This is a genomic window from Embleya sp. NPDC005971, from assembly GCF_040629175.1.
Classification (GTDB): Bacteria; Actinomycetota; Actinomycetes; order Streptomycetales; family Streptomycetaceae; genus Embleya.
Window position 1 is genome coordinate 1 of the sequence record NZ_JBEXUX010000037.1, and the last position, 57,671, is coordinate 57,671.

Annotated in this window: 49 protein-coding genes, 1 pseudogene and 1 riboswitch (1 of these 51 running past the window's edge); of the genes and pseudogenes, 35 read left to right on the forward strand and 15 right to left on the reverse strand. The window is 71.5% G+C overall.

The features are described from left to right. Nucleotides 1-125: 125 nt before the first annotated feature. Entirely contained in the window at nucleotides 126-908 is a 783-nt protein-coding gene (locus ABZ374_RS28610; protein WP_360316077.1) for a hypothetical protein, read from the forward strand. Nucleotides 909-1,016: 108 nt separating this feature from the next. Here the strand turns inward: ABZ374_RS28610 and ABZ374_RS28615 are convergent, their stop codons facing one another. Continuing rightward, entirely contained in the window at nucleotides 1,017-2,423 is a 1,407-nt protein-coding gene (locus tag ABZ374_RS28615) for a right-handed parallel beta-helix repeat-containing protein (RefSeq protein WP_360316080.1), read from the reverse strand. On the opposite strand from ABZ374_RS28615, the gene ABZ374_RS28620 reads away from it, so the two are divergent. After that, entirely contained in the window at nucleotides 2,422-3,627 is a 1,206-nt protein-coding gene (locus ABZ374_RS28620; RefSeq protein ID WP_360316083.1) for a Dyp-type peroxidase, read from the forward strand. The genes ABZ374_RS28615 and ABZ374_RS28620 overlap by 2 nt on opposite strands. Nucleotides 3,628-3,801: 174 nt before the next feature. Then, the gene (locus tag ABZ374_RS28625; RefSeq protein ID WP_360316086.1) at nucleotides 3,802-4,200 is read left to right on the forward strand and encodes a hypothetical protein; all 399 of its coding nucleotides are present in this window, start codon (nucleotides 3,802-3,804) and stop codon (nucleotides 4,198-4,200) included. Between the two features lie 76 nt (nucleotides 4,201-4,276). Here ABZ374_RS28625 and ABZ374_RS28630 read toward each other — a convergent pair whose 3' ends face one another. Beyond that, nucleotides 4,277-5,431, reverse strand: coding sequence for a YncE family protein (locus ABZ374_RS28630; protein ID WP_360316089.1), 1,155 nt, complete (start codon nucleotides 5,429-5,431; stop codon nucleotides 4,277-4,279). After that, nucleotides 5,428-6,075, reverse strand: coding sequence for an ankyrin repeat domain-containing protein (locus tag ABZ374_RS28635; protein WP_360316091.1), 648 nt, complete (start codon nucleotides 6,073-6,075; stop codon nucleotides 5,428-5,430). The genes ABZ374_RS28630 and ABZ374_RS28635 overlap by 4 nt, the downstream gene beginning before the upstream one ends. Nucleotides 6,076-6,427: 352 nt before the next feature. Here ABZ374_RS28635 and ABZ374_RS28640 point away from each other — a divergent pair, with 352 nt between their 5' ends. The 11 genes from ABZ374_RS28640 to ABZ374_RS28690 all read left to right on the forward strand — a co-directional run bounded on the left by ABZ374_RS28640 (nucleotide 6,428) and on the right by ABZ374_RS28690 (nucleotide 15,749). Continuing rightward, nucleotides 6,428-6,601: a hypothetical protein gene (locus ABZ374_RS28640; RefSeq protein ID WP_360316094.1), complete on the forward strand. Its 174-nt coding sequence runs from the start codon at nucleotides 6,428-6,430 to the stop codon at nucleotides 6,599-6,601. Nucleotides 6,602-6,859: 258 nt separating this feature from the next. Continuing rightward, the gene (locus ABZ374_RS28645; protein WP_360316097.1) at nucleotides 6,860-7,312 is read left to right on the forward strand and encodes a hypothetical protein; all 453 of its coding nucleotides are present in this window, start codon (nucleotides 6,860-6,862) and stop codon (nucleotides 7,310-7,312) included. A gap of 226 nt (nucleotides 7,313-7,538) precedes the next feature. After that, entirely contained in the window at nucleotides 7,539-8,570 is a 1,032-nt protein-coding gene (locus ABZ374_RS28650) for an urea transporter (protein ID WP_360316100.1), read from the forward strand. Beyond that, a complete protein-coding gene (locus tag ABZ374_RS28655; protein ID WP_360316102.1) occupies nucleotides 8,567-8,872 on the forward strand; it encodes an urease subunit gamma in 306 nt (101 codons plus the stop codon). The genes ABZ374_RS28650 and ABZ374_RS28655 overlap by 4 nt, the downstream gene beginning before the upstream one ends. Nucleotides 8,873-8,876: 4 nt before the next feature. Next, nucleotides 8,877-9,779 carry a cobalamin biosynthesis protein CbiX gene (locus ABZ374_RS28660; protein ID WP_360316105.1) on the forward strand — a complete coding sequence of 301 codons (903 nt, stop codon included), beginning with the start codon at nucleotides 8,877-8,879 and terminating at the stop codon, nucleotides 9,777-9,779. After that, a complete protein-coding gene (locus ABZ374_RS28665; protein ID WP_360316107.1) occupies nucleotides 9,776-10,285 on the forward strand; it encodes an urease subunit beta in 510 nt (169 codons plus the stop codon). Before ABZ374_RS28660 ends, ABZ374_RS28665 begins: the two co-directional genes overlap by 4 nt. Before the next feature lie 3 nt (nucleotides 10,286-10,288). Continuing rightward, nucleotides 10,289-12,013: an urease subunit alpha gene (ureC, locus tag ABZ374_RS28670; RefSeq protein WP_360316109.1), complete on the forward strand. Its 1,725-nt coding sequence runs from the start codon at nucleotides 10,289-10,291 to the stop codon at nucleotides 12,011-12,013. A 5-nt stretch (nucleotides 12,014-12,018) separates the two neighbouring features. After that, nucleotides 12,019-12,774: an urease accessory UreF family protein gene (locus tag ABZ374_RS28675; RefSeq protein WP_360316111.1), complete on the forward strand. Its 756-nt coding sequence runs from the start codon at nucleotides 12,019-12,021 to the stop codon at nucleotides 12,772-12,774. A 47-nt stretch (nucleotides 12,775-12,821) separates the two neighbouring features. Then, nucleotides 12,822-13,442, forward strand: a complete 621-nt coding sequence (ureG, locus tag ABZ374_RS28680; protein ID WP_360316114.1) for an urease accessory protein UreG — start codon at nucleotides 12,822-12,824, stop codon at nucleotides 13,440-13,442. A gap of 1 nt (nucleotide 13,443) precedes the next feature. Beyond that, on the forward strand, nucleotides 13,444-14,382 hold the full coding sequence (locus ABZ374_RS28685) for an urease accessory protein UreD (RefSeq protein ID WP_360316117.1): 939 nt from the start codon (nucleotides 13,444-13,446) through the stop codon (nucleotides 14,380-14,382). Nucleotides 14,383-14,402: 20 nt separating this feature from the next. Then, the gene (locus tag ABZ374_RS28690) at nucleotides 14,403-15,749 is read left to right on the forward strand and encodes an ammonium transporter (protein ID WP_360316300.1); all 1,347 of its coding nucleotides are present in this window, start codon (nucleotides 14,403-14,405) and stop codon (nucleotides 15,747-15,749) included. 386 nt (nucleotides 15,750-16,135) lie between these two features. On the opposite strand, the gene ABZ374_RS28695 is transcribed toward ABZ374_RS28690, so the two are convergent. From ABZ374_RS28695 to ABZ374_RS28710, 4 genes are all read right to left on the reverse strand, one after another. Beyond that, the gene (locus ABZ374_RS28695) at nucleotides 16,136-17,260 is read right to left on the reverse strand and encodes an agmatine deiminase family protein (RefSeq protein WP_360316120.1); all 1,125 of its coding nucleotides are present in this window, start codon (nucleotides 17,258-17,260) and stop codon (nucleotides 16,136-16,138) included. 100 nt (nucleotides 17,261-17,360) lie between these two features. Beyond that, a complete protein-coding gene (locus ABZ374_RS28700) occupies nucleotides 17,361-17,945 on the reverse strand; it encodes a TetR/AcrR family transcriptional regulator (protein WP_360316122.1) in 585 nt (194 codons plus the stop codon). Between the two features lie 105 nt (nucleotides 17,946-18,050). Next, entirely contained in the window at nucleotides 18,051-18,959 is a 909-nt protein-coding gene (locus tag ABZ374_RS28705) for a DUF4436 family protein (protein WP_360316125.1), read from the reverse strand. Further along, a complete protein-coding gene (locus ABZ374_RS28710; RefSeq protein ID WP_360316128.1) occupies nucleotides 18,956-20,149 on the reverse strand; it encodes an agmatine deiminase family protein in 1,194 nt (397 codons plus the stop codon). Before ABZ374_RS28710 ends, ABZ374_RS28705 begins: the two co-directional genes overlap by 4 nt. A 340-nt stretch (nucleotides 20,150-20,489) precedes the next feature. On the opposite strand from ABZ374_RS28710, the gene ABZ374_RS28715 reads away from it, so the two are divergent. The 14 genes and pseudogenes from ABZ374_RS28715 (at nucleotide 20,490) to ABZ374_RS28780 (ending at nucleotide 41,615) form a co-directional block, all read left to right on the forward strand. After that, nucleotides 20,490-21,074, forward strand: a complete 585-nt coding sequence (locus tag ABZ374_RS28715; protein ID WP_360316131.1) for a TetR/AcrR family transcriptional regulator — start codon at nucleotides 20,490-20,492, stop codon at nucleotides 21,072-21,074. 485 nt (nucleotides 21,075-21,559) lie between these two features. Further along, entirely contained in the window at nucleotides 21,560-22,717 is a 1,158-nt protein-coding gene (locus tag ABZ374_RS28720) for an agmatine deiminase family protein (protein ID WP_360316134.1), read from the forward strand. Nucleotides 22,718-22,791: 74 nt separating this feature from the next. Beyond that, entirely contained in the window at nucleotides 22,792-23,967 is a 1,176-nt protein-coding gene (locus ABZ374_RS28725; protein WP_360316137.1) for an agmatine deiminase family protein, read from the forward strand. 168 nt (nucleotides 23,968-24,135) lie between these two features. After that, on the forward strand, nucleotides 24,136-24,855 hold the full coding sequence (gene ureA, locus ABZ374_RS28730) for an urease subunit gamma (protein ID WP_360316140.1): 720 nt from the start codon (nucleotides 24,136-24,138) through the stop codon (nucleotides 24,853-24,855). After that, nucleotides 24,852-26,564 carry an urease subunit alpha gene (locus ABZ374_RS28735; protein WP_360316143.1) on the forward strand — a complete coding sequence of 571 codons (1,713 nt, stop codon included), beginning with the start codon at nucleotides 24,852-24,854 and terminating at the stop codon, nucleotides 26,562-26,564. The genes ureA and ABZ374_RS28735 overlap by 4 nt, the downstream gene beginning before the upstream one ends. 94 nt (nucleotides 26,565-26,658) lie before the next feature. Next, nucleotides 26,659-27,666 carry an agmatine deiminase family protein gene (locus ABZ374_RS28740; RefSeq protein ID WP_360316146.1) on the forward strand — a complete coding sequence of 336 codons (1,008 nt, stop codon included), beginning with the start codon at nucleotides 26,659-26,661 and terminating at the stop codon, nucleotides 27,664-27,666. Between the two features lie 19 nt (nucleotides 27,667-27,685). Continuing rightward, nucleotides 27,686-29,347, forward strand: coding sequence for an ABC transporter substrate-binding protein (locus ABZ374_RS28745; RefSeq protein ID WP_360316149.1), 1,662 nt, complete (start codon nucleotides 27,686-27,688; stop codon nucleotides 29,345-29,347). Further along, on the forward strand, nucleotides 29,344-30,306 hold the full coding sequence (locus ABZ374_RS28750) for an ABC transporter permease (protein ID WP_360316152.1): 963 nt from the start codon (nucleotides 29,344-29,346) through the stop codon (nucleotides 30,304-30,306). The genes ABZ374_RS28745 and ABZ374_RS28750 overlap by 4 nt, the downstream gene beginning before the upstream one ends. Further along, a complete protein-coding gene (locus tag ABZ374_RS28755) occupies nucleotides 30,303-31,160 on the forward strand; it encodes an ABC transporter permease (protein WP_360316155.1) in 858 nt (285 codons plus the stop codon). The genes ABZ374_RS28750 and ABZ374_RS28755 overlap by 4 nt, the downstream gene beginning before the upstream one ends. A 95-nt stretch (nucleotides 31,161-31,255) precedes the next feature. Beyond that, nucleotides 31,256-32,203: an ABC transporter ATP-binding protein gene (locus ABZ374_RS28760; RefSeq protein ID WP_360316303.1), complete on the forward strand. Its 948-nt coding sequence runs from the start codon at nucleotides 31,256-31,258 to the stop codon at nucleotides 32,201-32,203. After that, on the forward strand, nucleotides 32,196-33,014 hold the full coding sequence (locus ABZ374_RS28765) for an ABC transporter ATP-binding protein (RefSeq protein WP_360316158.1): 819 nt from the start codon (nucleotides 32,196-32,198) through the stop codon (nucleotides 33,012-33,014). Before ABZ374_RS28760 ends, ABZ374_RS28765 begins: the two co-directional genes overlap by 8 nt. A gap of 796 nt (nucleotides 33,015-33,810) precedes the next feature. Next, nucleotides 33,811-35,346: pseudogene (locus ABZ374_RS28770) on the forward strand (M4 family metallopeptidase); the annotation flags it as partial. A gap of 232 nt (nucleotides 35,347-35,578) precedes the next feature. Further along, nucleotides 35,579-40,201 carry a hypothetical protein gene (locus ABZ374_RS28775; protein WP_360316161.1) on the forward strand — a complete coding sequence of 1,541 codons (4,623 nt, stop codon included), beginning with the start codon at nucleotides 35,579-35,581 and terminating at the stop codon, nucleotides 40,199-40,201. A 346-nt stretch (nucleotides 40,202-40,547) separates the two neighbouring features. After that, nucleotides 40,548-41,615, forward strand: a complete 1,068-nt coding sequence (locus ABZ374_RS28780) for an SMP-30/gluconolactonase/LRE family protein (protein WP_360316164.1) — start codon at nucleotides 40,548-40,550, stop codon at nucleotides 41,613-41,615. Nucleotides 41,616-41,704: 89 nt separating this feature from the next. Here ABZ374_RS28780 and ABZ374_RS28785 read toward each other — a convergent pair whose 3' ends face one another. Together ABZ374_RS28785 and ABZ374_RS28790 are read right to left on the reverse strand one after the other, a co-directional pair. Continuing rightward, a complete protein-coding gene (locus ABZ374_RS28785) occupies nucleotides 41,705-42,835 on the reverse strand; it encodes a class I SAM-dependent methyltransferase (protein ID WP_360316167.1) in 1,131 nt (376 codons plus the stop codon). A gap of 269 nt (nucleotides 42,836-43,104) precedes the next feature. Further along, nucleotides 43,105-44,613, reverse strand: coding sequence for a DUF4246 domain-containing protein (locus ABZ374_RS28790; protein WP_360316170.1), 1,509 nt, complete (start codon nucleotides 44,611-44,613; stop codon nucleotides 43,105-43,107). A 600-nt stretch (nucleotides 44,614-45,213) separates the two neighbouring features. Here ABZ374_RS28790 and ABZ374_RS28795 point away from each other — a divergent pair. From ABZ374_RS28795 to ABZ374_RS28810, 4 genes are all read left to right on the forward strand, one after another. Next, the gene (locus ABZ374_RS28795) at nucleotides 45,214-45,756 is read left to right on the forward strand and encodes a hypothetical protein (RefSeq protein WP_360316173.1); all 543 of its coding nucleotides are present in this window, start codon (nucleotides 45,214-45,216) and stop codon (nucleotides 45,754-45,756) included. Nucleotides 45,757-45,893: 137 nt separating this feature from the next. After that, nucleotides 45,894-46,139: a DUF2283 domain-containing protein gene (locus ABZ374_RS28800; protein WP_360316175.1), complete on the forward strand. Its 246-nt coding sequence runs from the start codon at nucleotides 45,894-45,896 to the stop codon at nucleotides 46,137-46,139. 9 nt (nucleotides 46,140-46,148) lie between these two features. After that, entirely contained in the window at nucleotides 46,149-46,634 is a 486-nt protein-coding gene (locus ABZ374_RS28805; RefSeq protein WP_360316178.1) for a hypothetical protein, read from the forward strand. 157 nt (nucleotides 46,635-46,791) lie between these two features. Continuing rightward, nucleotides 46,792-47,355, forward strand: a complete 564-nt coding sequence (locus tag ABZ374_RS28810) for a hypothetical protein (RefSeq protein WP_360316181.1) — start codon at nucleotides 46,792-46,794, stop codon at nucleotides 47,353-47,355. 122 nt (nucleotides 47,356-47,477) lie between these two features. Here ABZ374_RS28810 and metH read toward each other — a convergent pair whose 3' ends face one another. Then, complete coding sequence (gene metH / locus ABZ374_RS28815; protein WP_360316183.1) at nucleotides 47,478-51,083, reverse strand: methionine synthase; 3,606 nt, start codon at nucleotides 51,081-51,083, stop codon at nucleotides 47,478-47,480. Between the two features lie 16 nt (nucleotides 51,084-51,099). Further along, nucleotides 51,100-51,174: riboswitch (S-adenosyl-L-homocysteine riboswitch) on the reverse strand. Nucleotides 51,175-51,445: 271 nt separating this feature from the next. On the opposite strand from metH, the gene ABZ374_RS28820 reads away from it, so the two are divergent. Both ABZ374_RS28820 and ABZ374_RS28825 read left to right on the forward strand, forming a co-directional pair. Next, complete coding sequence (locus ABZ374_RS28820) at nucleotides 51,446-52,198, forward strand: hypothetical protein (protein ID WP_360316186.1); 753 nt, start codon at nucleotides 51,446-51,448, stop codon at nucleotides 52,196-52,198. A 31-nt stretch (nucleotides 52,199-52,229) separates the two neighbouring features. Further along, a complete protein-coding gene (locus ABZ374_RS28825; protein WP_360316188.1) occupies nucleotides 52,230-53,057 on the forward strand; it encodes a YdeI/OmpD-associated family protein in 828 nt (275 codons plus the stop codon). On the opposite strand, the gene ABZ374_RS28830 is transcribed toward ABZ374_RS28825, so the two are convergent. From ABZ374_RS28830 to ABZ374_RS28845, 4 genes are all read right to left on the reverse strand, one after another. Then, nucleotides 52,956-53,330 (reverse strand): protein kinase, encoded by a 375-nt coding sequence (locus ABZ374_RS28830; protein WP_360316190.1) that lies wholly within the window; start codon nucleotides 53,328-53,330, stop codon nucleotides 52,956-52,958. The genes ABZ374_RS28825 and ABZ374_RS28830 overlap by 102 nt on opposite strands. Nucleotides 53,331-53,698: 368 nt before the next feature. Beyond that, nucleotides 53,699-54,040 (reverse strand): SHOCT domain-containing protein, encoded by a 342-nt coding sequence (locus tag ABZ374_RS28835; RefSeq protein ID WP_360316193.1) that lies wholly within the window; start codon nucleotides 54,038-54,040, stop codon nucleotides 53,699-53,701. A gap of 241 nt (nucleotides 54,041-54,281) precedes the next feature. Beyond that, the gene (locus ABZ374_RS28840) at nucleotides 54,282-55,277 is read right to left on the reverse strand and encodes a hypothetical protein (RefSeq protein WP_360316196.1); all 996 of its coding nucleotides are present in this window, start codon (nucleotides 55,275-55,277) and stop codon (nucleotides 54,282-54,284) included. A gap of 937 nt (nucleotides 55,278-56,214) precedes the next feature. Then, nucleotides 56,215-56,928 carry a TetR/AcrR family transcriptional regulator gene (locus ABZ374_RS28845; RefSeq protein WP_360316198.1) on the reverse strand — a complete coding sequence of 238 codons (714 nt, stop codon included), beginning with the start codon at nucleotides 56,926-56,928 and terminating at the stop codon, nucleotides 56,215-56,217. A gap of 145 nt (nucleotides 56,929-57,073) precedes the next feature. On the opposite strand from ABZ374_RS28845, the gene ABZ374_RS28850 reads away from it, so the two are divergent. Continuing rightward, complete coding sequence (locus tag ABZ374_RS28850; protein WP_360316200.1) at nucleotides 57,074-57,487, forward strand: cupin domain-containing protein; 414 nt, start codon at nucleotides 57,074-57,076, stop codon at nucleotides 57,485-57,487. A 133-nt stretch (nucleotides 57,488-57,620) separates the two neighbouring features. Here ABZ374_RS28850 and ABZ374_RS28855 read toward each other — a convergent pair whose 3' ends face one another. Further along, on the reverse strand, nucleotides 57,621-57,671 hold the end of the coding sequence (locus ABZ374_RS28855) for a hypothetical protein (RefSeq protein WP_360316203.1). The gene runs 504 nt beyond the window's last position; only the last 51 of its 555 coding nucleotides appear in the window; its start codon lies beyond the right edge, outside the window — the gene reads right to left on this strand; the stop codon is at nucleotides 57,621-57,623.

Here is a 57,671-nt window from a genome sequence, read left to right on the forward strand (position 1 = left end):
CGGCATCCCGCCGAAACCGGCGAATCCACCGGTGCCCGAGCCGAGGCCGGGCCGGTTCCGGCTCTTCGGACCGATGGTCCGCGAACCCGCCCGAGTTTTTGACCGACGTGAGGGAAGGCATCCGCATGGTCCGGAAGAAGATCGGCGACCGCGTGCCGCGACGCAGGCTCTGGTTCTCGATCCTGGCGGCGGTCGCGTTGTGCGGAGCCGCGGTCGGTGGCCTGGTCGGCTACCGGGCGCTCTCCGACAGCGATGACCCGGACCGGGCGGTGACCGTCGACGAGGCGTCCCGCCTGGCGGCGTCGCGGCTGACGTTGTATCAGGCCAGTCCGGTCGCGGTGGCCCTCACCGCGGCCGAGGGCGGCGGGGTCACGATCCGCGTCGAGGCGGTCGTGGACTACCGCACGCGCCGGGCCGTGGGCGGCTACCAGGTCACCGGAGCCGCCGGCCAACTCGACCGCGGCCTGATCGTCTGGGACGGCGCCGGTCTGGGCCTGGCGCCGGTGCCGGCAGGCGTGGACGGTCCGGCGTGGCAGCAGGCCGAGCACATCCCCCGCCAGGGCTGGTCGTCGCGGGCCTACACCGCCGACCCCCTGGACTCCGGGCTCAGGTTGCTGATCCAACTCGGAGCCGACCGGCCCGACAACCCGCTGCTGCTGGCGCAGTCCGGGGCGCGCTGGCTGGGTCACGATCGTATCCAGGACCGGAAGTACGACAGGTTCTCCGGTCCGCGCGCCCAGGACGCGACCGACGGCAAACTCTCGCCGCTGACGTACTGGGTCGACGGCGACGGCACGCTGCGACGCGCGACGATGCGCATGCCGGGCCTGGGCACCCCGACGACCGTCGAGATCGCCGGGCGCGACGACAAGGCGCGGATGCCCGAGGCGCCGTGGATCGCCGGCTGACGTGCGCCGAGGGCGGGGCGGCTCCCCGACGGCCGATCGGGCTTCGTGACATCCCGACCCGCCTGCCGAGCGGCCCGGTCGACCCGCCCCGGCGCACGCCGGCCGCGCTCAGCGTGGCTGCGGCATCGCGGTGGTGCCGGTCGGCAGGGCGTAGCGGTCGGGGTCGACCGTCCCGGGCAGGTCCGTCGCCGGCCGGCCGGGTGCCATGGGGTCGGGCATCGAGGGTTGGGCGGGCGGGGCGGGCACGGCGTGGAACGCGACGCCGGGCGGCGGCTGGACATGGACGATCCGGCCCGCCGGGACGGCCCGGCGCGGGGTGACGGCGCACCCGGCGAGATCCTCCAGACCGTTCGGGCTCTGTGTCGTGGGCGAGTTGCCGGTGAAGCAGTTGCCGGGGTCGGTCGAGGCCGTCACCAGGTCGACGCCGTTGTCCGTGACGCGGTTGCCTTCGACGCGGTTGCCGACGGCCGGATGCCCGGCCGGGTCGGTGACCACGACCCCGGCCGAGCGATTGCCCCGGACGAGGTTGCGCGCGATGCGATTCTCCTGGCCGCCACCGATGCCGATGCCGATCCCGAAGCCTCCGTCGGCCTGTTCGGGCGAGTCCGAGGCGTTGTTGTCGGCGACCACGTTGCCGGCGATCACCGCGCCGTGTTGCGGCGCGAGCGCCTCCAGGTCGTTGGAGTTCACCGTCACTCCGACGCGGTTGCCGACGACACGATTGCCGAGTACCGACAGGCCCTCCGAGGCATTGGTGATCTCGATGCCCACCGCGTTGCGCTCCACCGTGTTGCCGCGCACCAGCGTGTCGCACGGCTTGCACTGGCCGACGTAGATACCGGAATCGGCCTGTCCGGAAGCGTAGGAGTCCTCGATGATCCCGCCGCGCGCGTCGAACGCGTAGATGCCGTAGAGCCCGTTGTTGTACGCCGTCACCTTGGTGGCCCGAAACCCCTGCACCATCGGGAAGCGGGTGGTGTCCAGCGGATTGTAGGCCGAGCCGCCGGCGCCGCGCTGTTGCAGGCGCTCGTCGGTGACGCCGGTGAACAGCACGCCGTTGGCGAGGTAGCCGCGGACGGTGAGGTTCTCCACCACCGAGCCGGCACCGGTGACGGTGATGCCATTGGCGAGCCGCACACCGCCGTCGAAGACCACCGTGTTGCGGTCGGTGCCGCGCAGCACCACGCGCGGCGTGGCGACCCGCACGCTCTCGCGGTACACGCCGGGGTCGACCAGCACCGTGTCGCCCTCGCGAGCGACGTCCACCGCCTTCTGTACCGTGCGGAAGTCCTGCGGTACCCGAACCACGTTCCCGGCCGGGTGCCGGTCGTCGGACGACGGGGAATCCGTCGACGAGCAACCCGCGAGCGCCACCGCGACACCGACCAGCAGCAGCGACAGGCGTCGCGGCGTTCTCGTCCGGAGGGCGGCGGGCCGAGTCGTCGGACGGGGCAACAGGCGTGGAAGAGACAAGAGTTGCATGACAGGTGTTCTATCGTCTGCAATATCGCGCATGCACACCGAACCGAAGAGCCCGCAGGAGCCGGCGCGACCCGCCACGTCCGGATTGGGACGCAGAGCCCTGTTCGCGACCGGAGCGGCGCTGGCCGCAGCGGTCGGCGCGGCGGCGGAGCCGGTGGCGAACCACGCTCGGCCGCAAGGCCGCGGTACCGGGTCCGGCGCCTCGCCGGCGGCGATCCGCTTTCACGGCCTGCGCCAAGCCGGGGTGACGGAGCCGCAGTTGCCCGCCACGCAGATGTTGTCCTTCGATCTTCCGCCGAGGTCCGTCGCCGCGGACCGCGAGACCCTGCGCAACGTCCTCGCCGCGCTGACCGGCACCCTCTCCGGCGCGGCCGCCGGCACGCTGCCCGATCCGCGTCTGCACACCGGAGAGACGACCCGACTCGCGTGCGTCGTCGGCGTCGGCCCCGCGCTCGCGTCCCGGCTCGCCCTGAACGTGCCCGCCGAACTGGCCGACCTGCCGGCCTTCCCCGACGATCGCCTGGATGCGGCCCGCGGCAACGGCGACCTACTGCTCCAACTGTGCGCCGCCGACCGCTGGACACTGACCGTGGTCGCCGAACTGGCCGCCACCGCCGCGCAGTCCGCCGGCGCCGTCCCGCGCTGGACCCAATCCGGCTTCCTGCCCCACACCGCCCCCGGCGTCACGCCGCGAAACCTCTTCGGCTTCAAGGACGGCACCGCCAACCCCGACGACACGGCCGCAGGGCGCTGGGTCTGGGGCCCACCGGGAGCCCACGAGCACGGAACCATCCTGGTCTACCGCAGAATCCACATGGACGTCGCCGGTTTCGCGGCAATCCCCGAGGACCGGCAGAACAAGATGATCGGCCGCCGCATCGGGGACGGCGTCCCGCTCACCGGCACCGCCGAACACGATGATCCGGACATCTACGCCAAGCACGCGGACGGCGCCTACATCATCCCCGTGACGGCCCACGTCCGGCTCAGCAGCCCCCGGCTCGACGGAGGCGCCCGGATGCTCCGCCGCAGCTACAACTACGACGACGGACCGGACGACCGAGGGCTGCTGTTCTGCGCGTTCATGCGCGACCCCGCCCTGTTCACCCGTGTACAAAACCGCCTGGCCACCCGCGACGCGCTGATCCCCTTCATCGAACACCGGGCCTCGGCGGTGGCCTACGTGCTTCCGGGCATCAACCCGGGCGGAACCCTGGGCGAACAACTCTGGAGGTAACACCGGCTCCCCGTGCGGGCGTTCGGGGGTCGGATCCGGGTGGATCCCGGCGAGTCCCGGTGGACCCCGTCGAGCGAGTCGTCGTGGACAATGCCCTGGCCCCCGAACTCCTGTACCGGAAGGTCTCTTTCGTGCGCCCGAAATAGACCGCTCGGCCGCACGATCCTCGTGCTGGTGGCGGCCAATGGCCTGCTGCTGTGGTCGTTGGCCCACGACGCGGTCGCCGGCAGTGTCGGCATCGGTGAAGTGGTCCTGTTCGCCCAGGCCACGGCGGGTGTGAGCGCGCTGGCTTTCGGCGGTCTGAGCTGGGCGTTGCCGCCGGCCGCGCACTCGGTGGCGGCGGTGCTCGCATTGGAGACGGAGATGGCCGAGGCCGGGCGACTGACCACGGGCGAGCGGAGCGCGGACGCACTGCCGCGCACGGCCCTCCTGGACGGCACCCGGGTGGCCGAGCACGGCACACACGAGGAACTGCTCGCCCGGGGCGGCCCGTACGCCGAGCTGTACGGCATCCAGGAGTCGTCGTACCGCGCGGGATATCGCCTCGGTGGCGATCGGGGGGAGGACGCCTGACGGACCGGCCGAGGCCGCGCGGGTGACCACCACCCCGGCGCCGAACCGGAATCCGACACGCCCGGTTCGCTCGGGTTCACGGCAGGACGGCGACCGTCAGCGGGAGTCGGCCGACGGGCAGGCGGGTGGTGGCCCCGGTGGCGGTGTCGACCAGGGTGAGGCCGTCCCAGCCGCCGTCGCGGGTGAAGCCGCCGGAGACGTACGCGATGCGGCCGTCGCGGGACAGGGTGACGCTCTCGTGCGGGCCGTCGAGCGGGACGACCCGTTCGCTCCCGTCGGGGGCGCGGATGGTGAGCGATGGACCGGCGTCGACGTCGGAGTCGATCGGGCCGGTGGCGACGACGTAGAGGGTGCCGTCCGGGGCGACGGTGACGCCGTGCTGGTGGGCGTTGGCGGTCATCGGCTCGATGGTGACCCGGCCGGTCGCCGGGTCGACGACGGCGAGGCGCTCGCCCTCGAAGGGGAGCAGCAGGGCGCCGTCGACGGGGCGGACGGCGGTGTAGTGGGGCTTGAGCCACGAGCCGAGGCCGCCGCGGGTGCCGTACGGGGCGACCTCGATCCGCCGGGTGGCCCAGTCGGCGGTGGCGACGGTGGTGACGTCGAAGGAGTCGTGGTCGGTGACGTACACGTGGCGGCCGTCGGCGGAGATGTCCACGTCGAAGGGACGGCGGCCGACCGGGACGACCCGGGCGACCTTACGGCCGGCGGTGTCGACGACCTCCAGGAAGCCGTTGCCGCCGGGCACGTTGACGCCGACGTAGACCCGGGTGCCGTCGGGGGACAGGGCGATGCCCATGCCGCCGCCCCGGTACTCGCCGGTGGTGACGCGGCCGGTGCGGGTGGTGTACGGGATGAGCGCGGTGCGGGTACGGGTGCGGGTGTCGACGACGGCGACGCCCTCGGCGGTGGCCACCCACGCGGTGCCGTCGGGGGCGACGGCGAGCCCGTAGGGGGCGGTGCCGACGCGGACCGAGCCGAGGGCGGCGGCGGGGCCGGGGCGGGACGGGTCGACGAAGGTGACGGTGTCGGCGCCGAAGTCGGTGACGAGCAGGGTGGTGGACGGCGAACCCGGCACGGGCGCGACGGCCGGAGCCGAGGCCGCGAAGGGCGCGGCCGGGGCGGGCGACGGCGCCGGAGCGCGTGCGGGCGGGGACCCGGCGCAGCCGGCGAGCAGGACGGCGGCGAGCGCGGCGAGCACACCGGCGCGGCCGGCCGTGGCCCGGGCGTTCACGGTCGGTCCGGGCGGGAGTCGTCGGCCCGCACGGCCTCGGCGGCCCGCAGGGCGGCGGCGATCTCCCGGAAGCCGCGGCGTTCGGCGTGGACACGGGCGGTGACGTCGTCGCCGTCGGGCAGCAGGGGGTCGGCCCCGTGGGCGAGCAGGACGTCCACCACCTCGCGATGGGCGAGCCCGCCGTCGCCGAGGATCACGGCCTCCAGCAGGGCGGTCCAGCCGAGGTCGTTGACGTGGTCGACGTCGATGTCGGTCTCGGCGAGGACGGCGCGGACGTACTCGACGTGGCCGCGCTCGGCGGCCGGGATCACGGACACCCCGCCGAACCGGTTGCGCAGGGCGACGTCCGGCCGGCCGGGCAGCAGGGCACGCATCATCGGCACGCTGCCGGTGACCCCGGTGACCAGCCACGGACTGTCCAGCCGGGCGTCCTGGGCGTTGACGTCGGCCCCGGCCTCCACCAGCAGCGCGGCGACGGCGACCCGGTCGGCGAGGGCGGCGCGCAACAGCGGAGTGCGACCGGCGGCGTCCCGCGCCCCGAGGTCGGCACCGGCGGCCGACGCCGCGCGCACGGCGTCGAGGTCACCGCGGTCGACGGCATCCGACAGGGCCCGGTCGGCCGGGGTCAGGGGGCGGTCGGTCATCACGATCTCCTTCACGAGGCGGGACGGCAACCCCCATCCTGCGCCGCCACCCCCGCCCCGGCGTCGGCGCCCCGACCGGTCCGACGGCGACGAATGGTGGACGGCGAGATCATCCGATCGGCCGATCCCACGCCCACCCGCCACGCCGCCCGCGCCGAACAACCCCGGCCGCCCCGCTCGGCACACCGGCACGCCTCCACCACCCCACGCCCGGCCACCGCACCCCCGCCGAGGAGTTCGCCGCCCTGCTCGACGCGTTCCGCGACCACCCGTGCTGCGTCGCCGACTCCCGCATCGCCGACGGCGTGGACGCGGTCCGCACCGCCGCCCGCGACGAACCGAGCACGCCCGGTTGCTCGACCGGGAGGGCGAGATCGGCACCCTGGCGATCGGCGCCCGCGCCGACCTCGTCGTCCTGGCCGCCGATCCGCTGCAGGATCTCGCCGTACTGGCCGACCCCGCCCGGCAGATGCCCCTGGTCGTCCAGGGGGGAGCCATCGTCCGGGACGGTCACCGCACCGGCTGACCCGGGTCGGCGGGGTCCGCGTTCCCCGGCGAGCCGCCACCCCCGCAGGCGTCGGGCGCGTAGCGCCGGAACCGGCGGACGGCCCGGCCGGTTCGCTCTCCCGCCGCGGCGGCGGAGAGGCAAGGGACGACTGGGAAGCTGTCCGTCATGACGGACGGGGCAAGTGGGGTCGAGGGTAGGCCGGTTCGCCCGGGCAAGTACTCGCGGGTCGAGCGCGAGAGACGGTTCCTGGCGGCCGGCCCCCCGGACCCGTCGGCGGTGACCGCCATTCGTGCCATCACCGACCGGTACGTGCACGGCACTCGGTTGCGGCTGCGGCGAGTGCACTTCGGGGACGGTCGCCGCGAGTTCAAGCTCACCCAGAAGGTCCCCGTCCGTCGGCCCGGCGCCGTCCAGGGCCTGATCACGAACACGTATCTGTCGCCCGCCGAGTACGACGTGCTCGCCGCGCTGCCGGCCGCGGTGTTGTGCAAGACGCGTTTCGCCGTGCCCCCCTTGGGCGTCGATGTCTTCGAGGGCCGGCTTCGGGGCCTGGTGCTCGCGGAAGCCGAGTTCGGCACCGACGAGGAGGCGCGGTCGTTCGCGCCGCCCGGCGAATGCGTGGCGGAGGTCACCCACGACGTGCGTTTCACGGGCGGGCGCCTGGTCCGAGCCTCCCGCGACGAGTTGCTCCGGTGGTTGGCCGAGTACGGGATCCGTCCGGAAGGCTGACGTCGGCTGTGAAGTGGCGCCGTCGACGCCTCGCATGACAGCAGGGCGCGCCGGCGCGATCGGCGCGCGCCACCCGGGTTCGGGGGCACGACACGTGGATGGAGCAACTCGCCGCGTCGATCCGATGAGGGACTCGCGGCATGGTCTATATGTAACAGTATGTGATCATCCGGCCGCATTGGGTGGTTGTGAATCGTCGTCCCATCCGATGCGTGGAGCCGCACACATGCCGTCGACCGCCACGCATCCGAGCCCGCTCACGCCGGTGCGGCCCGCGTCGACGGCTCTCCTCGCGTTCATTCGCGGCTTCGGGCAGGTGGACCTGCAACCCGCCGTCGCCACCGGAGTCCTGTTCCTGGCCGCCCTGTGGGTCGCGGACTGGACGGTAGGGCTGTTCGCGGTCATCGGCACCGCCGTCTCGACCGCGACCGCCGCGGTCCTTGGCGTCGATCGCGGCGCCATCGCCCAGGGCCTGCACGGCTATTCGGGCTGTCTGACCGGCATCGCGCTGGTGACCTACCTGGGCAACCATCCCTCGACCTACCTCCTCGCCGTACTCGGCGCGATCCTCTGCCCGCTGCTCGGGGCGGCCCTGACGACGCTGCTCGGCCCGTACGGACTGACGCCGCTCACCGCGCCCTTTTGTCTCGTGTCCGGCGTGATGGTGCTCGGCGCACCGTCCTTCGATCGCATCTGGCACGGTTCGCCGGCCGCGCTCGCCGACACCACGGCGCGCGTCGACATGCTGACCTGGGGCGACATCCGGCGGGCGTTCTTTTCGAACGTCTCGCAGATCTTCCTGGTCCAGGAGTGGCAGGTCGGCCTGATCATGCTGCTGGGACTGACCTTCGCGGGTCTGCGGGTGGTGGGATTCGCGGCCCTCGGCAGCATGGTCGGCATCCTCACCGCATGGGCGCTGGGAGCGCCGAACACGCTGATCGCCCAGGGCATCTACGGATACAACGCGGTCCTGGTCGCGATCGCGGTGGGTGCGGTCCTGCTGGCCGGGACCGTCCCGAACGGCCTGTACGCGCTCTTCGGCGCCGCCGCGGCCACCGGCCTGACCGCCGCGCTCACCACGCTGTTCAAGACCTTCGGCGGCCACACCTTCACGTGGCCCTTCATCCTCACCACGTGGGTGCTGATGGCGGCCGTGCCCGGGCTTCCCCGGCTTCGGCCCGCGCGTGCGCCCGCGCCTTCGGGCGATCCCGTCGCCGTCCCCGGCCCATCCCCCCTTCCGGAAAGGCACCCGCGATGAATCTGGCCCCTCGCGAGATCGACAAACTGCTCGTCTACGTCGTCGCCGATCTCGCCCGCAAACGACGCGAGCGCGGACTGCGGCTCAATTACGCGGAGTCCGTCGCGCTGATCACCGAGGCGATCCTGGAGGGCGCCCGCGACGGCAAGACCGTGGCCGACTGCATGGAACTGGGTCGGCACATCGTCGGCAAGAACGTCGCGATGCCGGGCGTACGCGAGATGCTCCCACTTCTACAGGTCGAGGCCACGTTCGTGGACGGCACCAAGCTGGTCTCGTGCCACGACCCCATCGGCGGTTGAGCCGGTGGCCGGCTCGGACCGGGTCGTCGCGGTGTGCGGGCACGAGGCCGACGCCGGCCGTGCGTTGCGCGCGATCCTGCCGCCCGGCGTGGACGCGGTGGCCGGTGGGCGCGCGCTGTATCGCCGCGTGAGCGAACTCGTGCGCGAGGGCGTGCGGGTGTGCGTGGTGCCGATGACCCTCGGACGTCAACCCGGCCTGGCCGCGGACGCCGCGCGCACGCTGCGCTCGCTCGCTCCCGGCCGCGGTGCGCGCGTCGTGTTGGCCGAGCCGTTCGCGACCTGTGTGCACCTCGTCGGGTGGCTGCGGGCGGCGGCCCGGCGCGCCCCCGCGGACGCGGCGCTGTTGATCACCGCGCCCGGCGGCGATCCGTACGAGGACGCCGAGTTGGCGCGCGTGGCCAGTCTGGTCCGGTGCCACGGCGGGTATCGCGTCGTCGAGGTCTCCTTCGTCGGCGGTGATCCCGATCCGGTCGAGGGGCTGCGTCGCTGTCGTCTGCTGGGCGCCGAGCGGGTGGCGGTGCTGCCGGCCGCCTTCGCCGCGCCGGACGTCGCGGCGATCCCGCGCGCGGTGTCGACGGGTCCGCTGCTTTCGCCGGCCGCGCTGGCGGAGGTGCTCGCGGCGCGCGTGGCCACCGCGTGGGCCCGGTACGACGCCGGCGACGCGGGCCTGACCGGCGCCCCGCTCGCCGATCACGACCACGGCCTCGCGCACAGCCACCGGCCCGGGCCCGGGCCCGACGGTCGCGGCGGTGACCACGACCACCCGTCCGCTCACGGGCACGACCACCGCGTCCACCGCCACTTCCACCCCCACCCGGACCCGACCGCGCCGGTCGCCGGAGCCGCCCCGTCCCCGCCACCGGGCGCGGAGTTCCCGTTGCCCGCCGACACCAGGAGTACCGCATGAAACCCCGCCCGAGATACCTGTACGCCGACGACCCGATCGAGATCAACGCCGGTCGTCGCACGCTGAAGGTCACCGTGCGCAACACCGGCGATCGTGCCGTGCAGATCGGTTCGCACTACCACTTCTTCGAGGTCAACTCGGCGCTGTCCTTCGACCGAGGCCAAACCCTGGGCATGCACCTGAACATCGCCGCCGGTACGTCGATTCGGCTCGAACCCGGCGGCACCCGCGAGGTGGAACTGTGCGAGTACGCGGGCACCGGTCGCATCGTCGGCTTCAGCGGACTGCTCAACGGCAGCCTCGCGTCCCACCCGGTGCGGGTGGAGGCGGTGCGCAGGGCGATCGAGCTGGGCTTCGAAGGCGCCGAGGGTGTGGCGTCCCCGAAGAAGTCCGCCCCCGTCGACTCCGCTGCCGCGAAGACCCGTGCCGCGAAGCCCGGAGCCGGGCGCAAGGCTCCCGCGGCCGGCCGCAAGGCTCCCGCCGCCAAGAAGAAGAAGGGTTCCTGACCGATGCCCATCCTGACGCGCAAACAGTACGCGGACCTGTTCGGCCCGACCGTGGGCGACCGCTTCCACCTCGCGGACACCAATCTGCTGGTCGAGGTGGAAAAGGACTTCAGCGAGGGCCAGTACGGCGACGAAGTCGTCTACGGCGGTGGCAAGTCCTTCCGCGACGGCATGTCCGCCGACCCGCAGGCCACCTCCGCCCAGGGCGCCCTGGACACGGTGATCACCAACGTCGTGCTGATCGACCCGATCGCGGGCATCGTCAAGTGCGACATCGGCATCAGAAACGGCATGATCGCCGGCATCGGCAAGTCCGGCAATCCGCAGACCCAGGACCGGGTCGACCCGAACCTGGTGATCGGCCCGGGCACCGAGGCCATCTCCGGCGAGCACCTGATCGCCACCCCCGGCGCGATCGACACCCACGTGCACCTGATCGCGCCGCAGCAGGCGGAGAACGCGCTGAGCAACGGCATCACCACCCTGATCGGCGGCGGCACCGGACCCACCGACGGCACCAACGGCACCACGTGCACACCGGGGCCGTACAACATCTCCCGCTTCCTCCAGGCGGTCGAGGACTGGCCGGTCAACGTCGGCATCCTCGGCAAGGGCAACGGGAGCCTGCCCGAGGCACTGAACGAGCAGATCGAGGCGGGCGCGTGCGGCCTGAAGGTGCACGAGGACTGGGGCGCGACCCCGGCCGTCGTGCGCAACTCCCTTGAAGTGGCCGACCGTTACGACGTGCAGGTCTCCATCCACACCGACACCCTCAACGAGGGTGGGTTCTTCGAGGACACCCGTTCGGCGATCGACGGCCGCACCATCCACACCTTCCACAGCGAGGGCGCGGGCGGCGGCCACGCCCCCGACATCATCCGGGTCGCCGGCGAGTCGAACGTACTGCCCGCGTCGACCAACCCGACGCTGCCGTACACCCGCAACTCGGTGGACGAACTCCTGGACATGGTGATGGTCTGCCACCACCTGAGCCACGAGATCCCCGAGGACGTCGCCTTCGCCGACAGCCGGGTGCGGGCCGAGACGATCGCGGCCGAGACCGTGCTGCACGATCTTGGGGTGATCAGCATCATCGCGTCCGACTCGCAGGCCATGGGCCGGGTCGGCGAATCGGTCACCCGCGCCTTCCAGATCGCCCACCACTGCAAGGACCAGCGCGGCAAACTGGCGGGCGACAGCGAGCGCAACGACAACCGGCGCGTGTTGCGGTACCTGGCCAAGGTCACCATCAACCCGGCCATCGCCACCGGCATCTCCGATCACGTCGGGTCGATCGAGAAGGGCAAACTCGCCGACATCGTGCTGTGGCCGATGCACTCCTTCGGCGCCAAGCCCAAGATGGTGATCAAGGGCGGCATCGTCTCGTGGGCCCGGATGGGCGACCCCAACGCGTCCCTGCCGACCCCGCAACCGGTGTACTACCGGCCGATGTTCGGCCGGCTCGGTCGCGCCCTGCAGGCCACCCACGTCACCTTCATGTCGAACGCGGCCATCGACAACGAGGTGCCGCAGCGGCTCGACCTCAAGCGGCAGATCAAACCGGTGTGCCGCACCCGCACCATCGGCAAGCACAACATGATCCGCAACGACGCCCTGCCACACATCGAGGTGGACCCCGAGACCTACCGGGTCACCCTCGACGGCGAGGTCGCCTCCATCGCGCCGGCGGCCGAACTGCCGTTGAATCAACTCTTCTTCCTGGCCTAGAGCGGATGTGTACGGAGCAGGAGGGCGCGGCGGAGGGAAGCGCCCCACCCGCCGAGGCGCCCGGCCACGCGGGCCGCGGTCTCGATCCCCTGTTGGTGATCCTGCAACTGACCGACTCCGCGTTCCCGAGCGGCTTCTACACGCTCTCGCACAGCCTGGAGGGCTTCGCGCAGGCCAAGGCCGTGGACCCGGACTCGCTGCCGGCACTGCTCGAGGACCTGCTGCGACACGGCGTCGGGCCCACGGACGCCACCGCCCTCGCGCTCGCGCACCGGGCCGCGGCGGCCGGGAACCGTGCGGACGTGATCGACGTCGACGAGCACCTGTACGCGACCAAGCTCAGCCGCGAGATGCGCCTGGCCTCGACCCGGACCGGGCGCCAACTCCTGGACCTGGCACAAGAGATCTTCGATCGACCGCAGATCGCCGACTACCACCGAGCGGTCACCGCCCGCGAGGCGATCGGAACCCAGGCCGTGGTCACCGGTGTCGTCTACGCCGCCACCGGGGTGGCGGTGCGGGCAGCCGTGGCCGCCGACCTGTTCGCGTACTGCGTCAGCTTCGCGGGCGCGGCGCTGCGCCTGCGGCTGACCGATCACCGCAGCACCCAGGCGCTGTTGCGGCACGTCGCGCCGGTGATCGAAGAGACCACCGAGCAGGCGCTGCGGCGCGACCGGGCCGATCTCGGGGCGAGCGTGTTCGCCTGCGACGTCATGTCCGGCCGGCACGAACGGGCCGAGGCACGCCTGTTCGCCAGTTGAGCAGCGCCCCCCGGCAGCACACCATCCCATCGCGAGAAGGGCACCACATGGACGACAACGTCTTTCGGATCGGCATCGGCGGCCCGGTCGGCTCGGGCAAGACCGCGCTGATCGAGGCACTGGTCCCGCTGATGATCGCGCGCGGCAACCACCCCGCGGTGATCACCAACGACATCTACACCCAGGAGGACGCCCAGCACGTGCGCCGCACCCTGGACGGCATCCTCGAACCGGGCAGGATCGTCGGGGTCGAGACCGGCGCCTGCCCGCACACCGCCGTGCGCGACGACCCGACGATGAACCTCGCGGCCGGCGCCGAGATGCTGGAGCGATTCCCCGACGTCGACACGCTGCTGTACGAGAGCGGCGGCGACAACCTCACCCTCACCTTCAGTCCGGCACTCGCCGACCTGTTCGTCTTCGTCCTCGACACCGCCGAGGGGGAGAAGATGCCGCGCAAACGCGGGCCCGGCATCACCGAATCCGACCTGCTGGTGATCAACAAGGTGGACATCGCACAGTACGTGCGCACCGACGTCGCGGTGATGGAGTCCGATGCGATCCGGGTCCGCGACGGCGCCCCCGTGATCCTCACCGACTGTCTCGGCGGTCGGGGCGTGCAGGACGTCGCCGACTTCCTGGAAGCGCGCCGCAAGGTACTGATCTGACGTGCGCACGGCACTCGACCGACTCGCGCCCCGGTACTACGAGACGCCCCGGGTGCCGGGCCCGATCGCGGCACTGGCGTCGGTTCCGGACACCCTGCCGGTCGGCTCGCCCGCCAAGGTCGGCATCCTCGACCTGGGCTTCGCGGTCCGCTCCGGGCGGACCGAACTGGTCGAGCGCTACCAGAAGTCGCCGCTGCAACTGATGCGACCGATGTGGTTCGACCCGCATCTGACCGACATGGCCTACGTGTTCGTGATGTCCACCGGCGGCGGCGTGGCCCAGGCCGACCGCTACCGGATGGACTTCGACTGCGGACCCGACACCAGGGTGCATGTGACGACCCAGTCGGCGACCAAGGTCTACCGGATGGAACACGACTACGCGACCCAGCGCGTGCACCTCACCGCGCGGGCCGGATCCTACGTCGAATATCTGCCCGACCCGATCATCCCCTTCGCGGACAGCCGCTTCTACCAACACACCGACGTCGTCGTCGAACCGGGCGCCACGGTGCTCCTGAGCGAGACGATCACCGCCGGCCGGCTGGCCCGGGGCGAACGGCACGCCTACCGCACCCTCGCCGGCGATCTGCGGATGCGCCGCCCCGACGGCCGATTGCTGGTGGTCGACACGCTGCGCCTGGAACCCGGTACGGCCGGTGTGCTCGGCCCCGGGGTCTTCGCCGGGCACGACCTCGTCCACACGCTGCACGTGGTCACCGATCGGGTGCCCCCCGAACGCATCGCGGACGCCCTGCACACCGCGTTGGCCGGCCAAGACCTGCGTTTCGGCGTCAGCACTCTGCCGCACGACTGCGGCGCGTGGCTGCGCCTGCTCGACCACTGCCCGATGCGCGTCGAAGCGGCCCGACTCGCCTCCTGGGACGCGGCCCGACGACTCCTGACCGGCGGACCCGCGCCGGACCTGCGCAAGTCCTGACCAAGAGGATTCCCATGTCGATCGACACCGCCCTCGCTCCGATGCCGGCCGGTTACGACTCCGGCGACACCGCGTGGTTGCTCGCCTCCACCGCGATGGTCCTGCTGATGACGCCGGGTCTGGCGTTCTTCTACGGCGGCATGGTGCGCACCAGGCACGTCCTGATGATGGTGAAGATGAGCTTCGCCGCGCTGTGCTTCGGCAGCATCCTGTGGTTCGCCGTCGGCTACTCCCTGGCGTTCGGGCCGGACGTCGGCGGTGCGGGGCTGATCGGCGATCTGGACCACTCGTTCATGCGCGGGATCGAGTTCAACACGCTCACCGGTCGAATCCCGACCTATGTGTACAGCACCTTCCAGATGGGCTTCGCGATCGTCACCGTCGCGCTGATCAGCGGGTCGATCGCGGACCGGGCCACGATGAAGGGTTGGCTCGTCTTCGTGGCCGCCTGGCTGCTGATCGTGTATGTGCCCGTCGCGCACTGGGTGTTCGACCCCGACGGGTGGATCGTCGAGCATCTGGGTGCGGTGGACTTCGCGGGTGGCCTGCCGGTCGAACTCAACTCCGGCGTGTCGGGTCTGGCGGTCGCGTTGGCCTTGCGCACCCCGGCCGACCTCGCCCGTCGGGAGGAGCGTCCCAACAACATTCCGCTCGTGGTGATCGGCGTGGGCCTGTTGTGGTTCGGCTGGTTCGGCTTCAACGCCGGTTCGGCCCTCGGCGCACAGGGCACGGCCGCGACGGCGTTCCTGAACACGCAATTGGGTGCGGCCGGTGCGATGGTGACCTGGCCGCTGGTGGAGAAGTGGCGCACCGGGCGGGTCAGCACGGTCGGCGTGGTGTCCTCGGCGGTCGCGGGCATGGTCGCCATCACTCCGGCGTGCGGTGAGATCGATCCCTTCGCCGCCTTGATCACCGGCCTGGTCACCGGTTTCGTCTGCGCGTTCGCGATCACCTGGAAGTATCGCGTCGGCGTGGACGACACCCTGGACGTGGTGGGCGTGCACGGGGTCGGCGGCCTGATCGGCCTGATCATGGTCGGCCTGTTCGCGACCGCCCGGATCAGCGGCCACGAGGGCCTGTTCTACGGCGGCGGCCTCGCCCTGCTCGGCAAACAACTGGTGGCCATCGCGAGCGTGGCGGCCTTCTCCTTCCTCCTCACCTGGATCATCGCCAAGGCCATCGACGTCACGATCGGCTTCCGCGCCGTCCACCCGTACGAAGCCGTCCCCGGCGAAGCCGAGGAGCGCGCATACGACTTCCGTACCGCCGAACGCCTCGGCGCACTCCAGCCCGACGGCCCCACCACCTCGGACCGCGAACTGGTCGAACAAATCCGCACCCTCCTCCGCGCCCGCTACGACGACTGAGGCCCCGCGCACCCATGGCGGGCCCGAGCCGTCGGACCCGAGGAGCGTCCGCTCGGCCGCGAGGGACCGGGTGTCGCGTGGGGCGACGTCATGTCGTCGCGGAACAACTGCGTCGCCAATTCCCGCAGGGCCTTCGCGACGGCCTCGGTGTCGTCGGGATCGGGCGCCCCGGCGACTGCCTCGGCCAGGGCCGGGTGCGGTCGCGCGCCGTCCCCGTCGTGCGGGCCGTCGACGAATGCGAAGACGCAGGCGCGAGCGCGAGCCCAGGAGCAGTTCGCGCAACTCGGCATGCGCGAACCGCCGTCCATGGGGCCGTCCTGCGACACGCTGCTCGGCACGGTGTGGCGTTGGGCCCGAGGCCGTGCCGGGGAAGTGGCGTGGTCGGGTCACCCGGTGGGTTGTTGCATGGTGGAGCAGTGGATGCCGCCGCCGCCGGCCATCAGGCGGTCGACGTCGAGTTGCACGATGCTGCGTCCGGGGAACGCGGTGGCGAGGGTGGTGCGGGCCGCCTCGTCCTTGGGGCGGTCGCCGAACTGCGCGGTGATCACGGCGCCGTTGACGACGTGGAAGTTCAGGTAGGAGTCGACGAAGTCGCGTTCGGTGCTGCGGGGTTCGTCCGGGCCTTCGACGGTGGTCACGGTGAGGCGGCGGCCCCGGGCATCGGTCGCGGCGGACAGGATGGCGAGCTGCCGGCGGGCGTCCCGGGCCCAGATGTCGGTGCGGTCGGCCGGGGGGACCTGGACCATGACGACGCCGGGTCGGATGAAACGCGCGGTCACGTCGATGTGATCATCGGTGATGTCCCGGCCCTTGACGCCGGGTACCCACAACATGGTGATGGCGCCGTACGCGCGCAGTACGGCGGCCTCGATCCGCGCCTTGCTCAGGCCCCGGTTGCGGTTTGCGTTGACCAGGCTGCTCTCGGTGGCCATGACCGTGCCGTCGCCGTCGGTCTCGATCGCGCCGCCTTCGCCGACGAAGTCCGCGCGGCCGAAGGGCAGCTGCTCGTACTCGGCGACGTATTCGGCGACGCGGGCGTCGTTGCGGTGGGTCTGCTTGCGGCCCCAGCCGTTGAAGCCGAGCCCGAGCGCGTCGAGTCCGCCCGCGCCGTCGGTGCGGAACACCGGGCACGTGTCCCGCATCCACAGGTCGTCGGTGGGGATCTCGGCGGTGACGGTGACGCCGGGCCCGCAGCGCGCCCGCGCCTCGGCCGCGGCGCGCTCGTCGATCGCGCACATCACCACCGGCTCGAACGCGGCGACCGTTCGGGCGATCAGCGCGATGTCCGCCTGCACGCCCGCCAGTCGGCGGCCCCAGATGGAACGGTCGGCCGGCCAGGACATCCACGTGCGCGCATGCGGGACGTGGTCGGCAGGCACGTGCCGGCGCGGCGCACCGTCGGCGGACGCCGGCGCCGGATCGGCGGACGTGGTTCCGGCGCCCATGACGGCGGCACCCCATTCGGCGGCTCGCCGCAGGATGCCGCGGTGGGGAGCGGGCTGTTCGGGCATACGGTTCTCCGATCCGGGCCCCGGTCCGCGCGGCGCGGGTTGTGGGCCGACGGGGGTGCCATTCCACGCGGATGGCTCGTGGCGGCGGGTCCGGCGTGGGTCAGTCGCGCGGCTGCGGTCCCAGTTCCAGGGCCAGTGCGCCGCGGAGCAGGAAGCGGGCCCGATCCAGGGGGAGCGAGCCGGCCAGCCAGCGTTCGCTCAGGCCCTCGACCAGGGCGGTGAGCCGCTCGGCCGCGTCGGCCGCGACCACGGTCGGGGTGATGTCACCATTGTCCTGCCCGCGGCGGACCAGCGCCTCCGCGTCCCGTACCCACTGCGCGGTCGCCTCGCGGACCTGTAGGCCGAGTTCCGGCACGAAGATGGCGCTCGCCCGGAACTCTCCCCAGGCCGTGCTGTTCTCCATCACCTCCGGGGCGTCCTGGAGTTCGAGCAACAACATCTCCTCCAGGCGACCGCGCGGATCCAGATCCGGATCGCTGTCGGACCACGTGTAGCGCTCGGCGCGCTCGTTGATGAACTCCCAGGTGCGCTGCATGAGCCCGGCCCGGTCGCCGAAGTGGTAGTAGACCAGCCCGACGGACACACCGGCCTCGGCGGCCAGCTCCTCCACCCGCAGGCCGCGCACCCCTCGCCTGGCGATGAGCCCGGCGGCCGTTTCCAAGATCAATGACTGACGGCTCGACACGTTGGCACCCCACCGGGGTGGCGCCCGGCCGCCCCTTGTACTAACTGAATATTCAGTCATCATAGCGCGCGGGTGGTTCCGCGATCACCGTTCCGGCCCCGGCGATCACCGTTCCGGTCCCCGCGCATGCGTCTCGACCCGGTAGCCGGCGACCACGGTCGTGATGACGGCGACGGCGACGATCGCCTCCGCCCACAGGAACGCCGTGTAGTCCAGGATCGAGCCGATGGGCGGATTGCCGGGGGCGGTGTTGCGGAACGCGGCCGGCGCGAACAGCGTCGCGGCCATCCAGCCGAGGGCCGGCCACACCAACCCGCGGCGGCCGGTGACCAGGTACCGGGTGCCGATGACCACCGCGACGGCGAGTGCCCACATGGCCGCCATCATGAAGACGGCGAAGACCAGAACACTGTTGGAGCGGGCCAGGTCGACCGTCACGGCGGCGTCGTCGCCGGCGTCGGCCCGCACGCGGGCGCTGAACAGCGCGTCGTTGTCGGTGAGCGTCATCCGCACCGGAGCCGGCCGCCCGTCGTACAGGGCGGTGAACTCCAGGTCCGTGTCGTACGAGTCGAACGGGTAGTCGGTGACCGCTCCTCCGGCCAACGCGACCGGCAGGTCCGTCGTCGCGATCCGGGTGTGTGCACGGTGGGCCAGGTCGCCGCGCACCGCCGCCGAGGTCCGGACGACCAGGTCGCCGGCCGGGGACAGTCCGTCCGGGTCGGCCATGCGTCCGCGCGGGACGACCGCGACCCGCAGGGTCAGCTCCCGACTTGCGGCGTCCACGCGTTGTACGGACGCGTCGACGTCGACCTGGTCGGGCGCGCCGGACCCGACCACGTGGCGCTCGTCGAGGGCGAGCCGCTCACCGATTTGCAGCCACAGGCCCAGGCCGGCCGCGGCGCACACGCCGGCCGCCACCAGAGCGGGGCCCCACAGGCGGCGACGCGGCTTCGCGGAGTTCTCGGTCGGGCCCGTCCCTGCTCGGCGGTGCTCGCGGGGATCGGGTTCCGTCATCGCCCGGCCGGCGGGACGGCGGGCATGTCGTGCGTGGCGCAGTGGATGCCGCCGCCGCCCGAGGCGATCGTGTCGATGGACAGCGGCACCACCGTGCGGCCGGGGAAGTGGTCGCGCAGGATCTGCTGCGCGCGGTCGTCGGCCTTGTCGTCGCCGAAGCGCGGCACGAACACCGCGCCGTTGGCGACGTAGAAGTTCGCGTACGTGGAGACGAAGCTGTCGCCGTGTCCGGCGATCAAGTCCGGGTCGGGCTGCGGGAGTTCCACGACGTCGAGGGGCTTGCCGCGGGCGTCGACGGCATTTGCCAGGACGGCCTGGGCCTGGTCGCTCGCGCGGGACCACGAGTCCGGCGGCGTCCCGGGAAACGCCCGGTCGAGCAGGACCGTGCCGGGGGTGGTGAAGCGAACCAGGCTGTCGACGTGCGCGTCGGTGATGTCCTCGCCCCGGACACCCGCGAACCAGACGACCCGGGTGACGCCCAGGGTCTGTTCGAGCTCGTCCTCGATCCGCTGCCGGGACTTGCCGGGGTTGCGGTTGTCGTTGACCACCGAACTCTCGGTCACCAGGAGGGTTCCCCGGCCGTCGGTCTCGAACGAACCGCCCTCGGCGACCAGTGGGGCGACCACGCGCGGGATGCCGTAGCGGGCGAGCAGTTCCCGGCCGACCTTCGCGTCGTTGTCGTGCGGCTGCTTGTTCCCCCAGCCGTTGAAGTTGAAGTCCACGCCGGTGAGCCTCCCGGCGTCCTCGACGAACACCGGGACCGTGTCGCGCGCCCACAGGTCGTCGACGGCGAGGGTGATCACCTCGACGCGTCCCCCACAGGCGCTGCGGGCCGCGTCCTCCTGGCCGGGGGAAGCCATCATGACGACCGGCTCGTACTCGGCGACGGCGCGGGCGATCCCGGCGATGTCCGCCCGCACCGGCCCCAGGTCGCTGCCCCAGATCGCCGCGGAGGAGGGCCACGACATGAACGTGCGCTCGTGGCGGTCCCACTCCGCACCGAACACGTGACCGCCGGCCGCGACGGACCCCGGCAACGGCGTGCCGGACGCCTGCCCGGTCGGCGCCGCGGTCGACGGCTCCGCCGCACCGGATCCGCCCGACTCCCCGCACGCGGCGGCGCCGGATCCGAGCACGGCCAGCCCGGCGAGCGACTTCAGCACGTCGCGGCGGGACGGGGAGGCGGGCATGGCGGCTCCGGGCAGGGCTCGGCGGATGCGGCACCGCCGCCCCGGGGGATCTGGTCGGCGGCGTATACCCACAAATCGGGAACGGACCCCCGAACCGCCACGGGGCCGCGTCGGACCGGGTGACGGCCCCGCCGCGACCCGGGCCCTGCCCTGGTGGCGCCGCGCAGCCCGGCACCGCACCTCGCCGCACCGGAGAAACGGTCGAATGAAAAGCCCCATGCGGCCACCCCCCCCGGCACGGCCTCGGTCGACGCGGCCCGACGCGCCGGGATCCGTCGGACCGAGCCCGGCCGGGCGGGGCGCGTGGTGCCGGTGGTGCCGAAGGGTAAGGTGGCGAGCCATGGCCCACGACCGTCGTACCGTAATCATGGAAGCCGCGGCGCGGCTCATCGCCCGCCGTGGGGTCCGGGGCCTGCGCATCGAGGAACTGGCCGCCGAGGCCGGTGTGTCGAACGGGTTGATCTACTACCACTTCAAGGACCGCGCCGGAGTACTGCGCGCGACCCTGGAGTTCATCAACAATCGGGCCGAGCGGTACACGGCCGAACACGTCGCCGCGGAGCACCTGACGGACCCGCGCGCGGTGCTGGAGCAGACGCTGCTCCTGGAGTTCCAGGACACCGCGGAGGTGCGCGAGAACAGCACCGCGTGGGGCGAGTTGCGGGCAAGCGCGATGTTCGACGCCCTGTTGCGCGCCGAACTCGCCGAGGCCACCCGGGTATGGGACGGCGAGGTCGCCGGCCTGATCGCGGCGGTGCTGCCGGCGGTGCCCGCGAGCCTGGCGCTGGAGGCCGCCCAGCGGCTCACGGCGCTCCTCGAAGGGCTCAGCGGGCGCTGGCTGAGCGAGGGGCTGACCCTCGACCGGGCCCGCACGCTGATACTCGGCGCGATCGACGCCGAACTCTCCCGCCTCGGCCGCGCCTGAGGGACCCTCCCAGGTGTCGGCCCGGGGGCTGCGCCCAGGGTCGCCCCGGGGGTCGCGCCGGGCGGTTGCGCACGCGGCAGGCATGGCGCCAACTCCCTTGCTTCATAAGCTCATTGGCGGGTAGACCGCGCCGATCCGCCGATCCGCCGACCCCGTCTGTACACCCCTGCGGCGCAGCGTGCGCCCGGCCGCCGTAGTGGCGCTGCCCGTCCGTGACCCCGTTCGAATCCGCCGCGGTCCAATCCGGTCCGCAGTCTTGACTGATTTTTCAGTCAGTGGAACAGTGTGGACACACCGGACCGGCCTACCCGCCCGCCGCACAACCCGTGGCGCGCGGCGTCACAGGCCGGTCCGGTGGTCACGGGGGCGTCGACGGACGCCGGGTGTCTGGTGCGCCCGGTGCCGTCGGCAACCCCGCGCACCCCGGTCTTCGTCCATCCGTGCCGCCGAACGGCGGAGCTATCACCCGACAGGGAGAGCCAGCCATGCATGGAGCGCGCAGCAACACCCCTCACTCCGATTCCGGGGCGATCGACGCAGGGCCCTCGCGCCGCCGAGTGCTCGGCGGAGTCCTGCTCGGAGCGACCGGCCTGGCGGTCGGCGGTCAGGCGGTCCTGGCCCCGGCCGCGCGCGCCGCGGCGGCCCTGCGGATCCCGGCCGACGACGTCGCGCACGTCCGCACCTGGATGGCCTGGCCGACCAACTCCTCCATCTGGGGCCGTCAGCTCGGCGGCGTGCAGAACGACATCGCCTTGATCGCCCGGACGATCGCCCGGTTCGAACCGGTGATCATGTGTGCGCCGGACGCCGCCGGTGCGAGCGCCGCGCGCGCCAAGTGCGGCTCCACGGTCACCGTCATCAGCTCGATACCCGTCGACGACCTGTGGGCCCGCGACACCGCGCCGGTCTTTCGCACCGACGGCCAGGGCGGCCGCGACGCGGTCGGCCTCGGGTTCAACGGCTGGGGCAACAAGCAGACGCACGCCAAGGACGCCCGCGTCGCCGCGAACATCGCCGCGTACGACCGACTCGCCTTCACCCGAGCCGGGTTCACCGGCGAAGGCGGCGCCATCGAAACCGACGGGGACGGCACCGTCATGGCCACCGAGAGCAGCCTGGTCGACAACAACCGCAACCCCGGCATGACCAAGGCACAGGTCGAGCAGGCCGTCCTCGCCGCCTACGGCGCGAGCAAGATGATCTGGGTGCCCGGCATCAAGGGCCAGGACATCACCGACGACCACATCGACGCCACCTCGCGCTTCATCGGCCCCGGCGTCGTCATGGTGCAGGTCCCGCCCGCGAGCCGCACCGACATCTGGGCGAAGGACGCCCGCCGACAACTGGCGATCCTGTCCGCCGCGACGGACGCCCGCGGCCGCCGTCTCCAGGTCGTCCGCATCGACGGCCCGGACACCATCCGTTCGTCGAACCCCGACTTCGTCGACTCCTACGTCAACTTCCACGTGTGCAACGGCGGCGTGGTCATGTCCCAGTTCGGCGACCGCACCAAGGACGAGGCGGCCCGCCGGGTCGTCGCCGCCGCGTACCCCGGCCGCCAGGTGGTGCAGCTCGACACCGACCGGATCGGCGGAGGCGGCGGCGGCATCCACTGCACCACGATGCAGGAGCCCGCGCCCTGACCGACCCCCTTCGCACCGCCCCGGGTGCCGGCCGTCCCCGGCACCAACCGCACCACCCCCACCCGGAGTTCCCCGTGTCCGCTGCCCTCCCCTCCCGTCGTGCCCTCCTGCGCGGCCTGCTCGCCGCCGGTGCCGTCGCCCTCGGCGCCACCGCCTGTACCGAGGACGCCGCGTCCGATCCACCCGGTCGGGGGACCGGCGCCGAAACTCCGGGTGGCGGGTCGGGCACACCCGCGAAACGGCGATTCGGCGCCGAATGGGACCGGCACGAGCGCACGTTCATGGCCTGGCCCGCCTCCGCCGGAATCTGGGGCACCGACCTGCCCGCGGTACGCCAGGACATCGCCCGGCTGGCCCGGGCGGTCGCCGAGTACGAGCCGGTCGTGGTCCTGGCCGGCGCAGACCAACAGGCCGCCGCGCAGAACGCCTGCGGTAGCGACACCGAGGTCCTGGCCATCCCCGTCGACGACCTGTGGGCGCGGGACATCGTCCCGGTGTTCGTCGAGGACGGCGGCGCGGTCACCGGCGTGGACTTCAACTTCAACGGCTGGGGGAACAAGCAACGGCACGGCAACGACGCCCGGGTCGCGCGCGGCGTCCTCACGCACTACGGCATCTCCCGCCGGCAAGCCCCCCTGGTCGCCGAAGGCGGCTCGTTCGAGACCGACGGCCGCGGCACGCTGTTGGTCACCGAGAGCTCGGTGGTCAACGACAACCGCAACCGCGGCAAGAGCCGACAGCAGGTGGAGGACGAACTCAAGGAGACGCTCGGCGTCACGCGCGTCGTCTGGTTCGCGGGTGTCCGGGGCGAGGACATCACCGACGCGCACGTCGACTGCCTGGTCCGGTACACCGCGTCCGGCGCGGTCCTGCTGGACACCGCGTTCCCCGACAACCCCGCGGACTCCTGGTCGCGGGCCGGTGCCCAGGCCCGTTCCGTGCTCGAGAACGAGGTCGACGCACAGGGCAAACGATTTCGGGTCGTCGACCTCCCGCAACCCGATCCGGACCTGATCACCGGCCGCGGCGACGCCTTCGTCTCCAGCTACGCCAACTTCTATGTGGCCAACGGCGCGCTGTTCGTGCCGCGCTTCGGCGACAAGCGCGCGGACGACCGGGCGCAGCAGATCCTGCGCGAGCACTTCCCCGGCCGCGAGATCGTGCCGGTCCCGATCGACGCCATCGCCGCCGGCGGCGGCGGCATCCACTGCGCCACCCACGACCAACCGGCCGCGCCCGCGCCCAAGTAGGCGGCCGGGGAGCACCATCGGCCTGCCCCGCCCGGGGCGTGTCCTCGATCCACCACCGGGCACCGCGACGCCCGGCGTCCGCCCTGCGGCCCCCTCGCCGCGCTCGCACCGCGGCGCCCGGGGGATCCGAGACATGCCCCGGCACGCCCCGAACCACCAGGAGAGACCGTGCAGTTGACCCCGACCGAGCGCGACCGGCTGCTGTTGTTCAACGCAGCCGAACTCGCGCGCCGTCGGCAGGCCGCCGGGTTGCTGCTGAACATGCCCGAGGCGACCGCGCTGATCGCCGACACCGTATGCGAGGCGGCCCGCGCCGGGCACCGGCTCGCGGACGCCATCAAGGCCGGCCGGTGCGTACTCGGCCCGGACGACGTGCTGCCCGGCGTCCTCGACCTGGTCACCGAGGTCTACGTCGAAGCCGTCTTCCGGGACGGCACCCGGCTCGCCGTGGTGACCGATCCGTTCGGCCATCCCGGTCACGGCGACGCCGCGCCGGGTGCCGTGATTCCGGCGATCGCGGCCGTCGACGGCCCCCGGCCCGTGGTGCGGCTCACCGTGCGCAACACCGCATCGGTGCCGGTCAGCGTGACCTCACACTTCCACTTCTTCGAGGCCAACCCGCGCCTGGACTTCGACCGGAGGTCCGCCTACGGCATGCGGCTCGCGGCTCCCGCGGGCGCGTCGACCCGGTTCGACCCCGGCGCCGACGTCGAGGTCGGCCTCGTGCCGATCGGCGGCGCGCGCGTCGCGATCGGCTTCGCCGGCCTGGTCGACGGAGCGCTGGACGCTCCGGGCGCCAGGGCCGAGGCGCTGCGCCGCGCGGCGGCCTGCGGCTACCTCGGCGCCGAAGCCGACCCGGATCCCATGCCCGGAAAGGAACTCCCGTGAGCGGCAACACCCTCGACGCCGGCGAGTACGCGGCGGTCCACGGCCCTTCGGCAGGAGACCGGATCCGGCTCGGCGACTCCGGGCTCGTGGTCCGGGTCGAGTCCGACGCACAGGCCGTCGGGGACGAGTTCCTGGCCGGATTCGGCAAGACCGCCCGCGACGGCCTGCACCTCAAGGCCGTGACGGTCCGCGAGACCTGCGATGTGGTGATCAGCAACGTCGTGGTGATCGACGCGGTCCAGGGCATCCGCAAGGTATCCATCGGCATCCGCGAAGGGCGCATCGCGTCGATCGGGCGGGCCGGCAATCCGGACACCCTCGACGGCGTGGACATCGTCGTGGGCACCGGCACCGCGATCGTGTCCGGCGAGGGCCTGATCGCCACCGCGGGTGCCATCGACACGCATGTGCACCTGCTCAGCCCCCGCATCATGGAGGCGTCCCTCGCGTCGGGCGTGACCACGATCATCGGCCAGGAGTTCGGGCCGCTGTGGGGCGTCGGGGTCAACTCGCCGTGGGCGCTGCGGCACGCGTTCAACTCGTTCGACGCGTGGCCGGTGAACATCGGCTTCCTCGGCCGAGGTTCGGCCTCGGACCCGGCGCCGCTCGTCGAAGCGCTCGCCGAAGGCGGGGCGTGCGGGTTCAAGGTGCATGAGGACATGGGGGCGCATGCCCGAGCGCTCGACACCGCGCTGCGGGTGGCCGAGGACCACGACGTGCAAGTGGCCTTGCACACCGACGGGTTGAACGAGTGCCTGTCGGTCGAGGACACGCTCTCGGTGCTCGACGGGCGCACCATCCACGCCTTCCACATCGAAGGCTGCGGCGGCGGACACGTCCCGAACGTCCTGAAGATGGCCGGTGTCGCCAACGTCATCGGCTCGTCCACCAATCCCACGCTGCCGTTCGGGCGTGACGCCGTGGCCGAGCACTACGGCATGATCGTCTCGGTCCACGGCCTCAAGACGGACCTGCCCGGCGACGCCGCGATGGCACGCGACCGCATCCGGGCGGGGACGATGGGTGCCGAGGACGTCCTGCACGACCTGGGCGTCATCGGCATCACGTCGTCGGACGCCCAGGGCATGGGCCGCGCGGGGGAGACCGTGCGCCGCACCTTCGCGCTCGCCGGGAAGATGAAGAACGAGTTCGGCCCGGCGGACGGGGACGGGCCGGACCACGACAACGCGCGGGTGCTCCGGTACATCGCCAAGCTCACCATCAACCCGGCCATCGCGCACGGCCTCGCCCACGAAGTCGGGTCGCTGGAGGTCGGCAAGCTCGCCGACATCGTGTTGTGGCGCCCGGCGACCTTCGGCGCGAAGCCGCAGATGGTCCTCAAGTCCGGGTTTCCGGCCTACGGCGTCACGGGCGACCCGAACGCCGCCACCGACAACTGTCAACCGCTGGTGATGGGGCCGCTGTTCGGCGGACACGGCGCGACCCCGGCCGACCTGTCCGTGGCCTTCGTCAGTCGGGCCGCCGCGGACGCCGGGTCGCCCGACCGGCCGTACGACGGCATGACCACGCGCCGCCGCCGGGTCGCCGTCCGCGGCACCCGCGGCATCGGCCCCGCCGACATGATGCTCAACGCCCGCACCGGACACGTGCAGGTGGACGCCCGGACCGGCCTGGTGACCCTCGACGGCGCCCCGCTGCACTCCGAAGCCGCCGACGAAGTCCCGCTCAACCGGCTGTATTTCCTCTGAACCTCCGGCATCCCCGGAAGTCCCGTCGGCCCGCGCCGTGGCGCACCGCGCGGCCCACCCGACACCACACCACACCCGACGAAACGAGAAGCCCGTGACCTACCGCATGCCCGCCGAGTGGACCCCCCACGACGCCTGCCTCATGGCCTGGCCCACCCGGCCCGACCTGTGGGGCGACATGTTCGACCACGCCAAGCGCGAGCACGCCGCCGTCGCGCGCGCCATCGCCGAGTTCGAGCCCGTCACCATGGTCACCGTGCCCGGCGCCGCACAGGAGGCTCGCGAACTCTGCGGAGCCGACATCCGGATCATCGAACTCCCGATCGACGACTCGTGGTTCCGCGACTCCGGTCCGATATTCGTGCTCGACGAGGCCGGTTCGCGGTCCGGCGTCGACTTCCGGTTCAACGCGTGGGGCGGCAAGCACCACCCGTGGGACGCCGACGACAGGATCGCCGCGGCCCTGATCGACGTGCTCGGCGACCCGCGAATCGACTCCCGGATGATTCTCGAAGGCGGCGCCATCACCGTCGACGGCGAAGGCACGCTCATCACCACCGAGCAGTGCCTGCTGCACCCCAACCGCAACCCCGGGATGACCCGCGCCGAGATCGAGGCCGAACTCAAGGCCCGCCTGGGCGTCACCAAGATCATCTGGCTGCCCTACGGCGGGCTCCTCGACACCGAGACCGACGGGCACGTCGACGGTGTCTGCGCGTTCACCGAACCCGGCAAGGTCATCGTGCACCTGCCCGCCGACCCCGAGCACCCCGACTACGTGCGCCTGCGTGCGAACCACGCGGTGCTGGCGGCGTCCACGGACGCCCAGGGGCGGCCGTTCGAGATCGTCGACGTCCCCCAGGCCGCGTTCGTCGAGTGGGGCGGGCAGCGGATCGAGGTCTGCTACCTCAACTTCTACATCGCCAACGGCGGCGTGGTCGTGCCGGTCGCCGACCACCCGCAGGACGCGGACGCGCTCGCCGTGATCCAGGCCGCCTTCCCCGACCGCAAGGTCGTCGGGGTCCCGACCCGCACCGTCGCGTTCGGCGGCGGCGGCGTGCACTGCATCACCCAGCAGGTCCCCGCCACGCACACCCGATGATCGCCGAAGGAATCCTCCGATGAAGACACCCGGATCCAATCCCCTCGGAAGAGCGCGGCGACTGCGCCGAGTCGCGCTGCCCGCAGCCGCCGCGGCGACCCTCGCGCTGGTCGCGGCCTGCTCCGGGCCGCCCAAGCACGACCCGGCCCGACAGGCCGCGAACTACCAACTGTCCCCGGGCACTCCGCCGGCCAAGGGCGACATCGGCTCGTTCCGCTGGGCGCTGTACGCCGAACCGCTGACCCTGGACTACATCGCGGCGTTCGACTACCCGCAGAACACGGTGTTGTCCAACGTCTGCGAGAGCCTGATGCGTTGGACCCCGCAACTGACCATGGAACCGGGCCTGGCGGAGAAGGCGTCCAACCCGGACCCCACCACGTGGGTCTACGACCTGCGGCCCGGCGTGAAGTTCCACGACGGCTCGGTGATGACCGCCGACGACGTCGTCTACAGCCTCGGCCGGCAGATGAACCCCGACCTGGGGGCCGCGTGGGCCGATTCGTTCGAGAACGTCGACACCGTCACCGCCACCGGACCGCTCCGGGTCACCGTCAAGCTCAAGCAGGCCGACTCCCTCTTCCCCCAGCTCATGGCCACCGCCGCCGGCGTGGTGGCGAGCAGGAAGGGCGTCGAGGCCGCCGGCAAGGACTACGGCACCACCGGTGGCCTCGACTGCACCGGCCCGTACAAGCTCGGCGACTGGGCCAAGGGCCAATCCCTCAAACTGGAGCGCTTCGACGACTACCGAGGCGCCAAGGCCAAGGCCGGGACCGTCGAGTTCAAGTTCCTCACCGACGCCTCGGCGCGCACCAACGCGATGCTCGGCGGCGAGGTCGACGGCGGCTTCCTGGTCCCCAGCGAAAGCTACGAGCGGCTGCGCACCAGCGGCGCGGGCACCCTGTACTTCGGCGAGGGCCTGAGCACCCTCAACGTCAACGTCACCAACATCCGGGGCACCCTCGCCGACGTGCGGGTACGCAAGGCCCTGTCGATGGCCCTGGACCGCCCCGGGATCGTGCGGACCGCGCTCGCCGGCAACGGGAAGACCACCGGCTCGATCACCCCGCGCGCGGCCTGGGCGGGTGCCCCCGCCGACGCGCAGGCCGCCGCGTTCGACCGACTGCCGCCCGACGCACAGGACATCGAGCAGGCCAAAAAGCTCGTCGAGCAGGCCGGCGCCAAGGGCAAGACGGTCACCGTCGCCACCAGCCCGATCGGCCAGGACGTCTCCCTGGTCGCCACCGCGATCCAGGACGCCGGTACCAGGATCGGCCTGAAGGTCGAGCTGAAGACCATCGCCCCCGACGCCTTCTCCGCGCTGTTCACCGACCCCAAGGCCCGCGAGGGCATCGACATGTTCCCCGAGACGTACTACCTGTCCGTCACCGACCCGGTCGACCTGCTGCGGAACTTCCGCACCGGCGGCTACCAGAACCACGCCGGCTACAGCAACGCCGAGTACGACGCGCTGATCGCGCGGATCACCGAGACCTACGACCCGGCGCAACGGTTCGCATTGGAGGCGCAACTCCAACAGCAGGCCGCGGCCGAGGTGTTGTGGATGCCGATCGCCGAGTGGCCGTCCACGGTCTTCCTGAACAAGCGGATCACCGGCGCGCCGACGACGATCTCGTACATGTACTACCCGTGGGCGGCGGATGTGGGGGCCGCGGGGTGAACTTCGTGAGATTCGCCGTCCGGCGGCTGTTGGAAATGGCCGCCACCCTGCTCGGCGCTTCGTTCGTGGTCTTCGGCGCGATGTACCTCGCGCCGGGCAATCCGGCGAGTTTCCTGCTGGGAGGGCGGTCGGCGTCCCCGGCCGCCCTCGCGGCGATCGACAAGCAGTACCACCTGAACGACCCGTTCATCGAGCAGTACCTGCGCTGGCTCGGCAACATCCTGCACGGAGACTTCGGCCGGTCGATCGAATACCGCACCGACGTGTCCCACCTCCTGTCGTCCCGACTGCCCACCACCCTGCTGCTGGTCGGCATGGCCCTGGTCATCGTGGTGGTGCTCGGGCTCGCGCTCGGCTGGGCCGGTGCGGTGCGCGGCGGCGCGACCGACTCGACGATCCTGGTGGGCACCACCTTCGCGATCGGCACCCCGGCGTTCGTCGCGGCCATCCTGCTCCAGGGCCTCTTCGCGGTCGAACTCGGCTGGTTTCCTTCCGGCGGGAGCGGCAGCGGCGACGGCATCGGCGCCATGTTGTGGCATTCGACGCTGCCGGCCATCGCGCTCGCGCTCTACCTGGTCGGGATGCTCGCCCGGGTGACCCGCAGCGCCATGCTGGAGGAACTGGGCTCCGAACACGTCGCGGTGGCCCGCAGCCGAGGTGTGCCCGAACGGCACGTGATCAGCCGCCACGTCTTCCGCAACGCGCTCGGCGCGGTGTTGACCACCGGCGGGCTGATCGTCTCCAGCCTGCTGGTGTGCACCGTCCTGGTCGAGACCGCGTTCAGCGTCGGCGGCGTCGGCCAGCTCCTCGAACTCTCCTCCACCACCAAGGACTTCCCCGTCGTCCAGGCCATCTCCCTCATCATCGTCGGGCTGTTCATGACCGTGAACCTGATCATCGACCTGCTGCTGCCCGTCGTCGACCCGCGGATCACTCTGGGAACGAGGGCCACCGCATGAGCACGACCCTGACCCGCCGCCCCGGACTCGCGCGGCTGCGCGCGGCCGGACACAGTCCCCTGTACGCGGTGAGCGCCGGCTTCGTCGGGCTCGTCGTCACGGTCGCCCTGCTCGCGCCGTGGATCGCCCCGTACGGCCCGAACACCGTGGAACTGGGCGGCGCCCTCGGGGCGCCGTCCGGCGACCACCTGCTCGGCGTCGACGCGGCCGGCCGGGACACCCTGTCCCGGCTCGTGGTCGGCGCCCGCACCTCGCTCCTCGGCCCGCTCGGCGTCGTGGTCCTGTCCACGATCGCCGGCGGCGCCGTCGGCGTCATCGCCGGCTGGCGGGGCGGATGGACGGACTCGGTGTTGTCGCGTACCACCGAACTGACGCTGGCCTTCCCCGGACTGCTGCTCGCCATCCTGTTCACGTCGGTATACGGCGAAGGGCTCCTCGCCCCGGTGGTCGCGCTGTCGATCGCCTACGTGCCCTATGTCGCCCGACTGGCCCGCTCCCTGGTGCTGGCCGAACGCGAACGCCCGTACGTGGCCGCCTATCGGGTCCAGGGCCACTCGGGCACCGACATCTGCCTGCGGCACGTGGTCCCCAACATCGCCCCCGTCGTCCTGGCCCAATGCACCGTCAACTTCGGCTACGCGCTGATCGACCTGGCCGGCCTGTCCTTCCTCGGCCTGGGCGTACCCGCCCTCACCCCGGACTGGGGACGCATGGTCTTCGACGGCAAGTCCGCGATCCAGAGCGGCTATCCGCTGTCCGCGATCGTCCCGTGCCTGGTGATCGTGTTGACCGTCGTCGCGTTCAACGTGGTCGGCGAACGCTGGGCCGACGAGGTCGCCGGGAGGAACCGATGAACACCACGAAGCACAACCCCGCAGGCACGCCGCGGCCCGCGGCCGAACGGGCCGCGGACACCCCGCCTGCGGCCCTGGACATCCGCGGACTGCGCATGCGCCTGCCGCGCACCGCCCGCCCGGTCCTGGACGGCGTCGACCTGACCGTCGGCGCCGGCGAAACCGTGGCCCTGGTCGGCGAATCCGGCTCCGGCAAGACACTCACCTCGCGCACCGTGCTGCGCCTGCTCCCCGGCGGCGCGACCACCGAGGGCACCGTGCACGTGGCGGGCGACGACGTGCTGACCATGAACGCCCGAGAACTGCGCCGCCTGCGCACCCGGACCGCGGCCATGATCTTCCAGGACCCCCGCGCCGCCATCAACCCGCTGCGCCGCATCGACGACTTCCTCACCGAGAGCGTGCGGCTCAACAAGATCATGACCCCCGCCGCCGCGAACGCCCGCGCCGTCGAACTCCTGGAAGCCGTCGGCCTGACCGCCGACGCGCTGCGCCGCCATCCCGGCGAACTGTCCGGCGGCATGCTGCAACGGGTGATGATCGCCGCCGCCCTGATGGGCGACCCGGCCCTGCTGCTGGCCGACGAGCCGACCACCGCGCTGGATGTGACCACCCAGGCCGAGGTCGTCGCGTTGCTTGGCGACCTGCGCGCACGATTCGGCACGGGGTTGTTGTTCGTGACCCACGACCTGGGTCTGGCGGCGGCGATCAGCGACCGCGTCTACGTCATGTACGCGGGCCGGATCGCCGAAACCGGGCCCGCCGCATCGGTGTTCGCACGGCCCCGTCACCCCTACACCAAGGCGCTGCTGGACTCCACGCCCGACCTGGACGCCCCGCGGGGCCGACTCGCCGCCATCGACGGGCAACCCCCGGACCTGCGCCGGGAACTGACCGGTTGCCCGTTCGCGCCGCGCTGCGCACACGCGGACGAGGTCTGCACCGTCGAGGCGCCCCGGCGCACGCCCGCACCCGGCGAGCCCGCGCACACCGCCGGCTGCCACCACAGCGACCGTCTCGAAGGGACCCGCGGCGATGCCTGACCCCCTCCTCGAAGTCCGCGGACTGTGCCGCACGTTCGGCGACGTGCGCGCCGTCGACGACGTCTCCTTCACGCTCCCGGACGGAGGCTCGCTGGGGATCGTCGGCGAGTCCGGCTCCGGGAAGACCACGACCGCCCGGATCATCGTCGGGTTGGACCGCGCCGACGCCGGGCACGTCCGCGTCCGCGGGCAGGACCGGACGGCGCAGCCCCGCGGCCGTACCGAACGCCTGGCCCGCGCCCGGCAGATCCAAATGGTCTTCCAGGACCCGTACCTCTCGCTCGACCCGCGCACCGGCGTCGAGGCCGTGCTCCGCGAGACGCTCAAACTGCACAAGCCCGGCACCGACCCGGCCCCGCGGATCCGCGAACTCCTCGACCAGGTCGGTCTGGGCACCCGAGCCGCCGACGCGCTCCCTCGCGAACTCTCCGGCGGACAGCGGCAACGCGTCGCCATCGCCCGGGCACTCGCCGTCGAACCGACCATCCTCGTCCTCGACGAGGCGGTCGCCGCGCTCGACGTGTCGGTACAGGCACAGATCCTCAACCTGCTCGCGGACATCCGCGAGCAGACCCGGATCGGCTACCTCTTCATCACCCACGACCTCGGCGTGGTCCGCTGCGTCACCGACGACGTCATCGTCATGCGCCGCGGCCGGGTCGTCGAATCCGGCCGCACCGCCGACGTCCTGGCCCTCCCGAACCACGCCTACACCCGCCTGCTCATGGCCTCCGTCCCCCGCCCCGGCTGGAACCCCCACGCCATCGGCACGGCCCGCCGCGCACTCCAGGCCACGGAGCCGACCACATGACGCCGTCGGCGCGGCTGTTCGTCGGGCGGCCGGCTATGCCTTGACCGGGCCAGTTCCTCGACCCCGCGTTGCACGCGGACGTCTCGGAGGGACGCGGGCCGTATCCGTAGGGCAGTTCGCGCCGGCCTCCGCGTGGGCGGAGTCCGCCCACGCGGCGCTCCCGGGCACGGGCGTCGAATCCGGCCTCTCGGACGTGTGCGCGCGGCACGCCGCCGACGAAATCCTCGACGGGATCGGGGAGATCGGTGTCCGCGGCGGCGCCGACCCCACCGCCGACGGCCACGAATTCGCGCCGTCGTGCTCCCGCGCGCCCGTTGTCCGACCTGCTCACACCGCCTACGGCTCCCCCGTGGGGCGGGCGCGAGCAGCGGACCGACACCCGGGGATCGGCGGCGGACCCGTCGTCCGGAGGCAGGAACGTGGCGGACCGACGACGTCGCCTGTTTCCGGACAGTGCGGACGCGGCGTGGCACCGGCCGAGCCGGATCCGCCTTCGACCGATCGGGACGGATGGCCGCGTCCGGATCTCCTCTTGCGCCAACTCCCTTTCGCGGGCGCCTGGTTGCCGGGGCGGAGAGCGGATCGCCCGCGGCGCTCGGCGGGTGCGCGGATGGCGTTGTTGACAGAATGTGCCGGGCCGATCACATTCGTTGACCATCGACTTGTGCCCGTGTGAGCGTTTCGTTCGCTCGGGCACGAACCCGGCGCACGCGACGGTCGGTCCCGCTCACCCCGCGGAGCCGACCGACGAGACCGGACTCGTGGTCGAGGTTTGTCCTCTATCGAAGGAGCCTCGATGAAACGCAGCACGGTGACGGTCGGGTCAGTCCTGGCCTTACTCGCCGGCCTCGTGGTCGGTACCTCCCAGTCGAACGCGGCGACTCCGCCCCCCGCACCGGGTCTGGCGGCGGCGGTGGCCGCCGCCGACCGGGCCACCGCGGGCGGCCTGGACGTCCTGGCCAAGGGCCCCGACGAGAGCTACGTGCGGCAGCAGGTGACCCCGTGGGTCGACGACCTGTACTCCGTGGCCTACGAGCGCACCTACCGCGGGCTGCCCGTGGTCGGCGGGAGCGCCGCGGTGCTGGCCGACGGCAGCGGCACCGTCCGGGCCGCCGAGTCGGCCACCGATCTGCGGATCAACGTCCCCGTCAAGCCGACCGTGGGCAAGGGGGCGGCCGAGAACGTCTCGCGTTCGCGACTCAAGGTCGTCGACAAGGTCGAGTCGCGACGCCTGGTCGTACGCGTCAAGGAGAGTTCCGCGAACCTGGCCTGGGAGACGGTGCTGATCGGCAGCACCGAAACCGCGCCCAGCCGGCTGCACGTCTTCGTCGACGCCCGCTCGGGGCAACTGCTCGACTCCTACGACGACGTCAAGGGCGGCTCCGGCACCAGCCAGTGGAACGGCCCCAATCCGCTGACGATCAACACCAGCGGCAGCGCCGGCAGCTACAAGACGATCGACACCACTCGGCCCGGCCTGTCCTGCGCCGACTACAGCGCCGGCGTCTTCACCAAGGCCACCGACACCTGGGGCAACGGCAACGCCACCAGCAAGGAGACCGGCTGCGTCGACGCCCTGTGGGCCGGCCAGAAGCAATGGAACATGCTCCGCGACTGGCTCGGTCGCAACGGTCACAACGGCACCGGCGGAAGCTGGCCGGTACGTGTCGGGCTCCCCGCGATCAATGCCTACTGGACCGGTTCGCAGATCCAGATCGGCCACAACCAGGGCAACCAGTGGATCGCGTCCATGGACGTCGTGGGCCACGAATTCGGGCACGGCATAGACCAGTTCACCCCCGGCGGCGCCGGTACCGAGGCGGGCCTGGGTGAAGGCACCGGCGACATCTTCGGCGCGCTCACCGAGGCGTACACCAACGAGCCGTCGCCCTACGACCGCCCGGACTACCTGGTCGGCGAGACGGTCAACCTGGTCGGCAACGGTCCGATCCGCAACATGTACAACCCCTCGCTGGTCGGCAACAACCCGAACTGCTACAGCTCTTCGATCCCGGGCACCGAGACCCACGCGGCGGCCGGGCCGCTGAACCACTGGTTCTACCTGCTCGCCGAGGGCACGAACCCCGGTGGCGGCAAGCCCACCAGCCCGACCTGCAACAACACGCAGCTCACGGGCACCGGCATCCAGACCGCGGGCAAGATCTTCTACGGCGGCATGCTGCTCAAGACGAGCGGCATGACCTACAAGAAGTACCGCACCGCGACCCTGAAGTCCGCCAAGGCGCTCGACTCCACCTGCGGCCTGTTCAACAAGACCAAGGCCGCCTGGAACGCGGTGAGCGTCCCGGCCCAGCCCGGTGACCCGACCTGCCCGTGATGCCCAACGCACCACGATAGGCATCCGGTCCTTCGACGAGGCCGCGGCCCCCGCCGCGGCCTCGTTCGCCGAGCCGCCGGCCGGCACCGACGGCACGCTCCGACGGAGGTCTTCGCTCACGATCGTGCGCAGCCGGATGTGGTCGGGTCGACAGTCCCGATGTCGGGCCGTTGTGATGGGGTGGAACCCGGAATCCGGAAGCCGAACAGGGTGAGTGTGGGGGCGCGTGGTGTCGGGAGTTCAGGTCACGAACAAGGCTCGACTGGTGGGGCTGTTGTTCGAAGGAGCCGCGGTCGGCGACCTCGGTCGGGTTCGCCGTCGCATCGGCGACGAGGTGATCGCCACGCTGCTCGGCGACGGGCAACTCGCCCCGAGCCTGCGCTCGGCGGCGACCCTCGACCCCGATCCGTGGGTCCGGCGAGCCGTCGCCGCCAACGGGCCGGCACTGACCGCGGTCGATCTGGGCGCGCTGTTGGCACAGCCCGACCCCGTCGTCGATCGCATCGTGTACGCACACCCCGAGGCAACCGCGTGGATGCGCCGGGTGGTGCTCACACCGGGCCGATACGGCGGGGAACCGCATCCGTTGGCCGCGTTGCACACCGAACTGCTCGCGCTGCCCGCCGAATCCGCGTCGCAGCGCCGACTGGGCGCGGCGGTGGTCGCCGATCGGCCGGATTTGGTCGCGCACGCGTTGCGGGTGTGTGCCGGGACGCTGACGGTCGCGGAGGAACTGAGGGGGCTGCTCTCGCTGCAACGGTTCGGCGGGGACGCGTTGTTGCCCGAGGCGGTGCGGCACGTGCGGCCCGAGGTCGGCGCGCTCGCGGGGACGGCCGACGCGGACCTGGTGGCCGCGGTCGCCGAAGCCGAGGGGGCCGTCGGGCTGATCGCCGAATTGCGGTCCGGCATCCGGCCGACGATCTGGCGGCGTACGGTCGACTGGGCCGCGGTGACCGAAGCGCATCGGGAGGAGCCGCTGCCGGAGGCGATCGCCGCGGTGCTGGCGGCCGACGTCGACACTCCGGAGGACCTGCTCGTCGCGCTCTACGCCGCGTATCCCACGGCGGTCGGCCCGGTGGCCCGGCCGACGCCGGCCGTGCTGCGCGCGGCGATCGATACGCCCAGGCACTCCGCGCTGGCCCGAATCGCCGCGCTCACCCGCGACTGGGCCAAGCCCGCCGACGTGGCACGGATCATCCACGAGGTGACCCCCGCCCGTACCGCCGTGGCCACCCTGCTCGAACTCCCGGACCACGCCGAGCTGCGCGATCTGCTGCACCGGCACCTCGGCGCGCATGCCGACCGCTGGCACACGCTGCGGGCCACGCTGCCCCGGCATCGCGCGGCGCTGCCCGCGTTGTTGGCCGAGATCGAGGCGGGCACCCTCACCGCGCCGGCGGACCCGGTCGGCGGCCCGCCGCCGACCCTGACCAAGCCCTACCGATACCTGCTCACCTCGACCGACCCGGACGACCTGCGTGAGCTGTTGCCCGCGCTGCCCGACGCGTTGGTCCGCGACCTGCTCTCCAGCGGCTCGCTGCCGCAGCGCGTACACGAGGCGGCGATCACCTCCACCGACCCGCGGGCCTGGGAGGCGATGGCTCGCAACATCGGCTTGGACGTCCGCGAACTGGCCCGACTGGTCGCCAAGCAGGTCCCGGCGGTGGACGCCGTCGCGTACATGAGCATGCGCTCGACCCCGTCGCTGCGCCGCACCATCGCCCGTCGCGTGCCGCTGGATCCGGGTCTGTGCAAGGAACTGCAGGCCGGGGGCGATCGCCGTACCCTGCTCCCGCTCGTGGCCTGTGGCGAACCCCAACTGGCGGCGCGGGCCCTGGAGTTCGGCTGCCGCAAGATCGCCCAGCAGTACGCGTACATCAAGGTTTGGGAACGGCACGGCCCGGACGGCGTCGAAGAGTTGCTGGCCGCCGCCGGCAACGGCACCGCCACACAGATCCGCAAGCGGGTGGAGGCCGCGCTCAAGGCCGAGGACGGCCTGGCCGACCTGCGTGCGAGCGGCGAGCCGTACGACGACCCGGCCACGTTGCCGCACCGCTTCCAGACCCGGACCAGTCGCACCACCGTGCGCGACCTGGTGCACGAGCCGTACGCACACGACTTCCCGCTGCTGATGGCGGCCAACCGGGCGGAACCGTTCGCGTACGAGGCGCTGGACGACCTGATCCGACACGAGGACGCCACCGACGCGGACCGGGCCTCGTTGCAACTGGAGTCGGTCAACTTCCTGCGCGAATACGGGCGTCGCGCGATCGACATCGCGCCGCAGGAGTGGCTGCGTACCAAGGCGTTCGACCGGCACGAGGACTGGGCCAACGCGGCCGTCGAGCACGGCCTGCTCGACCCGGTCCACCTGGTGGACGTCGCCCATCCCGGGCACGCGGTCATCGCGAGTATCAAGCGGCTGAGCCCGACCCTGGTCGTGGCCCCGATGCGAGCCCGGCTCGCCGAACTGACGCGGGATCATCTCGCGGGCCACACCGAGGCGTTGGCGATCGCGGTGGGCCTCGTCGACGGATTCGACGGGTCGCTCGCCGAACTGGTCACGCTGGCCGGGCAGGCGGCGGGCCCCCGACCGGACGCCGAGGAGGTGGCCCGGGCCGACGCCGCCGCGCTCGCGCGAGCCCGGGTCGAGGCGGCCGAGACCGCGCCGACCGCGTCGGTGCCGGCCGCCGCGGACCCGGTGGCGGAGACCGGGCACCAAGGCCCGAATCGGCCGACCGAGCCGGACCGCACCTCGCACCTGGTCGCGGTACACCTGCTGCGCACGCAGGCCGGTGTGGTCGAGGGCGATCCCGAGGCCGCGCCGGTGCCCGACGATCCGGCCGTGCTCGCCGCCCTGGCCTCGCTCTCGACGTTCGACGCGCCCGGCTACGAATATCCGAGCTGGCTCTACGAGGCGTGTTTCGCGAGCGAGTCGGTCGAGCCGCGGGTGGCCCTGGCACGTCGGGTGTTGGACGAATCGGTCGCCAACGACCTGATCGACCTGGGCGAGCCGGAGGTGCTGGCGGCGCTGGGCGAGAACAACGGCTTGGCGGAGCCGACGGCGAAGCGGCTCGCCGCGATCGTGGCCGGCAGGCTGGCCGGGCGGCCCGCGCAGTATCCGTCCCGGGACACCTGGCCGGATCCGGCCGAGCCGGGTATGTGGCTGCGTTGGATCCACGAGTACTTCGGCGAGGGACGCGGCGGTGGCGGCGAGTTCCTCGCCGAGGGCGCCTACCGACACGGCATCGTCGGGCCCACCGACCTGCTCGGCATCCTCCCGGCGCGGGCGCTGACCCCGCTGCCCCGGAAGTGGCGGTTCCGGGTCGTGGCGGGCCCGATCAACCGGGCGGTCGACGCGCTGGTGGCGGATCGGCTGGGCGTGGACCCGGACCGGTGGTTGCGCGCGCTGATCGCGATGGGCACCGAGGCGAACCGTCCGCTCACCGAAGTCCTTTCCACGAAACCGGAGTTGCCAGCCGTCGAGGACGAGGACCGGGAGGCCGCCTGGCAGCGTCTCGAATCCCCCCACACGATCGAGGCCGCAGTGGCGCACGAGGCCGAGTGGCGGGTGCGGCGCGCCTGGCACTGGCCGGCCGGCGACCTGCTGCTGCACGCGTCGCCCGAGGCGCTGGCCGCGATCCTGCCCCGGCTCGGCCCGCACGCCTACCCCTCGCTGTGGGCGTACGCGCGGCACGTCGAGCACCCGTCGCCCGCACTGGACGAGTACCCGTTCATCGCGAACGACCATGCCGCGCTCCGGATCGTCGCCACCCACAGTGAGAGCCCGGCGGTCCTGAAGCGCCTGTTGCGTCTCGACGACCCCGAACTCAACAGTGATCTGTACGGCCCCCCGTTGGACGACGAGGGCGCCTCGATCCGACGTGTGGTGCTCTCCCGGGTGCCACAGGGTCGGCCGGCGACCAGCCCCGACGACCTGCTTCCGCTCGACGCGGAGCTGCGCGCCCGATTGCTGGCGGAGCACCGGCCCACCGCCTCCCTTCTGCCCGCGCTGCGCCTGAAGGTGGAGGCGGCCGACCCGGGGATCGTCGAGCACGCGCTGCGCCAACTGAGCCGGAAAGCCTCGCTGCCGGACCGGCTCGTCGGGGTCCGCGGCCTGCTGCGGTACGGCGGCGCGGACCGGATCGGCGCGTTGGTCGAGGAGGGCGTACTCGGTGCCGCGGCCGGACGGGTGGTGGCCAAGGCACTCACCGAGCCCGACCCCGACGCGGCGCTCACCGCCCGCATCGACCGCGAGCGCGGCGGCGACAAGTTGGTCGCGAAGCTGCGCCGTTGCTCCGGGGCGGCCGACGCCGACGAGGCACTGGACCTGCCCTACATCCAGGACTGGGACCTGATCCTGGCCGAGCACGAACGAGAGCCCTTCCCCCGCGAAGTGCTGAGCCGCCTGGTTATCCAGCGGGAATCCCCCGCGAGGCTGCTCGAACTCGGCCCGGTCGACGTCCGCTCCGCCCGCCGCTCCGCCCTCCTCAGCCCCGCACACGCCCTCGCCTGGATCTCCTCCGGCCAGGACGCCCTCGGCGATGCCACCTGGTACACCCACCTGGACGACCTGGTCACCAGGGGCCACCTGACCGGACGAGACCTGGTCCACCGGGCCCGCGGCGCCGCCACCATCCTGCGCTGGACAGCCGAGTCCACCCGACGCATCGAAGCCCCCGCCCGAATCCACAGCGCGGGCCGGGAAGCCCTAACCGAAATCGAATCCCTCCTGACCCCCAAAACCCGATGGCCCCGGATCTACGCGGCCCTGACCGGCCAAGACCCCACCTGGTCCCCGGAGTCGCCCACCTCGACCATCCACAACCTCCTGACCCGCACCGAGTAGCCCCGTACAGCCGCCGAGACCGCAGCCGACGACCACGCGCCATGTCCCACCCGAACGCGCAAGGTCGAATCGCTACCCTCACCGACTCGAACGCACGCATCCGCGCCCGGCAACGGGACACACCACCGCCGGTGCGACGTTCGGTCGGGGGGTGGCGACTCTCCATGGGGCGAGAAGCAGCGGTGTGGCGCGCGGGAGGTGCCTCAGGCCGCAACAGCGGGCCGGCGGCGCGAATTTGCTCGCCGGCCAAGGTGGCGCGTATGCGATGCGCCTCGGTCTTGTCGTTCCGCGATCGCAAACGGCGTGCCGTCGACGGTCGGGTGCTTCGGGGCAGCACAATCGTCGCGTGATCTCGCCCGACTCGCCGACCGCGTCGCCCTACGAGCCGATGCGTGTTCCCGCCGGCACCGACCGCCGCCTCATCTCGCCTCGCCGCTGGACTCCGCCCCGCGCCCCCGCCGACGCCGGGCGTACACCCCTCACCGGCCGTCTCGTCGTCGCCCGCCGCATCGGCACCGGCGGTCACGGTCCCGAGGACGTGATCTTCGACAGGCAGGGCGGCCTGCTGACCGGCCTCGGCGACGGCAGCATCGTGCGTATCGATCCCGCCGCCGGAACCCGCACGGTGGTGGGCAACACCGGTGGCCGTCCGCTGGGATTGGCACCGGCCGCCGACGGCGGCATCCTGATCTGCGACCACGACCGGGGTCTGCTGCGGATGTCCGCCGACGGGTCGGTCCGGGTGCTGGTCGACACCATCGCGGGGCGGCCGCTCACGTTCGCAAGCAACGTCGTCGAAGGCCCGGACGAAACCGTCTGGTTCACCGTGTCCACCCGCCGCTGGGACCTGGAGCACTACCTCGGCGACATCGTCGAGCACTCCTGTACCGGCCTGCTCTGCCGCCGAGACCGCGACGGCACCGTCACCGTGCTGCGCGACGGTCTCAAGTTCGCCAACGGACTCGTCCTCGCCCCGGACGCCTCACACCTGCTGGTGGCCGAGACCGCCGGGTACCGGATCAGCCGCCACTGGCTCACCGGCCCGAAGGCCGGAACCGACGAGCCGTTCGTGGAGAACCTCGCCGGCCTGCCCGACAACATGAGCCTGGGCAGCGACGGGCTGGTCTGGGTGTCGATCGCCGCACCCCGCAACGCGCTGCTGGACCGGCTGTTGCCCCTGCCCGGGCTCCCGCGTGTCCTGCTGTGGAACCTGCCCGAGGCCCTACGGCCCAAGGCCACACCCGTCGCCTGGGTGATGGCCTTCGACCTCGACGCGCGCGTCGTGCACGATCTGCGGGCCGACGACGTCTCGTACGGCTTCGTCACCGGCGTCGCGGAGCACGAGGGCACGGTGGTCGCCGGCAGCCTGCACGAGGACGACATCGTCGTGCTCGCCTCCTCTTCGGCCCGGTAGGTGGCGCACCCGGTCGGCGGCCCCGAGGACCCCCGGAGGCGATGGCCGAAGTCTCGGTCCGCTCGCCCCCGGGGAATCGGCACGGAACGTCACTCGCCGGCGAGACGCCAAAGCGAAGTGACTTCCGCGGCCCGGGCGGCGTGCAGAGGGTCGGCGGTGTTCCGCGCGCGTGGATGCCGGGGCCGGGTGTCGATCCGGTCCAGCACGTGCAGGCCCGCAGCCTCGATGTCGGCGAGAAGTTCGCTGCGCGTCCTGAGCCCGAGGTGCTCGGCCAGGTCCGACAGGACGAGCCACCCTTCACCTCCCGGTTCGAGATGCGCGGTGAGTCCGTCCAGGAAGTCGCGGCGCATGCCGCTGCCCGGGTCGTAGACACCCTGCTCCACGGCGGAGGTGGGTCGGGCCGGAATCCAGGGCGGGTTGCAGACCACGAGGTCCGCTCTCCCGTCCGGGAAGAGGCCGGGGCCCACGACGTCGATGTGCCCGGTGAAGTGCAGTCGGCGGACGTTCTCGCGCGCGCAGGCCAGGGCCCGCGGGCCGATGTCGGTGGCCACGACGTGGTCGATTCCCCGGCGGACCAGGACGGCGGCGAGCACTCCCGTTCCCGTGCCGAGATCGAATGCGGTACGCCGGCCCGGGCGACGGCCGGGTGTGGGGAGTGGCGCACGTGCGACGAGGTCGACGTATTCGCCCCGGACCGGGGAGAACACTCCGTAGTGCGGGTGAATGCGAGCGTCGAGGGCCGGTACCTCGACTCCCTTCGTGCGCCACTGATGCGCTCCGATCACGCCCAGCAGTTCCGTGAGCGAGACAACCATCGGTTCGGCCGGCGCACCGTACGCCTCGGTGCATGCCCGGCGCACATCGGGTGCGCCGCGCAGATTCAGGCGGTGGCCCTCGTCCAGCAGAACGAGGAGTTTGCCCAGCACCCGGGCCCGGTGGCCGCGGGCCCGGCGATGCAGGTGGAAGGTCTCGGCCGGGCTGTCGCCTGGCCGTGCGGGCTTGCGGTCGATGCGGCGGCCCATCGCCTGCAGCAGTCGACGTGCGTGCCGGAAGTCGCCCCGCCACAACAACGCGGTGCCTTCGCAGGCGAGTCGGTAGGCGTCGTCGGCTTTCATGCGGTCGTCCGCGCCGACGACCCGGCCGGGAGCCGATGTCGCGCTCTCGGAGTGCCAGCGGGCGGAACGGGGCGTGTTCGTCTCGGTCCAGTGGATGGTGGACACCACGTACTCCTCGTGATCGAACGTGCAAGGGCACGAAGAGCACTTCGACGAGGAGCAGGGCGAACGGCCCGTGCGGCAGCACGGGCGCGTAGGTCAGGGCAGGTCGGGGCACCGCTCCCGCGTCGAAGCGCGAGAGGAGTCGCCGAGAACCATGCCGAGTGTCATGACCAGCCCTTTCGGAGATGACGTAAGAGGTTCGCATACTCCTCTCACCGCGGACAACCCCGCCTGGGGGTGGAGTGGTTCCCCACTCCACCGGTTCGAGAGGTTCAGTGCTCGCAGAGGGAGAACTCGCGTTCGTAGAGCTGCTCGTTGTGTTCGTCGACGAAGAACTTGCGTTCCCGCATGAGTTGTTCGCGGTGCTTCCTGGCCTGTTCCAGCGTCATGGTCGAGGTGTCGGACCATGGTTGTTGCGGTGGCACATCGGACGTCGAGACGATCCTTTTCGACGGGTCGACCAGGAAGAACGCGAGAATTTTGCGATGCCCCGGGCGGCTGGGGTCCGCGAGGCGGAAGGAGTCGACGCGGTGTTGCAGGATGTTCGGGAACGCCAGGCAGCGGCCCGCCGGGGTCGAGGTCGATCCCAACACCAGGTTCAGCGCGTCTTCGTCCTCCAGGCCGTAGATGTCACGCAGGCCGTTGTCGTCGTTCTGTTCGTAGTTCGGGTCGTCGAGTGCCGCCCGGAAACTCAGCCGGCTTTCGGTGATGTTCTCGCTGTCCCAGTAGTAGATGCCGGTCGAAACGATCCGCTCGTTCATCATCCCCTCGACATGCCAGGAACCGCCGGGGTACTCGGGCTTGTCCGGGGTGAGCCGAATGGTGGCGAGCTTGACGATGATCTGGAGACGGCGGCCACGCAGGTCGACGCGGGCGGATGCGTCGGGCAATTCGGGCGGAGTGAAGGCCGGGGCGTCCGGGATGACCGGACGGCGGTTCTCCCACCAGTCGTCCTGGGCCCTTTCCCAGACACGGAGGGCTTCCGCGTAGGCCTCGTCGTCAGCGTAGGAGGATTTGTTCGGGTGCTCCGGCTCGGAGTCGTACCACCCGTAAGGATCGGCCTCGATCCGCACGGGCCGCGGATGGCGCAGATCGGTGAGCACGTTCTCCAGCAGCGGGCGCATGCGTGCGAACAAGTCCGGTAGGACGGCGGCCAGTTCGCGATGCTTCACGGGATGGACGTTGTTGACGTACGAACGGAAGGCGACATCGCCGCCGTCACTGACGTCGACGTCCGTGGGCAACCACTGGTATTTCTCCGAGAATTCGTACTTCGAGTAGCGGTCCGTCGGGTTGTGCCAGGCCCGTTCGGGCGCACCGCTCACGTTTTTCACCAGGCAGAACAGTGAGGGGTGAACCAGATCCAGCACCTGGCCGTCGGATCCGGGGTGCCAGTCCTGTTCCGCTTCGGGGACCTGTTCCAGAACCCGAACCGCCGCGCGCAGCCGGGACGCGAGCTCGTCGTCGACCAGTGTGTCCGACTGCCACACCCCGTCGACGGTGGACACCTCGACGCCGGTGCGTTCGTCCCGCAGCGCGGCGTAATGCAGGAGTTCGGCGAGCACGTAGCGAACCTGCGCCTCGGTCAGGCCCTGGGCGACCGCTTCTCGCGTCCACCTGGCGACGATGTCGGCATCGTGCATCTTGTCGAACCACCCGGGCTTGGCCCGAATGTGTGAGCTGCACTGCATCATCTGAAGTTCCCGCAGCGTTCGGGGTGTTGCGAACGATATGGGACGGGAGGCCAGAAAGGGCAGCGGGAAAGCGGACAGGCCGGTCAATTCTCTCGGTCCTCACAGTCGGTGTGCGGCGGCGGGAAGCATACTTCAGCGGACGGACACGGCGGCCGGGAAGCCATCGGCCGCCACCGGCACGGCCGTTCCCTCCCCCATCCACCGATTCCGGTCCCGTCCCGGTCCCGCCGGAGATCCGGCTCGTGTTCCGGCGGAGCCGCATATCGGCGCCATGTCCCGGTTCGGGCGTCCGCGGCCGGGCTCGCGCCGATGGTAATCCCTCGTCGTGATCTCCCAGGGCCCGCTTCGGGAACCGCCACCGGTGCGGTGCCGTCCATCGGGACATCGACGTCGATCGGGCCTCGGCCCGGGTCGACGATGCGAACACCCCACACAGGGGTCGGAGCGGGGGGACCCGATCCAGTCGGCGGTTTCCGCGAGGGGGGCCCTGCGGACGACTGGGGCGGGATCCGGCACGACCCGAAGTCCACCCGGCGCCCGTGCGCCGGGTATCGAAGCTTTGGGAAACGCGGGGGATCCGGAGACAGAATGCGTTACCGACAGGAACAGCCCCATCAGTCGTATCCGCAGCAGATGCCGTCGCCGTCCGGGCGCGGACCCGGACGTGAGGAGGGACACGGCAGGCTCATGCTGGTCCTCACGCTGGTGGGTACGCTCGCGACCGTGGTCAGCGTGCTGATCGCGCTGGGCATCGGCCCGTTCGACGTGACGGGCGGCGGGAGTGGGGGAGGGGACAACAACCCGCGTGCCGGCGGGGATTCGGGCCCCAGGGGCGACGACAAGCCGGCGCAGACGGGTGCGACGTACGTCGAGACGGTCAACAAGATCTGTGGCGACAAGCTCGACGGCATCACCCGACGGGTCACCGAACTCAACCAGGCCGTCGCCGATCAGGACCTGGACGCGGTCGGCCTGAGCCTGTCCCAGGCGAGTACGGAACTTGCGGCGCTGACGACGCGGATCAAGGGCGTCGCCCTGCCGACCGACCCGAACGAGGCGCGACCGTTGCAGGAATGGCGGGACCTGTACCAAGCCAACGCCGAGGCGATGAGCAAGGCCTCCAGTGAATGGCAGAACGGCAGTTACGACGTCGCGAGCACCACGTTGAACGGCGCGCCGAGCGCCGAGGCGGACGCGAAGGGGGACGAGGTACACATCGCCTGCCCCTGACACCGACGCGCCGCGCACGGGCGAGTCCGCACTTCGACGCGCCCTCCGCGCCCAAGCCCCGGCCGGCCCGGTCCCGGGCCGGCCGGACGAATGTGGACCGGGCATACATCCAACCGCCTCCAGGGAGGACGCTGACCATGGCGAATGTCAGAGTTACCTACGATCGGAAGGCGGATGCGGCATACGTCTACTTCGTCCATCCGCAAGCGCGTCCGAAGGTGGCGCGCATGTATCCGTGTGACCCGGTCGAGGTCGAGGGAATGATCAACCTCGACTTCGATGAGACCGGGCGCCTCGTTGGTATCGAGGTGCTGGGGGCCAGTTCAAAGCTGCCCCAATACATGCTCGAGTCAGCGAAGCGACTCGACGTGGAGGGCGAATGAGAGGCTTCAATGGCCGATGCCCTCCCGTGCCCCGCCTCCGGGGAGACGGTGACCGAATCCGGTGCGGAGACGGTGCACATGACGGCCGGTAACTACTGGGAAGAGACGGTGTATGCGGCATCGCCGCTCGATGGTCTGGAGCGCACGGATACGTCGGCTGCCTTCGACTGGCTGGAACTCAATTTTCCGGTGACGGGAAGCAAGATCGACTGGCGTAATGTGCAGGGTGAACATGCGCATTGGGAAGTCGACGATGACCTGCAGCTTGCGTCGATGGCTGTCGGGGAAGTGTGCCGACGGATGCGACCGGGTTCATTCGTCGAGCACGCCGGGGATGGAATCTCGCCCTACGGCGTGCGCTTTACCGACGATGGTGCGTCCGAGGTGGTGACTGCGCTGCTCGAAGTGCCGGAGCACCACTATTTTCTGGCTGAAGATCGATCATGGATGGTGGTCGTCACCACCGAAGGCGACCTGGACGTCGTGGACTTGTGAGGTGCGCTGTCCTTCCGGGCAGCCCAGGGTGGATGTGGAGACCGACCCGGCTCGTGGTGATCCGTGTGATCGGCGTCGGGTGGTCATCCTTGGGGTTGATCCGGGTGTGGGACTTTCCGTCGACGTGTGGCTCGTGCGTCGTTGACAGTATCTCGGCATGATCGAATCACGGGGGATCGTCATGTCGAGCCTGTCGGGATCCGCTGCGCCGCCCGCCCCGCGATGGGCGATCGTGGCCGCGCACGTGGCGGCGCTGACTCCGTTGCCGTCGGCGGTCTGGCGCTTCGCGTTGGTGTTCGGGAGTCACGGCGGCTACACCGAGCAGGGCTACGCGGACCTGGGCATGGACGGATGGGGCGCCGCCTGGGTGGTCTTCCTCAGCTTGTCCACCGAGTCGGCGGCACTGCTGACCCTGGCTCTGGTGCGGCCCTGGGGCGAATATCCGCCGCGCTGGGTCCCGTTCGTGGGCGGCAGGAGGATGAAGCCGGTACCGGTCACCCGGATCGCGTGCGGCGCGGTGGTGGTTCTGGTGCTGTTGTGGGCCCAGTTCCTGTTCTGGTGGGCTCTCCCGCACGAGGACATGACCGATTTTGGGGCCGACCTGCTCGGCGTGCTGTATCTGCCGCTCGTGCTCTGGCCCCCGCTCCTGGCGGCCGTCACCTGGTCGTACCATCGGCGCCACCTCGCCGAACCCACCCCCGGCAGCATCGGGCGGTCGTGACGTTGCCCGACGCTGCGCCACACGCCTGCCACGGCCGGGCCGGTGCGCCTTCCATCCCGGCTCTCGACCGTGGCTCCTTCGTTGCTCCTCCGTTGCTTCTCCACCCGGTCCCCAGTCGTCGACTACCTGGGGTCGTAGGCGAGGTTGGGTCGGAGCCAGGCCTCCGCCTCCCGGAGGTCCATGCCGCGTCTGCGGGCGTAGTCCTCGGTCTGGTCGAGCCCGATCCGTCCGACGGTGAAGTACTTCGCGTCGGGGTGGGCGAAGATCAGCCCGCTGACGCTCGCCGCCGGGGTCATCGCGAACGACGTCGTCAGGCCCATGCCGATCCTGTCGGCTTCGAGCAGGTCGAACAGGTGCTTCTTGAGACTGTGGTCGGGGCTTGCCGGGTAGCCGAGTGCCGGCCGGATGCCGCGGAACCGCTCGGCGTGCAGGTCCTCCAGGACCGGGTCGGCGTCGGGCTCGAACCAGTCGCGACGTGCGCGTAGGTGGAGGTACTCGGCGAAGGCCTCGGCGAGGCGGTCGGCGAGTGCCTTCACCATGATCGACTTGTAGTCGTCGTGGTCGGCCTCGAATGAGGCGGCCAGGGCCTCGGCGCCCTGGATGGAGACCGCGAAACCGCCGATGTGGTCGCCTTCGGGTGCCACGTAGTCGGCGAGGCAGCGGTTGGCCCGGTTTTCCGGCTTGGCGGTCTGCTGCCGGAGCATCGGGAAGCCGACCCCGACAGGGGCGTCGTCGAGCACGATGTCGTCGCCGCGGGAGTGGGCGGGCCAGAATCCGTACGCGCCGTGTGCCTGGAGCAGCTCGCCCTCGACGATCTCGTCCAGCAGGGCGTTGCCCTCGTCGAACAGCTCGCGCGCGACGGGTTGGTCGAGGATGGCGGGGTACTTGCCCTTGAGCTCCCAGGCGAGGAAGAAGAACTGCCAGTCGATCATCGCGCGGAGCTCGGCCAGGCTCGGCCGAACGGTGCGAACGCCGGTGAAGGCCGGGACCGGGAGCTCGGTGAAGTCGACCCGCTCGGGGTTGGCCCGGGCCTGGCCGAGGGTGAGCAGGGGCTGCTTCTGCCTGGTCTCGTGCAGTTCGCGCAGGCGGGCCTGCTCGGTGCGGTTCTCGGCGTCCAGGACTTCGGCGCGGGTGGGGTCCAGCAGGTCGGAGACGACGCCGACGACGCGGGAGGCGTCCAGGACGTGCACGGTGGTGTGGTCGTAGGCGGGCGCGATCCGGACGGCCGTGTGCTGGCGCGAGGTGGTCGCGCCGCCGATCAGCAGCGGGATCTTCAGCCCCCTGCGCTGCATCTCGCTTGCCACGGCGACCATTTCGTCCAGGGACGGGGTGATCAGGCCGGACAGGCCGATGGCGTCGGCGCCCTCGGAGATCGCGGTGTCCAGGATGGTGGCGGCCGGGACCATCACGCCCAGGTCGACGACCTCGTAGTTGTTGCAGCCGAGTACCACGCCGACGATGTTCTTGCCGATGTCGTGCACGTCGCCCTTGACGGTGGCGAGAACGACCTTGCCATTGCCGCGTTCGGTGTCGGCGGCGTCCTTGGCGGCCTCGATGTAGGGCTCCAGGTAGGCGACGGACCGCTTCATCACCCGGGCGCTCTTGACGACCTGCGGCAGGAACATCTTGCCGGAGCCGAACAGGTCACCGACGATCTTCATCCCGTCCATCAGCGGGCCCTCGATCACGTCGAGCGGTCGAGCCGCGTGCCCGCGGGCCTCCTCGGTGTCCTCCTCGATGAAGTCGATGATGCCGTGCACCAGCGCGTGGGCGAGGCGTTGCCCGACCGGGGCCTCGCGCCAGGACAGGTCGACCTCGCGGCGGGTGCCGGAACCGGTGACCGTGCCGGCGAAGGTGACCAGCCGGTCGGTGGCGTCCGGCCGCCGGTCGAAGATCACGTCCTCGACCAGTTCCAGGAGTTCGGCGGGGATGTCCTGGTAGACGGCGAGTTGGCCGGCGTTGACGATGCCCATGTCCAGGCCCGCGGTGACGGCGTGGAACAGGAACGCCGAATGCATGGCCTCGCGGATGATGTCGTTGCCGCGGAAGGAGAAGGACAGGTTGGAGATGCCGCCACTGGTGCGTGCGCCCGGGCAGCGTTCCTTGATCAGCGGAAGGGCGTCGATGAACGCTTTGGCGTAGCCGTTGTGTTCGGCGATGCCGGTGGCGACGGCCAGGACGTTGGGGTCGAAGATGATGTCCTCGGCGGCGATCCCGGCCTGTTGGGTCAGCAGGTCGTAGGCGCGGCCGCAGATGGCGACCTTGCGTTCGGTGGTGTCGGCCTGGCCCTGCTCGTCGAAGGCCATGACGACGACGCCGGCGCCATAGGACTTGATCGTCGCGGCCTGTGCGAGGAAGGGTTCCGGGCCCTCCTTGAGGCTGATCGAGTTGACGACTCCCTTGCCCTGGATGCACTTGAGGCCCGCTTCCAGGACGCTCCAGCGGGAGCTGTCGACCATGATCGGGATCCGGGCGGCCTCGGGCTCGGTCGCGATGAGGTTGAGGAAGGTGGTCATCGCCTGCTCGCTGTCGAGCAGGTCGGCGTCCATGTTGACGTCGAGCAGGTTCGCGCCGCCGCGGACCTGCTCCAGGGCGACGGCGACGGCCGCCTGATGGTCGTTGCCCTCGATCAGCTTGCGGAACCTGGCCGAACCGGTGACGTTGGTTCGCTCACCGATCATCACGAAGCCGGTGTCGGGCCCGATTTCGAAGGGTTCGAGGCCGCTGAGCCTGGTGGCGGGCCTGGTCTGCGGGACGGTGCGCGGCGGCAGGCCCGCGACGGCGCCGGCGATCCTCTCGATGTGTGCCGGGGTGGTGCCGCAGCAGCCACCGACGATGTTGGCCATGCCCGAGGCGGCGAACTCCCCGAGCAGTTGCCCGGTTTCCTCGGGCGTCTGGTCGTAACCGCCGAAGGCGTTGGGCAGCCCCGCGTTGGGGTGGCAGGCGACGTGGGTGCCGGCGAGGCGGGCGAGATCGGCCAGGTGGGGGCGGATCTCGTCCGCACCGAGGGAGCAGTTGACGCCGACGATCAGCGGGTTCGCGTGTTCGACGGAGTTCCAGAACGCCTCCACGGTCTGGCCCGACAGGGTTCGTCCGCTGAGGTCGACGATGGTCACCGAGATCCACAGGGGCAGATCGGGGGTGACCTCGCGGGCGGCGGCGATGGCGGCCTTGGCGTTGAGCGTGTCGAAGATGGTCTCGATCAGGAGGAGGTCGACGCCGCCCTCCTGCAGGGCCAGGAACTGCTCGGCGTAGGAGTCGAAGACCTGCTGGTAGGAGACGGCCCGATAGGCGGGGTCCTCCACCTTGGGGGACAGCGACAGGGTCACGTTGAGCGGCCCGACCGAGCCGGCGACGAAGCGTCCGCCGAACTCGTCGGCGGCCTGCCTGGCGAGCCGGGCGCCCTGCACGTTCATCTCCCGGACCAGGCCCTCCAGGCCGTAGTCGGCCTGCCCGATCCCGGTGGCGGTGAAGGTGTTCGTGGTGGTGATGTCGGCGCCTGCCGCCAGGTATTGCCGGTGCACGTCGAGGATGACGTCCGGCCGGGTCAGGTTGAGCAGGTCGGGGTCACCCGTGACGTCCCTCGGGTGGTCTGCCGTGATCAGGCTGCCCCGGTAGTCGTCGGCCGTGAGCGAGGCCCCCTGCAGCATGGTGCCCCAGGCGCCGTCCAGCACGACGACCCGCTGTCGCAGCAGCTCCCGCAACCTGGTCTCGGACGATCTTTCCACCAGTCCACCTCCCATACGTCGGGAGGCGCCCTTGATCGTCGAACGGGCCGAGCGTGGCGGGCCGTGACCCGTTGCAGCGCCTCTCGGCCGTGGGCCAACCATAGCGAGTAAGTGGGCCCGGGGCCTGCATTGGGTCGATCTCGTTTCGCTTCGCGTCGCCGCGGCCGGTGTCGCGGGCAACTTCCGGCTGCGGTGGACCGGCTCGGCTCGGTGTGCGCGTGACGGCGCCGGCTGCGCCGATGCCGGATCCGGTGTCGCGGTGCCGACCGGGGCGGCGGGGCGGGATCGCATCGGAATCCGCCGTCCGGCTCCCTGCGTTCGATGCCTCGGCCGGCGCCGGGTCGGGTGCCAGACTGTGGGGGATGAGCACGCCGATGCGCCCTTCGGGTGGGGTGAGGCCGCGTGGGGTGGTGACGAGCTGCCGGTTCGGGAACGAGCGGTCGTCATGGGCGTCCCTGGTCGGTGAGTTGCGGCGGCACGGATATCTGTCGGCGGCGGACGATTTGGAGCGCCTGTGGTCGGCGCAGAGCCCGAGATTCGACGTGGAGATACCCGACGACGTGTGTTCGGGCCTGCGGGAAACGGTTGCCCTGGTGCGCTTTCGGCCGTCCCACGGGTACCTGGCACGAACCTTCTCCACCTCGGCGCCGTTGTCCTGGGCCGAGGCGTTTCGGCGGTACGGCACGGCCCTGATGATCCGGGCGTTGGCGGACGTGCGGGGCCGAGCGGAGATCCCGGGCTACGGAGGTCAGCGGGTGCGGCAACGCCTATGGAAGAAGCTCTGGTTCCTCTGCATACCGATTCTCGGGCCGAGAATGGTGCTCGCGCTGATCCACCGATCCGTCACCGAAATGCGCCGGCGTGATACCTCGGCCGCGCATCGAACGCCCGCGTGGCTGGTGTCGCTGCTCGGCGCGGGGCCTCCGGCGGCGGCCTTCGCGGCCGTGTGCTGGGCGTGGTTCGCCATTCCACTGCCGCCCGACGGCGTGCCCGCGCGCCTGGCCGTGGCCCTGCCGGCAGCCGGCACCGCCGCGTTCCTGGTGGTGATTCCGTGGTGGGTCTTCCTCGCGTTGGCAAGCATGCGGCCACAACCAACCAGGGGCGACGACCCCTGACCTCGCGCCGCCCCGCCGCGACGATCGCCGTGTGAGCCTCGCCGACCTCGTCTCCCAGGGCTTCCGGTGGGCCGCGCGCCACACCACCCTCCGCTACGCCGCCGTCGGTTCGGGCGCCGCGTCGGTCGTCGCGCGCTGTCCGAGCTCCAAGGCTGCGATGGCCTCGGCTGTTTTCGGGGTTTGCGCTGTGGCGACCGAGGGGAGCCGATTCGCCCGAGGAGGTGTGCGGACTCCGCCTGTTGAAACCGGCTCCGGCCATGCGGGCGATAGCCTGGGTCGCATGGCTGGGATCACGGGCGCGGAGATCGTCGCTTTTGCGGACGCTGCGGCGTTCGAGAGCTGGCTGGCCGAGAACTACGGGCGCCACGAGGGTGTGTGGATCAAGGTAGCCAAGAAGAAGTCCGGCATCCCGACGGTCACCGATGACGAATTGGTCGACGTCGGGCTGTGCTACGGCTGGATCTCCGGGCAACGGCGGTCGTTCGACGAGCAGCACTACCTGCAGAAGTACGTGCCACGTCGACGCAAGAGCCTGTGGTCGCAAGTGAATGTGGAAAAGGTGGCGACGCTGACGGCCGCAGGCCGGATGCGCGAACCCGGGTTGGCCGAGGTGCGCAAGGCGCAGGAGGACGGGCGATGGGCGGCGGCCTACGCGTCGCAGAAGACGGCGACCGTACCGCCCGATCTCGCGGCGGTGCTCGACGCGAACCCGGCGGCCGGGAAGGCGTTCGAGGCGCTCGACAGGACCGGTCGCTATCTACTGATCCTGCCGCTGCTCCAGGCTCTCACGCCGGAGGCCAGGCAGGCCCGGCTCGACAAGACCCTGCACATGCTGGAGAGCGGTGACGGCCCGGAATGAGCCGACGGCCGCAAGCCCGACGCGTGCGCCCCCGTGGAGCAGCGTGCCCGACGGGTTCTTGAACCGGGCGATGCCGAAGTCCGGGATCTTGACGCTTCCGTCGGCGGCGAGCATGAGGTTCGCGGGCTTCAGGTCGCGGTGGACGACGCCCTCCGCGTGCGCACGGGCGAGCGCACCGGCGGCCTGTGCCCCCCAGTCGGCCGCGACCGCCACCGCCGGAGGCCCGTCGGCGCGCAGCACTCGGGCGAGGTCCCGGCCGTCGACGTACTCCATGACCAGGAACAGTGTGCCGTCGGCGTCGTCCTCGCCCGTGTCGACACGGTGACCACGCCCGGATGGTTCAGGGCCCCGGCGGTGCGCGCCTCGTGCAGGAACAGCTCCGCCCCGGCCGCGTCGCCTTGCGCGTGCGGCAGGAGTTCGACGGCGACGCGCCGTCGAATCCGCCGGTCGCGGCCCTCCCACACTTCGCCCATACCGCCCCGGCCAACGAAACGGACAAGCTCGTACCGACCCGCCAACACGCGCACAGACACCACTCCCCGACCGCCCGTTTCCGCGCGGCCGAGGTTACCGGCCCGGTTGCCCGGGCCCGGACGGGTGTCGGACCGTACGCCACTTCGCGCACCGCGGGGCCGCGGCCGTCAATCGCCCGGCACGTCCGGCCCACCTCGGCCGCGCGTCCTTCCCCCGCGCGGTGGGTTGGGCCCCGGGGTCAGAACCGCCAAACGCTCGCGATACTCCTCGGTGTCGATCTCGCCGCGGGCATAGCGCCGAGCCAGCACCTCGGTCGCCGACGAGCCGGCCGAATCCGAGGGCCCGCGACCACGTGAGGTGCCTCGCACCAAGAACCACACCACTGCGACGATCGCCGCGAGCAGGAGCAGCATCATCATCGACCCCCACACCCAGCTCCAGCCGTCCTCCTCGTACATGTGCCCGACGCGACGCGTGGGCGCCGTCGCCAGGACCGGAGTCAATCTCATTGCCCTCACCTTCCCGGGACGCCGAACCGGCCTGCACCTTCATGGTGCGTCGCAGACCCGAGGAGCGTCGGAGCCGTTCGGCCCGGTCGGCCGGGTCGACCGGCCCTCCCGGGCGGTATCGCCGGTCCGGGCAGCGGAGGGCGAGCGGACATCCGCACCCCACTCGGGATGGTGCGGCCGGGCCCTGTCCGGCGGACCTTGGCGGATCGGGGGCCGCGTCGTGTCGCCTCCGTTCGGGTCGTCATTCGCGCCAAGGGTCGGTCGGGTCGAGCGTCTCCGACACGGGGCGACGAGGAGTGGGGGCTCCGGGAGGCCCGTATCCCATCCGCAGCACCATCTGGACGTACCCGGGGCCGGTTCGCGGATCGCGCAGATTCGCGCGGGTGTCGGGCCACTCCACGGCTTGGTGGAGGACCGACATGCGCAGGCCGTGGACGGTCGCCAACAGCCAGGCCCGCTCCATGGCCTGGCCCGCCCGCATCCAGTCCTGCGGATGATCGAAGCGGGTGGTCAGGGTTGCCACTTGGGGTAGCGCCTCGAAACGCTGTGTCGTCACGGGCGAGGTGGGCGGGTGTCCGGTGAAGGCACGGACCGGTACCCGGGCATCGTGGTCCTGTGGTCCCAGGGCCGCACGGGGGATGCCGTCGGTGGCGGGCGCCTCCAGGCGCAACCACGTGCGGGTCTCCGCCTGCCGTGCGACGTCCGCCGCCGTCCGCCGCTCGGCCTCGGCGGTCAGATCCAGGACGCGGCGTGCGTCGCCCTCCTCCAGCACGTCCAGGACCGCGCCCTCGGCTTCGGCGGCGGCGATGAGATCACCGACGACGCGCTCCGGTACGTCGCGGTTGGAGAACGGCAGGCGGCTGGAGTGCCGTTCGGCGATCGCCGGGTACAGGTCCGGGCCGTACGGATATGCGGCGTCGGCGCCTTGGCTCAGGTCCAGCACGGCCGCCGGAAACTCGGGGGTGTCGTGCGACGACAGGGTCACCACGGGTTTCCGGCCCAGGTGCAGCGCGGCGACGCGCAGGTTGAACACGGCCGCGCCGACGGAGATGTGCATGGCCCTGCCCGCCGGGTCGGTGAGCGGGACCGCGCGCCTGCCGTCGACGAACACCGCGAGTCCACCTGCGTCTACCGTGGGCCGGAAGAACCACGGCTGGCTGTTGTGGAGCGAGGGGGCCGCACCGCCGGCCGCGGCCAGGGACCTCACGTCGACGGGGCTCGGGGAAGTGTTGGTCATGTCGATCTCTCCCTACGGCCCCTCGACGCGGCCGAATGTGGGGGACGGGTGAGCCGGACCGGCGGCGCGGCAGGATCGGTCGGGTCGAACCTGTGGTGCCGGTGCGGAGACGGTGCCCCTGTCGGGTACGTGGGTACGGTCGTCCATCTCGACGCTCCCGCCGTGGATCGCGCGGCCCGATCGGGCCGACGGCCTGCCGGGACAAGTCTCGGGTGCCCGACGACGAGGCCACAGGGCCGGACGCCCCGGGCGTACCAGGGTCGTGAGTCCCACGCCCGGGCTTCGCCGCCCGAGCCGGTCGTTCGCGCTCCACCGGCGGCGATCCACCGGTCGGCGCGGGCGGCGACGTATCCCAGGATCGCACCGGCGAGGGGCATCAGCAGGTCTTCGACGGGCAGGGCACGTGTGCCCGGCCGGTCGCGCGGCATCGGTACGCACCCGCCGGCCGGTCCCGGGGCGGCGGAAACGGGGACGGTGATCGGCAATGCGCAGGCCGCGACCCAGTCGGCGCCGACGAGCAGCGTCGCGCCGACCGCGGCCGCGGTGACCGGGTCGGTGCCGGTGCCGGGTACGAGTCGTCGGGCGATGTGCGGCGCCGCGAGCGAGACGAACGAGTTGTCGGAACCGGCGGAACAACCGCCGAGCAGCAGTGCGGTGAGGCAGAGGCAGACGAGGGCGACGGCGGCGGATTTGGGGGCGCGCATGGGGGTGTTGGCTTTCACGGAAGCGAGAAAGTCAGGTAAGGCTTACCTTGCGAACCATTGGAAAGGCGATCGGGTGATACGGCGTCGTGCGGCCGGCTGCGGCGGGGTCGGATTCGGCTCGATTCCCTTTCGGGCAGGGCGAGTTCACCATCCGGCGTGGTCGCCTGACGGTGTTCCGATCATGGGGCGGGAGTCGGTCCCGCCCCGCCGACGGTGTGGGGTGGGCGGGTTGCTCAGGACCGACGTGCCCGCGCCGCCGCGGAGTTCGTGTCGTGGTCCGGGTCGCGCGGCAACAGCCCGTCGACCAACGCCCGCAGGCCCTGCGGGTGGATGTCCCGGGAGACCAACGTGGGCCAGCGGTCGGCGAGGGCGGCCAGGTGCGGCAGTCGAGCCGGGTCGACCTCACCGAGGATCGTGTCGCGCCGGATGGGCCGATGGGCGTCCTCGGCGCGGCGGCGCGCGGCATTGGCGCGGACCAGGATCTCGCCGACGGTGAAGTACCAGACGCCGCGGTAGAGATCCACCGCCTCCTCCGGGGTGCACCCGCAGTCGACCGCGCCCGCCACGATCGCCTCGACCATCCACAGCGCCGATTCGCCGATCACGTCGTCGGCGGTGAGGACCTCGACGATCCACGGCCGGTCCGCCAACACGTCGTGCATGAGGGTCGCGGCGGCGAGGATGCGCCCCCGGGGGTCGTCCGGGAGTTCGGGGCGCACGATCGTGTCGGCGTAGTCGCTCAGCAACTGCGCCAGGAGGTCGTGCCGGTCGCGGAAGTGGTGGTAGAGCGTGGTCGGCGCGGCGCCGGCCTCCGCGGCCAGGCGGCGCATGGTCAGCTTGTCCCAGCCGTCCCGGTCGACGAGCCGACGGGCCGCGGTCATGATCTGCGCGCGGGAGGTCCGGGGCGGGCGACCGGTACGGCCGGAAGACGAGGCAGGCGGTGGCATCGCCCCATGATGGCGGCTTCCGCGATCCCGGGCGAACCGCGGCGGCCGACCCGGGCCCGCGCGCGAGATCGACAGTCGCGCGACGCCGGTGATACTTTCCGAACATGTTCGGAAAGTATCGCGCGACCGACGGAAGGACCGCCCGATGGCGATGAACGCGACCACCCCCCTCGACCTGTTCGACTCCGTGATCCAACTTCGAGAGGGCGGCACGATCGACGCGAGGCCACGACGGGGCCTCGGGGATCCCGGCCTGTGGACGGTGACGGCCTTCCACGCCGCGGACGACCGCGCGGTGCACGCCGACGTATGGGAACAACACCCCGACGGCCAGGAAGTCCTGTGCCTGCTCTCCGGAATCGTGCACGTCCACCTGCGCGACCACGACAGCGGCAGCGAACCGGTCGCGACCCTGACCGCGGGCACGTCCTACATCGTCCCGGCCGGCCGCTGGCATCGCCTGACCGTCGAGGAACCGGGCGACCTGCTGGTCATCACCCCACGCACCAACACCCGCCACGAACGCATGCAGCCCGCCGACGAAACCCGACAGCCGTAGCGGTCCCTCGGGCGCCCACCGGGCCCTCGCCCAAGCCCGGGTCGGCGGCGTACTCGCCTCGTGCAACGGCCGCGACGACACCACCGACCACCGCCCCGACCACCACACGATCGGGACGCCGGACCCGTGGACCTCAGCCGAAAAAGCTCGCCGGGGAAGTCGGCGTCTCGGGCTGCGCCAGATA

Excerpts from the sequence above, each read along its gene's own strand:
- ABZ374_RS28610 (WP_360316077.1), top strand. The coding sequence starts at position 126 with ATGGTCCGGAAGAAGATCGGCGACCGCGTGCCGCGACGCAGGCTCTGG.
- ABZ374_RS28620 (WP_360316083.1), top strand. The coding sequence starts at position 2,422 with ATGCACACCGAACCGAAGAGCCCGCAGGAGCCGGCGCGACCCGCCACG.
- ABZ374_RS28615 (WP_360316080.1), bottom strand. The coding sequence starts at position 2,423 with ATGCGCGATATTGCAGACGATAGAACACCTGTCATGCAACTCTTGTCT.
- ABZ374_RS28635 (WP_360316091.1), bottom strand. The coding sequence starts at position 6,075 with ATGACCGACCGCCCCCTGACCCCGGCCGACCGGGCCCTGTCGGATGCC.
- ABZ374_RS28650 (WP_360316100.1), top strand. The coding sequence starts at position 7,539 with ATGCCGTCGACCGCCACGCATCCGAGCCCGCTCACGCCGGTGCGGCCC.
- ABZ374_RS28655 (WP_360316102.1), top strand. The coding sequence starts at position 8,567 with ATGAATCTGGCCCCTCGCGAGATCGACAAACTGCTCGTCTACGTCGTC.
- ABZ374_RS28665 (WP_360316107.1), top strand. The coding sequence starts at position 9,776 with ATGAAACCCCGCCCGAGATACCTGTACGCCGACGACCCGATCGAGATC.
- ureC (WP_360316109.1), top strand. The coding sequence starts at position 10,289 with ATGCCCATCCTGACGCGCAAACAGTACGCGGACCTGTTCGGCCCGACC.
- ABZ374_RS28675 (WP_360316111.1), top strand. The coding sequence starts at position 12,019 with ATGTGTACGGAGCAGGAGGGCGCGGCGGAGGGAAGCGCCCCACCCGCC.
- ureG (WP_360316114.1), top strand. The coding sequence starts at position 12,822 with ATGGACGACAACGTCTTTCGGATCGGCATCGGCGGCCCGGTCGGCTCG.
- ABZ374_RS28695 (WP_360316120.1), bottom strand. The coding sequence starts at position 17,260 with ATGCCCGAACAGCCCGCTCCCCACCGCGGCATCCTGCGGCGAGCCGCC.
- ABZ374_RS28705 (WP_360316125.1), bottom strand. The coding sequence starts at position 18,959 with ATGACGGAACCCGATCCCCGCGAGCACCGCCGAGCAGGGACGGGCCCG.
- ABZ374_RS28710 (WP_360316128.1), bottom strand. The coding sequence starts at position 20,149 with ATGCCCGCCTCCCCGTCCCGCCGCGACGTGCTGAAGTCGCTCGCCGGG.
- ABZ374_RS28715 (WP_360316131.1), top strand. The coding sequence starts at position 20,490 with ATGGCCCACGACCGTCGTACCGTAATCATGGAAGCCGCGGCGCGGCTC.
- ABZ374_RS28720 (WP_360316134.1), top strand. The coding sequence starts at position 21,560 with ATGCATGGAGCGCGCAGCAACACCCCTCACTCCGATTCCGGGGCGATC.
- ABZ374_RS28745 (WP_360316149.1), top strand. The coding sequence starts at position 27,686 with ATGAAGACACCCGGATCCAATCCCCTCGGAAGAGCGCGGCGACTGCGC.
- ABZ374_RS28755 (WP_360316155.1), top strand. The coding sequence starts at position 30,303 with ATGAGCACGACCCTGACCCGCCGCCCCGGACTCGCGCGGCTGCGCGCG.
- ABZ374_RS28760 (WP_360316303.1), top strand. The coding sequence starts at position 31,256 with ATGCGCCTGCCGCGCACCGCCCGCCCGGTCCTGGACGGCGTCGACCTG.
- ABZ374_RS28765 (WP_360316158.1), top strand. The coding sequence starts at position 32,196 with ATGCCTGACCCCCTCCTCGAAGTCCGCGGACTGTGCCGCACGTTCGGC.
- ABZ374_RS28795 (WP_360316173.1), top strand. The coding sequence starts at position 45,214 with ATGCTGGTCCTCACGCTGGTGGGTACGCTCGCGACCGTGGTCAGCGTG.
- ABZ374_RS28800 (WP_360316175.1), top strand. The coding sequence starts at position 45,894 with ATGGCGAATGTCAGAGTTACCTACGATCGGAAGGCGGATGCGGCATAC.
- ABZ374_RS28805 (WP_360316178.1), top strand. The coding sequence starts at position 46,149 with ATGGCCGATGCCCTCCCGTGCCCCGCCTCCGGGGAGACGGTGACCGAA.
- ABZ374_RS28810 (WP_360316181.1), top strand. The coding sequence starts at position 46,792 with ATGATCGAATCACGGGGGATCGTCATGTCGAGCCTGTCGGGATCCGCT.
- ABZ374_RS28820 (WP_360316186.1), top strand. The coding sequence starts at position 51,446 with ATGAGCACGCCGATGCGCCCTTCGGGTGGGGTGAGGCCGCGTGGGGTG.
- ABZ374_RS28830 (WP_360316190.1), bottom strand. The coding sequence starts at position 53,330 with ATGGAGTACGTCGACGGCCGGGACCTCGCCCGAGTGCTGCGCGCCGAC.
- ABZ374_RS28835 (WP_360316193.1), bottom strand. The coding sequence starts at position 54,040 with ATGAGATTGACTCCGGTCCTGGCGACGGCGCCCACGCGTCGCGTCGGG.
- ABZ374_RS28840 (WP_360316196.1), bottom strand. The coding sequence starts at position 55,277 with ATGACCAACACTTCCCCGAGCCCCGTCGACGTGAGGTCCCTGGCCGCG.
- ABZ374_RS28845 (WP_360316198.1), bottom strand. The coding sequence starts at position 56,928 with ATGCCACCGCCTGCCTCGTCTTCCGGCCGTACCGGTCGCCCGCCCCGG.
- ABZ374_RS28850 (WP_360316200.1), top strand. The coding sequence starts at position 57,074 with ATGGCGATGAACGCGACCACCCCCCTCGACCTGTTCGACTCCGTGATC.